Raw genomic sequence first — 56,439 nt, 5'->3', positions numbered from 1 at the left:
GGTCCTGCGCGCGCTCACCGATCGGGCGGTCACCGGCCGCGGCCAGCACGTGCGCCTGTCGCTGGCGGGCACCGCGACCTGGCTGCTCGGCATCGCGCCGCTGCCGGCACCCGCCGAGCCTCCCGAGGAGCCGGACCGGTGGCTGACCGAGACCGACTCCCCCTACGGACGGCTCCGTCACGCCCTGTCCCCGATCGGGGTCGCGGGCGTACCGACGGACTGGACCCGACCGCCCCGCCTCTGGGGCACCGACGAGCCCCGGTGGGGGGCCGAACGAGGAGGCAGCACATGACGACCGGTCCGACACCCTTCGAGGTCCACGAGTCAGGAGCCCTGTTCCACGGGACGAAGGCGGACCTCCACGTGGGAGACGTCCTGCAGCCTGGCCGCCGCTCGAACTTCGGCGGAGGCAGGACCGCCGGCCACGTCTACGTGACCGCGACCCTCGACGCGGCGACGTGGGGCGCCGAGCTGGCCCACGGTCCCGGGCGCGGCCGGATCTACGTCGTCGAGCCGACCGGTGCCCTGGAGGACGACCCCAACGTCACCGACAAGCGGTTCCCCGGGAACCCGACGCGGTCCTACCGCACCCGCGAGCCGGTCCGCGTCGTCGGGGAGGTCGAGGACTGGGTCGGGCACCCGCCCGAGCAGCTCCGGGCGATGCGGGAGCACCTGGCCGAGCTCGAGCGGTCGGGCACCGCGGAGATCGACGACTAGGTGGCGGACCGGCGGTACACCGTCGTGAGGCGGTAGTCCTTCGACGGGCCGAGGGCGTGCCAGACCTCCTCGAACCGGTCGGCGTCGAGGAACCGTCCGGTCACGCGGTAGGTGTCCGCGGAGCACGGGTGCTCGCCGGACCAGGCGTCGTCGACGAGGTCGAACCGGTAGAAGAAGCGGCCGTCGCCGAACAGCACGTCGACGGACCGGCCGCCCGCACCCCGCAGCAGCAGTCGTCGACGCGCCGGGCTCACGTGCCCGCCGAAGGTCAGCACCCCGGACTCGACATAGGCCAGCGCCCCGTCGCCGGTGGGCTCGAACTGCGCCGTGCCCGTCAGGTGACCCTCCAGCCCGGCGCGCGCGTCGACCACGGCGCGGTCGACCGACCAGGATCCGGCGAACCTGTCGAGCAGCACGGCTACCCGACCACCGGGATGCTCTGGATCCCCAGGCCGGCGAGGGCGACCAGCAGCAGGACGAGCCCCAGCGCGAGCAGGACGGCGCCGAAGAGCGTCACCGCGCCCGCGTCCGCGGCAGCGGCGAGCACCGACGCCCGCGCGGTCACGGACGTGGAACCCGGGACGGTGACGATAGCCATGAGCCGCGACTGTAGCGACCCGGCCGCACAGGCGGCGTGCCGTCCGGGTGACAGATCCACCCGTACCGGACCAGGGGACGGCCGTCGGTCGGTAGCGTGTGCGCTCGCGGCCGGGCGAGCGCCGTACCAACCAGCTGGGGGTGGGCATGGCCGTCGCCGGAGGCGATCCGCAAGCGCTCGGGGCTCGCCGACGGTCCGACGACCGCGGGCGGGCAGCTGCTGCAGGCGACGGGGATGCTGCCTCAGCGAGCACGTTCACGGTCCCGGCGGGCGACCCGGACTGGCACGACGTCGTGGTCGCCCTGTGAAGCCCGAGCGGGAGTTCCTCGAGCTGGGTGAGCCCGGCGACGCGTCCCTGGACCGCCTGCTGGCCGTGGCCGACCAGGACCGGCAGGACATGGGCGCCGCTCGCCGACCGGCTCCGACTGCTGCTGGCCCGGTTCGGGGGTTACGACGCGCGATTCGCCGCGGCGCGACGGCGAGCCCACGCCGGAGGGACGGGCTGGGTCGACGGCACCGACGCCGACTCCTGCCACCGCGTCTGGTTCGAGCTTCACGAGGACCTCGTCGCGACGCTGGGGATCGACCGGAGCACGATCCCCTGACCCGTCAGAGCAGGCCGTGCGCGCGGAAGACGCGGTCGAGGATCTCGCGGATCGTCGGCGCCTTGAGCCCGTTGTAGTCGGCCGCCGGGCCGCCGTCCGTGCGCAGCCGGTCGGCGGCCGAGCGCTTCGCCGCCGCGTAGGCCTCGCGGTCCTCCGGGTGCTCCCGCAGCCAGTCGCGCAGGAGCAGGTGCCGGACCGCCTCCGGGCAGTCGGGGCTCCAGACGTGCAGGTGCGCGCGCGACTCGTCGTGCAGGTGCATACGGTGCCCGTGCCAGTTGCGCTCGCGCAGGAGCAGCGTGAAGCCGGCGGCCTCGAGCCGTGCGCGGTAGTGCGCCTCGTCGGCCGAGTCGGCGACGGTCAGGTCGAGGTCGATGATCGGCTTCGCCGCCAGCCCCGGGACCGAGGTGGACCCGACGTGGTCGAGCGCGAGCACGTCGTCGCCGAGCGCGTCCCGGACGCGGTCGGCGAGCAGCGCGTACGCGGCCGGCCAGGCGGGGTCGTACTCGACGACGGTGATCTCGCCGGGCTCCGGTGGCACCACCCACTCGAGGCCGTCGGGGTCGAACGGGGAATGGCGGACGATCTCCTCGGCGCTGAGCACCGTCCGAGGTTAGCGGCGGTTCAGCGCCGGGTGACCAGTGCCTGCACCTCGCCGACGCGCACCTCCGCCGACCGGGAGAACTCCATCGGGATCGTCCCGGACTGCCCTCCGCCGGCCCATTCCACGACCCACCGCGACGTCGCGGTCACCGTGTACGCCTCGTCGGGCTCCCGAGCGGAGGACCGGTCGTAGGTGTACCCGCACGTCGGGGAGTCGCCGCCGCCGTACGACGGGTCGTACGGGGTCCCCGGGCCGTCGCAGGACACCGGGGCGCCGTCGTCGCCCATGTCCCACACCACCTCGTCCAACCGGGCCGTCGCGGTCACCGACACGGCGCCGGCGGTCGCCGTCCGCGTCATCGGGCCGACGGTGTGCTCGTCGGGATCGGCGATCCACAACCACGTCTGCAGGCCCACGACCGACAGCGCGTCCGCGTCGGGGTTCATCCCGAGCAGACCAGCCCGGAACTCCATCTGCTCGACCGCCGCCTGCGCGAGCTCACGGGGCGAGGGGCCGGGCAACGCCTCCGGCAGCCACTGGTACGTCGTCCACATCGCGCTGGAACCCGGTTGCGGGATCATGCAGCGGTACACCACCCCGTCGGTGCGCCCCTCCCAGACGGGGTCCTCGAACGGGGGCTGCGGGTCCGCCGGCTGCATGTAGCAGCTGCGCGAGTCCGACCACGTCCCCAGGCCGTTGACGCACTCGATCTCCTCGCCCGACCACCCCCTGCACACCCGCGGGCCCGTGGACGTTCCCCCACCTCCCGGCGGCGTCCCCTGATCACCCGGGGACCCCGGGTCCGTCGCCTCGACCTGGCACTCGCCCCCGAGGCCGGTGACGGAGCAGGTCGGGGGCGCCACCGCCGCCAGTCCCGCCGCGAGCACGAGGAGCCCGGCCGCGCCCAGCTCGGTCAGCACGGACGCGCGGCATCCGGCTCGACGGCGTCGACCGTCCAGTGACCGTCGTTGTTCTGCACCGTGTACGTCATCGTCAGCCGCTTCGGGAAGCTCGGGTCCAGGGCGGACGAGCCGTCGGGAAGGACCACGTCCTTGCCCGTGCTGTCCGCGCACGCCTCGAGGATGACCTGCTCACGGCCGCCCCCCGACGGACCCGGCTGGAACTCCACCAGGGTGATGTCCTCGAGCACCGTCGAACCGGTCTGCCGCGCGCCTTTGGCCTTGGACTGCTCATAGGTCGCGGGGAGGGTCGTGCGGAGGTCGCCGCCCACCAGGCCGCTGAGCGGGCCGAGGTCGACGTACCCGCCCTGCGCGAACTCGTCGACCGCCTGCATCAGCGCGGTGAGCGCCGTCGTCGCGGCGGCCACCGCAGCCTCCTCCTGCGCCTCGGCAGGGTCCGCCGTGGGCGTCGGGGTGACCGCCTGGCTCGCGCTCGTCGTCGGCTCCGGCTCGGGCTCACCCGGGGTGCACCCGGCCGCGGCAAGGGCCATGACCACGAGGGCCGCGGCAGTCCACACTCGTCGCGTCACAGTGCCCCCAGCTCCTCGACAGCAGACCGGCGCCAGGCGCCGCCCGAAAAGATACCCCAGGCGACCGACGCCGCACGGCCCCGGTCGACGACCGCGCTTCAGCGCGTCACTGGAGCGTGTAGCCGCCGCGGACGACCTTGAGCGGCAGACCGTCCAGCTCGGCGGCGTCGAGCTCGGAGGGCAGGTCGACGTCCGGGGAGACGGTGACCTCGAGCACCAGGCCGGAGTCGGTCTGCTTCACACCGACCGCGTTGACGCCGTCGAGCTCGATGAGCCGCGCCTCGTGCTGGCGCTGGACGGCGACGGCCTCGTCATAGGTGAGTGCCATCGCACCATCGTCCCACCGACGCCGTGCGGACGCCCGTCGCCGGGCGTATCACCCCGGTCGCGGGCCCGCTCCTGTCTCGTGGATGGGCATCCGCTCATCCGACGAAGGTGCACACGAGGGGGTCGGTCCATGTCATCCATCGCGGAGCTGGTCGCCATCAAGGAGCGGGTCGAGGAGGAGTTCCTCGCTCGGCCCGGGGTGACCGGCATCGACGTCGGCTACAAGGTCGTAGGCGGCGTCCAGACCGACGAGGTCGCCATCCGCGTCCACGTCGAGAAGAAGAAGGCCAGCGTTCCCAAGGCGCAGAGGGTTCCTGCGTCCATCGACGGCGCCGTCACGGACGTGCTGGAGCGCACGTACGAGCTCCAGGTCGTCCGCACACCGTTGACCGTCAGCGTCCAGGCGGACACGACGCACTACGCCACCCTGCAGGGCGGCATCAGCATCGGCCCGAGCAGGGCGATCGGCGGCTTCGTCTACTCCGGCACGCTGGGCGCGATCGTCACGGACAACGTCAGTGGCCAGAAGGCGGCCCTGACCAACTTCCACGTGGCGTGCGTGGACGACGGGTGGCACGTGGGCGACCGGCAGGTCCAGCCCAGCCGCGGTGACACCGGCGTCGTCCCGGGGGACGAGTTCGGGGCGATCCTCCGAGCCGTCCTGTCGTCGCACATCGACGGCGCCGTGCTCTCGATCGACGCGGGCCGGACCACGGCGGGAACGGTCGTCGACATCGGGACGGTCAACGGCACGAAGCCTGCGACGCTCGGGATGGCGGTCCGCAAGCGCGGCCGCACCACCGGTCTGACGCACGGTTCCGTCGACGGGCTGTCGCTCACCGTGAGCGTCGACTACGGCGACGGCCTCGGGGTCCACACCCTCACCGACCAGGTGAGCATCGCCACCGACACGACGCAGAACCCGCTGTTCTCCGCCAGCGGCGACTCCGGTTCCGTCATCGTCGACTCCACCGGTGCCGTCGTGGCCCTGCTGTTCGCGGGAGCCGGCACGAGCACCGTCGGCAACCCGATCGCGAGCGTCCTGACCGAGCTGGACATCGCCATCCCCACGGGGAAGTCGATCATCAAGGACATCAAGGACGGTCGCAAGGACTTCATCAAGGACAAGGACAAGGAGCTCCGCAAGGACATCATCAAGGACAAGGAGCTCAAGAAGGAGGTCATCAAGGACAAGGAGCTCAAGAAGGAGCTCATCATCGACGGGAAGCGGCTCAAGGACATCAGGGACGTGTTCAAGGGGCCGGACATCCCGTTCGACCCCCGCGACCCGGGCAACGGTCCGGGCTTCGGTGGTGGTGGCTTCTCCGACCGCCTGGCCGAGCTCGAGGGCAGGCTGGGCTCGCTCGAGAGCTTCATCTCGCCCGAGCTGAGGCCGGACCTGACCTCCAGCGCGTTCGGCGCCGAGGAGGACCTCTCGACCGACGAGATCGCGGCCCTGCGTGCCGAGGCCGAACGTCAGGTCACGGACGCCGCGGAAGCGAAGTCCGACCTCGACAACCTTCTGGGCTGAGCAGACGGCGACCCGGCCGGTGACGACCTCGCCGGCCGGGTCCCACCGAGGAGAACCCATGTTCGTCGTCCTGTGCGACCTCGACGACAGTGCGGCTCTCTGGCTGGACTCGCGGTTCCGCGAGCTCGGTCAGACCTCCGTGCTCGTCACCTCCGGACTGCTGTCGTTCGCCCGGCGACGATCGCAGTGGATCGGCCGCGACGGCACCCGCGCGACCGTCGACCTCGGCGACGCCGGGGTGATCGACGAGCCCGCCCTCGTCGTCAACAGGCTCCTGTCGCCGCCCACCGCCGCCTGGCAGTGGGCCCAGCCGGGCGAGCGCGACTACGCCGGGGCGGAGCTGACGGCGTTCACGCTGAGCTGGCTCGCGGCGCTGCCGGGTGCGGTGCGCAACCGTCCGACGCCCACCTGCCTCGCCGGCCCGTCACCGCACCCGCTGCACGCCGCGGTCGTCGCCCACCGCGCGGGTCTGGACGTGCCGGACGCGGAGCCCGGGGTGGGCTCGTCCACGCTCTGGCTCCTCGAGGCCGCGGTGCGCAGCGCCGCGCCGGCCGCGCGGGTCGACCATCTCGTCGTCCTCGACGGCCGGATCGTGGACGCCGGCGGCGTCGAGCGTCGGGTCGGCGCACGGATGCCCGAAGGCTTCCCGGCGGGGATCGCACGCTTCGCGGACGCCGTGGGGGCCTCCGAGGGGCTCATCGGCATCGACGTCGTGGTCGCGGAGGGCCGGTGGTGGTTCGCGGGCATGACGCCGCTGCCCGACCTGATGCTCGCGGGCGACGCCCTCGTCCAGGACCTGATCGCACTCGACGCGAGGGTGGTGACCCGGTGAGCGTCCTGGTGTGGGGGGTGCCGACGGAGAGCCCGGTCGAGCTCCTGCTCGGAGCCCTGTCGCGGCACGGCGCCGACCCGGTGGTGCTCCACCCCCGCCGGTTCCTGGAGCAGCACGTCGACGTCGGCCTCGCGGGCGGAGAGCTGCGCGGTTCGATCCGGGTCGGGGACCGGACGACCGACGTCGGCGACATCGGCGGGGTCTACGTGCGGCCGATCGAGCCGGAGCTGGTCCCCGAGCTCAGGGGCGTAGCCGCGGACGACCCCGCGATGCTGCGCGCCCGTGCGGGGTTCGACGCGCTGATGGCCTTCACCGAGGCCGCCCCGGACGCGCTGGGCTGCAGGGTCGCGAGCCGGCTGTCCGCGATGGCCTCCAACATGTCCAAGCCGTACCAGGCTCAGCTGGTGCAGAGGGGCGGCTTCGACACCCCCGAGACGGTGGTCACCGACGACCCGGACGAGGCGCGAGCGTTCGTCGACGCGCACCACGGAGCGATCTACAAGTCGGTGAGCGGGGTCCGCTCGATCGTCAGCGTCGTGGACCTGGACCGGGATGCCGAGCGGCTGGGACTGATCCGCTGGTGCCCGGTGCAGTTCCAGGAGATCGTCCGCGGCAGGGACGTGCGCGTCCACGTGGTCGGCGACGAGGTGTACGCCGCGATCGTCGACTCGTCGGCGACCGACTACCGCTACGCCCGCGCGCAGGTGGGCGAGGACGCGACGCTCGCGCCGTACACGCTGCCCGACGACGTCGCCGAGCGGTGCGTCCGGCTCGCCCGCGACCTCGACCTGCCGTTCGCCGGCGTCGACCTGCTGCTCGCGGACGACGGGCGCGTCGTGTGCTTCGAGGTCAACCCGTCACCGGGCTACCCCTGGTACGAGACGGCCGCGGGGCTGCCGATCTCCGACGCGCTCGCCCGGTGGCTGCTCCGGGCCGCGTAGCGAGCCGGTCCGCACCTGCACCGCGTCGCCTTCTCGGTCGACGACCTCGACGAGGCCCTGGCGGTCGCCGCGCGGCACGGGTGCCATCCGCTCCGCGGCGTGGCCACCTACGAGGACGTCTACAAGCTCACCTACCTCCGCGGTCCCAGCGGCATCCTCGTGATGCTCGCCCAGGAGCTCGCTCGGTAGAGGCTCAGCGCACGCGCAGCACCTGGCCCAGCCGCTCGCGCCGGCGGGCGGAGGACTCGACGGTCACGATCACCAGCACGGCCGCCGCGACGAGCCCCACCGGCACGACCGTCCACCACGGCAGCACCACGCCGGGATCGCCCGACTGCCCGGTGACGAGCCGCAGCGCGAGCGGCGCGACGAGGGCGCCGACCAGCACCATGCCCAGCAGGACGCCGCCCGCCGCGGCCACCACGATCGACGGCAGCAGCTCACCCGCGGCGACCCGCGTCGTGTCCCGGTGGCGCAGCCCGAGCACCCGCGCCGTCGCGAGCGACGTGGAACGCCCCGGGGCGGAGGCCGCCGCGGCCAGGACCACGATGACCGTCGCGTATCCGGCGCACAGGGCTGCGACGAGGGTGAGCAGCGCCAGCAGCCCTCCCGCCAGCGGGTCGTCCCGGCGGTCCGTCAGCCACTGGGCGCGGGTCAGCACGTGCCCCCGGACCGCCGGTGCGGCCTCGTCGGCCGACGCCGCCGCGCCCGGGCCGACCGCCCACACGGTGTTCGGATCCACCTCCGGCGGATCCGTGCCGAACCGCTGGGTCCCCGTCCGCTCGGCCCGGGCCGCCGCCAGGGCCTGGACGACGGCGGCGAGCGCGGCGCGGTCCACGACGACGGTCGGACCGGCCGGGGTCCCGTCGGCCTGCTGCGCCGGGAGCGCGGGGACCTGGCCCACCGGCTCCAGCTCGACCGTCACGTTGCCCCAGCGAAGCGACGGCCGGGTGCCCAGCAGCGCCTCGGGGACCAGCGCGGGCAGCGGACCGGTGCTGGCGCGGGTGGCGGCGTCGCTCAGGACGCCGAACGCCGGCGAGGACCCGAACGGCGTGCGGGCGAGCAGCTCCCCGTACGGTTCCGGGTCGACCGCGAGCACCCGCACGGCGTCGACACCCCGCACGTCGAAGAGCTCGCTGCGGACCTGCACCCGGCCCACGGCGACGGCGTCGACACCCTCGCCGGCGGCCAGCGCGCCCGCGACGTCCGGCAGCGCCGCGTCCGGCACCGTCGTGCGCACCACGACGTCGGCCCCCACCGTATCCCACGAGCCCTGCGCCTGGCCGGCGCGCGCGGTGCTGGCCAGGGCGCCGCACAGCGCGACGAGCGTCGTGACCACGACGAGCGCGACGAACGGGAGCACCGCCCCGGTGGCACCGGCCCGTGCCACGGCGAGGAGCGGGGCCGCCTTGCGCGACCTGCGGGCGACCCGCAGCGCACCGCCCAGCAGCACGGGGACCGCACGCCACAGCAGCAGCGCGCCCGCCGCCGCGACGAGCACCGGCGCGGCCGCGAGCGCCAGGTCGGCGGGCCCGGAGATCGACACGACGCCCCGACGACGCAGCGCGACCAGGGCAGCCGCCGCGAGCACGAGCAGCGCGGCCTCGACCGACACCCGGCGGACCGACCGCACGCGCTGCGCGAGGCGCCGGTGGTGCCGGTCGGTCGGGACCCGGCGGGCGTCGCTGCGTGCGGCCGTCACCGTCGCGAACGCGGGGGGCGCGAGGACGCCCACCGCCACGACGGCGACCCACGGCCACGAGATCGTGCCCGGCACCGCGACCTGGCCCAGGACCAGGCCGACCGCAGCCCCTGCACCGACGACCACCGCGGCCTCGGCTGCGGCTCCCGCGGCGATGCCGGGGAGGGAGGCTCCGCGGGCACGCAGGGTGCGCAGCGCCGCTGACCGGCGGCGCGCGAGGAGGTCGGCCCCGACCAGGAGCACGAGCCCGGTGCCCCACCCCAGCCCGGCCAGCACCACCGTCGCCTGCGACCACGTCGCCGCCACGCGACCGCGCACCTGGGTGAGCACGAGGTCGAGCCGGGACGTGACGCTCGCCCCCGGCCCGGGCACGGTCGTGAGCTCCGGCGACGCCTCCAGCGCGGCGATCTCGGTGGCCAGTCCGCCGGATCCGGCGTAGTCCAGCGCCCCCGGCTCCACCGGGAACCGGAACGTGCGGGTCACCCCGTCGGGCTCGAGGGCGGCGCGGGCTGCCGGGAGCGACGCCGCGGACAGGAGTCCACCCACGACGGTCGTCGGTGCGTCGGGCGGGCCCACCACCCTCGGCTCGAGGATCTCCGGCCGCGCGGTCCACACGAGGTCGCTGGGATCGTCCGCGTCGAACACGCCGGTGACGAGCACGGGGACGACCGTGCGGTCGGTCATCAGGGCCTGGAAGGTGTCGCCGGCACCGACGCCCAGGACCCGAGCCACGTCGTCGGACAGGGCGAGCTGCACGGCGCCGTCCCGCCCGGGCCCGCCGGGCGCGCTCCCCGCGAGCCAGCGGACCGCAGGCTCCTGCCCCGCCCACAGGTAGCTCATCCACAGGACGCCCCCCGTCGGGAGGTCGGGGGTGCTGAGCGTCAGGTCGGTGCTGGTGGCGTCCGCGACGGGCGCCCCGAGCACAGGCTGCAGCGCGGGCGGCAGGGCACTGGCGATGTCGCGGGCCGCGTCGTCCACGCCGATCCGGGTGTCCTCAGGACCGACCGTCGGGTCCGACGCCCCGGCGCCGTACCTGCTGGAGACGACGAGGTCGACGGCCGGGTCGGCGTCCGTGACGGCCGACCGGACCGCGGTGTCGGCACGGTCGCCCAGCAGCCGGGGGACCGCGTCGGTGACACCGACCGTGAGCGCCACGACGAGCACGGTCACCACCAGCGGCCACAGGTCGGCGCGGCTCCGTCGCCAGGCGGTTCTCATGCGCCCGGCTCCATCCGCAGGCGGGCGATCGTCGCGCGTCGCACCGCGCGGGCGGCGAGGGGGACGACCACCGCGGCGCACCCGAGCAGCAGCAGGAGGACCGTCGCCACCTGGGCCGGCCACGGCCAGCTCACCAGCGCGGCCGGCACGGGTCGCAGCCCCTCCGCGGAGACGGTCAGGAGCGGGGCCACGGCCCAGCACGCGAGGACGCCCAGCAGCCCCCCGGCGAGCACCGGCACCCCGATGAGCACGGCCTGCTCGGCCAGGACGGACCTGAGCACCGAGCGTCGCAGCGCGCCCAGGCCGCGCAGGCGGGCCACGTCGACCTCACGCGCCTCGAGGGCGGTCGTGGTGTGCAGCGCGGTCCCGACGAACGTCAGCGTGATCGCGGCGATCACCAGCAGGGCCGCCGCGGCGCGCTGCGCCGCACGGAGCGGGCCCTCCGCGCTCTCGCGTGCCACGGCCGTGCGGTCCGTCACCGGTCCGACCCCCGCGGCGTCGAGCGTCGCGGCAGCATCGTCGGGCAGGGTGCCGCCGACCCACCACGCGTCGGTCAGGGGGTCGAGGTTCCCCTGGCTGAGGGTCGCGCGGGACAACGTGTCCACGTCGGCCAGCAGCGCCGCCGCACGCGGTTGCGACGGGATGTACGCGGCGATGCCGGCGACGGTCGCGCTCACCGGGGTCGGACCGAGCGCGAGGTCCACGCCGTCACCCACCGCGAGCCCGAGCTCGTCCGCCAGCCGTGCCGAGACCACCACGGGCACGTCGTCGACGGGCTCGAACGCGATCGCCGTCAGCGTGCCCTCGGACCAGAACAGTCCCGGCAGGAAGGCGGTGCCGTCGAGGGTCAGCCGCGCACCCTCGGGCACGTCCTCGGCCGTGATGCGGTCGAGCGCGGCCACGACGTAGTCGCTGCTCGGCGGCCGCGCCGGGGACCACGTGCCGCCCGGCTCCAGGGTCGCGCCCGGGATCGTGACATCGAGGTCGAACGCGGTCTCGCTCGGCTGGTCCGGGTCGTCGGCGTCACCCGACGCCGCGAGCCGGGTGTCCACGGCGACCACCCGCACGTCGGGCGGCACGGCCACGGCGAGGTCGTGCGGGTCGCCGTCCAGCAGCACCTCGCCCGCGGGCAGCGCGGCGCGCGCGCCGTCGCCGTCCTGCACCACGAGGCTGAGCGTCGCCGTCATCGGCACGTCGTCCGCGACGTGCCCCGTGACGACCAGCGCGGCACTCGTACCGGTCAGGCGGATGCCCCCGACGGGACCCGCCGGCGCGAGGCCCGACGTGACGTCCGCCCAGTCCCCGGACGGCAGCCGGCCGCGCAGCAGCCCGTCGGCGTCCCGCGTGTCGACCGCGACCAGCTGCACGGCCCCGTCGCCGCCCTGTGCTCGCGAGCCCAGCGTGACGGGCCGGCTGGTGACCGGGCTGACGCGACCGTGCGTCGCGGCGCGCAGCGTCGCACCCGTCCCGAGAGCACCCAGCTGCGCGGGGACCGACAGGTCGGTGCCGACCGTGGCGGCGGCCTGGTCCCGCTGCGACTGCGACCACGTCGCGGCGAACCCGATGCCGAACGTCGCGCACGCCGACGCCAGCACCACCAGGAACGCTGCCGCGGCACCCTGCGGGCGACGCGCCACCCCCCAGGCCGCGAGCGGCCAGGTCAGCGAGCGGGACGACGCGGCGCGCGCCTCGGCGCTCCGGGCGAGCAGCGGGAGCGGGCGCAGGACGAGCGCCGCGCCCGCCACCAGGCACAGCACGGGGGCGACGACGAGCACCGGGTCCACGGTGGCGCCACCCGCCACCCGGTGCGCGCGCAGCTGCAGGTAGGCGAGCGCGGCCAGGGCGAGGAGCAGCAGGTCGGCACCGGAGCGGGCCACCACCCCGACCCGGTCCTCGCGGGCGCCCCGGGTCGAGCCGGTGCGCAGCCAGGGCAGCACCAGGAGACCGCCGAGCGTGACCGTGACGACGGCGACGCTCGCGACGAGCGGGAGCAGACCGCCCTCGGGCACGACGTCGGGATCGAGCCCCACCGCACCCGCCAGCACCTGGTACAGCGCGAGGGCCAGCGCCGTCGCCGGGACCATCGCCAGGATCGCGAGCGCGCCCGACTCGACGGCGGCCTGGCCGACCAGGCGGGCCCGGCTCGTGCCGCGCGCGCTGAGCAGCGCCGCCTCGGCCGCGCGCCGCCCGGCGACCAGCCGGGCCGCCAGCACCACGGTGGTCGCGGCCAGCGCCGCGCCCAGCAGCGCCACGGCCAGCACCCCCGAACCGGTCACCCCCCGCTGGTCTCGCGCCGCGTGCACCGTGCGCGCGTACGGCAGGTCCACCACGAGGTTCTGGGTGCGGTCACCGAGCGCGCTGCTCAGCTCCTTGCCCAGGGCGTCGACCCCCGCGCCGGCCCGGGTCAGGTCCGCGGCGGTGGCCGGCGTCAGGTCGGGCTGGACCCGCAGGGCGACCCGGCGCAACGGGACGCCGCTCGCGGCGACCTCGCCCGGTGCCACGACGAACGGGCCGTAGCCGGTGATGTAGCCGCGGTAGTTCGGGCTCACGCCAGCCCCCTGCAACGGGTCCTCGTCCCACGCCGGTCCCGGCCGCGGCACGAACGTCCCGACGACCGTCAGCGCGGTGACCCCGTCGCCCGGGCCCTCGCCGAGGGTGGTCGCGCTGCCGACGTCGAGACCGAGCGCCCGGGCCGCCGACGTGGGCAGCGCAGCCTCGCCCGGCGCATCGGGCCAGCGCCCCGTGGCGAGCGTCCCGCGCGCGTCCCGGTCGTCGAGCTCCGCGAGGTACGCGAGGCGCAACGGTCGCCCGTCGGCGGGCAGGTACCGCATGACGGTGGAGGTCCACGTGGTCGTGGTGGTCGGGAGGTCCCCGAACGGGGCGGTGAGCATCGCCGACGCCTCCGCCACGGCCCCGGAGGCGTCCCTCGCGGTCGCGGCGACGGCCTCGCTCACGTCCGGGTCGTCGGGTTCCTCCGGGAAACCGAGCGCGACCCCGACCTCGACGTCGGCGACCGGGGTGCGGACCATCGCGAGCTGCAGCGCCCGCTGCGGGGAGGCCGTCAGGAGCAGCACGCACGTCCCGACCACCGACGCGCCCGCGACCATGACCGTCAGCACCGCCACCAGCACGGCGACCTGGGCGCGGGCCCGTCGCCACACGAGCTCAGCCACGCTCGGCAGCCCCGACCAGCCGGCCGTCCACCACGCGCACCGCGCGGTCCGCGAGCGCGATCATCACCGGGTCGTGCGTCGCGACCAGCGCGGTCATCCCCTCCGCCTCGACGACGCCGCGGATCAGCGCCATCACGGCCAGCCCGGTCTCGCTGTCGAGCTGCCCCGTGGGCTCGTCGGCGACCAGCAGACGAGGCGAGCCGGCCAGGGCCCGCGCGATGGCGACCCGCTGCTGCTGTCCACCGGACAGCTCGTCGGGCCGCTGCAACGCGTGCGGGGCCAGCCCGACGAGCTCGAGGAGCATCTCGACGCGGCGCTCGCGCTCGGCCACCGGTGCCTCGCGCAGCCGCATCGGCACACCGATGTTCTCGGCCGCCGTCAGGACGGGCATCAGCCCGAACGTCTGGAACACGAACGCGACCCGGTCGCGGCGCAGGAGGGCCTGCTCGTCGTCGCTGAGCGCGGCCACGTCGACGCCGTCGACGAGCACGCTGCCCTGGTCCGGCCGGTCGAGCCCGCCGACGACGTTGAGCAGCGTGGTCTTGCCGGACCCGGACCGCCCGACGAGCGCCACGAGCTCGCCCGGGGCCACGTCGAGGTCGACACCGCGCAGGGCGTGCACCGCGGACGGTCCGCTGCCGAAGGTGCGGTGCACGTCCCGGACGCGCACAGCCGCGCCGGGGGCGGCGCTCACCGCGGACTGCCGTCGGGCCAGACGCTCAGGTGGTCGGCCTCGAGCGCGAGGCGCACGCGCCGGGTCATCGCGAGCGCCTCGCGGTACTCCCGCGGCACCTGCAGCCGCCCCGCCCGGTCCATCACCGCGTACTCCTCGTGGGTGACGTCACCGCCGGTGTCCCGACGCAGCACCTCGCTGCTGGTGCGCCCGTCCCTGATCGCGACCGTGCGCTCCACGAGCCCGCTGACGGCCGGGTCGTGCGTGACGACGACGACCGTGGTGCCCGACTCCCGGTTCGCCGTGCGCAGCGCGTCGAACACGTCCCTCGCGGTCGCGGTGTCGAGCTCGCCCGTCGGCTCGTCGGCCAGGAGGAGCTGCGGCTCGTTGGCCAGCGCCGTCGCGATGGCGACACGCTGCTGCTCGCCGCCGGACATCTCCTGCGGCTGCCGGTCGGCGACGTGCCCGACCCCGACGAGGTCGAGCAGCTCGTCCGCGCGCGCCGCCCGCTGCCGGCGCGGCCCCCGCATGGGCACCGCGACGTTCTGCCGGGCCGTCAGGTACGGCAGCAGGTTGCGCGAGGTCTGCTGCCACACGAACCCGACCATCTGCCGGCGGTACGCGACCCGCTCCTTCGCGTGCATCGCCATGAGGTCCCAGCGACCGACCCGCACCCGGCCCGCCGTCGGTGCGTCCATCCCGGAGAGCACCGCGAGGAGCGTCGACTTGCCCGAGCCGCTGGCGCCGACGACCGCCACCATCTCGCCCTCGTCGACCAGCAGGTCCAGCCCTTGGAGCGCCTGCACCTCGACGCTGCCCGACTGGAAGATGCGCACCAGGTTGTCGCAGGCCACCAGGGCGTCATGACCGAACTGCGCGGTCGGCTTGGCGCCGCCGCCCAGGGCCTGGAGCGTGCTGTCCGACACCTGCGTGCTCCCTCCGTCGGGCGACCGTCCCCCCGCAGGCTAGGCCGATCCACGCCGCCCCGAGCACGAAACGGCCCACGCAGCCCCGTCCGCCACTGGAGCCGCAGTGCGATGATCGCCGCATGCTCGAGGCGCTCACCGGCACCGGACTGGCCACCGCGGCCGGTCTGAACGCGTACATCCCCCTGCTGGTCATCGGCGCGCTCGCGCGGTGGACGGACCTGATGAACCTGCCTGCAGGGTGGGAGTGGCTCGAGAACGGGTGGGTGCTCGCCGTGCTGGCAGTGCTCCTGGCGCTCGAGGTCGTCGCCGACAAGATCCCCGGCGTCGACAGCGTCAACGACATCGTGCAGACCGTCGTCCGGCCCGTCGCGGGCGGCATCGCGTTCGGTGCCGGCTCGAGCTCGCAGACCGCCGTCGTCACGGATCCCCAGGCGTTCGTCGAGTCCGGGCAGTGGGTCCCGGTCGTCGTGGGGATCGTCATGGCCCTCGTCGTGCACGGCGCGAAGGCCACCGTGCGGCCCGTCGTCAACGCCACGACGCTCGGCGCCGGGGCGCCCGTGGCGAGCACCGTCGAGGACGCGACGAGCGTCGGGCTGTCGTTCGCGGCGATCCTCGCGCCTCTGCTGGTCCTGGTCGCGCTCGTCGGGCTCGTGATCGTGTGGTTCCGCTTCCGCGCACGACGCCGACGTGGCGCGGCAGCGCGGGAGACGTCACCCGACGTCGCACCGCCCCCACCGCCGGCCGGCGCCCCCTAGCCGCAGGACGGCGGACGGGCGATCGAGCCCGCGTCCCGGGCCCTTCGGGGACCACCTCCGGGACTGGCGCCGGTCCGTCCCGCGTTTCCCGCGTGTCGGGGCCGCCCGCGGTCTAGCGTGGCGAGCGCTCGGCCGGCCGCTGACGTCGACGGGCAGCGTCACGCGGCACTCGACGGTCCCCGGGACGTCGACACCCACGAGCTCCTCGGAGGCCCGATGAACCCGCGCACGAGCACCACCGGCTCCTCGCGCCGCACGGCTGCCGTCGGGGTCGTCGCGGTGACCCTCACGGTCGGGGCGACCGGAGTCGCCTACGCGCTCGCGACCGCCGACCGGCCGGCCGCTGAGGTCACGGCGGGTGACGCCGCCCCACCGGCGCCGGTGGACGACGCCGTCCCGGCGACGGACGACCCGACGGCGGCGGACGTCCTCGCAGGGCCGGACGAGTACACGCAGGAGCGGGCCGACGCGTTCTGGGACGCGGGCTACTACCTGGAGGACGCGTTCGCGCTCGCCGCGCTCTGGAACCTCGACATCCTCGAGGCGAAGGGGCGGGCCGGGCAGCTGCTGCTCGACGGGCAGCCCGTGCCGGTCGCGCCGGGGTCCTCTCTCGACCTCACGGATCCCGACACCATCGCGATGCTGGAGCTGAACGCGTTCTGGGACGCGGGCTACACGGGTGACGACGGCGTCACGCTCGCGGCGCTGTGGAACGTGGACGTCGGCGAGGCCAAGGCGACCGCCGGCACCATGCTCCGCAACGGACAGGCACTCCCGATCGCCCCGAGCGGCACCCCCGTCTCCTGACCCCGCGCGGGCGGTGCCGGACCAGCCTCGAGCGGCAGGCCCGGCACCGCTACCGCGTCAGCAGCGGGTCGCAGCCGAGCGTGCGGGCGGGGTGCCGTAGAAGTTCTCGTTGTAGACCCAGCGGTGGCCGTTGTACGTGTTGACCGCCCACCAGATGTTGCCGTGGGCGTTCGTCATCCAACAGTCCAGCGCGACGTACTGGGAGACGGTGAGACCGGCCCGGTCGAGGACCCCACAGCTGGCGTAGGGGCCCGAGCGCATCGGCGCGTCGATCTGGACCTCGGCCGACCCACCCGACCTGTTCGGCGTCATGTGTCCGCACGTGTCCGCCTGTGCGGGTGCGGCGCCGACCGCGCCCAGGGTGGCGGCCACCGTCGCCGTGACGAGTGCACTGACCAGGACATTCTTCCGAGACGTCATCCCGCTCCTCGTGTTCCGTTGTCGTAGATGCGTGCACCCGCATGATGTCGTGCGCGAGCGCGAGGCGCGCGGCGACATCGGACACCGGGCTGCTGCTGCGACGCCGGGGACGAGCGGCACGCGGTACGCGGTACGTCCGGCTACCAGGCACGTCCGGGCTCGTAGGTGCCGAACGACCACTCGTGACCCCCCGGATCAAGGACCCGCGCTCGGCGCGACCCCCACTCGGTGTCCTCGGGCGGGAACACCGGGTGGCCGCCCGCGGCGAGCGCCTTGTCGTAGAGGTCGTCGACCCGATCGGTGTGGAGGTACAGACCCCGCCCCACCGACCTGTCGCGCAGTCCTGGTGTCTCGTCGTCCTGGTCGAGGCTCGCCACCATCACGACTGCACGGTCGAGCCGCAGCTCGGCGTGCTGCACGGTGCCGCCACTCCCGTCCTGGCGACGCACCACCCGGAAGCCGAGCGCTTCCAGCCACGCGATTGCTCCTGGGGCGTCCTGATAGCTGAGGTAGCCGTACAGAGCGGCAGCGACCTGCTGGTCATCCATGGTTCCGACGCTCCCAGCCTGGCGCGCTCGTGCACAAGGGCCACCTCCTCCCGACCACCGCCGGTGTGTGACCATGAAGAGTGGCCGTCCTCGAGGATGTCCGTCGGCTGGGTACGGAGCTGGAGCGGTCCTCCCCGGTCTACGTGCGCGGCCGCCTGAAGTTCCGCGTCAGGCAGCTGGTCTACGTCGCCTTCTCGCTCGACGAGCGAGTCATGGGCTTCGCCTTCCCGAGGGAGGAGCGGGCAGGGCTCGTGGCGGGCGACCCACGGAAGTTCCAGCTGCCGAGCGAGTCCGACCTGCGGTTCAGCTGGGTGCACGCCGACCTCGCTGCGCTGGATCCTGCCGAGGCGCGCGAGCTCGTCGTCGACGCCTGGCGCATGGTCGTCCCGCAGAAGGTCGCCCGGGCCTACGATCTCGCCCACCCGGCGGGGCCAGGCTGAGCCCGAGCGTGGGACCGAGCCGGTGCGTCCCCGCGGCAGACTGTGCCGCATGACGTCTGCGGTGGTGCTCGGTGCAGGGATCGGAGGCCTCGCGGCCGGGGTGGCGCTCGCACGCCGCGGTTGGTCGGTGACGGTGCACGAACGCGCGTCGTCGCTCGAGCCGGTCGGGGCGGGGATCGCGCTGGCACCGAACGCGCTCCGGGCCCTGGATGCCCTCGGTGTCGGAGACGCCGTGCGCGGGATGGCGCGGCTGAGCGGCGAGGTAGGACTGCGTCGACCGGACGGGCACTGGCTGGTCCGCGCCGACGTCACGGCCACGGGAGAGCGGCTCGGGGACACCGCCGTGGTGCTGCACCGTTCGCAGCTCGTCGACCTGCTCGCCGCTGCCCTGCCGGCGGGCGCGCTCCGGCTCGGGGAGGAGGTCACCTCCGTCGCACCGGGCGTACCGGGTGGCGCGAGCGCGGTCGTCTCGGTCGCCGGGCGCGCCGGTGACCCGCCTGCCGACCTGCCGGCGGACCTCGTCGTCGCTGCCGACGGCATCGACTCACCGACCCGCCACACCCTCTTCCCCGACCACCCCGGGCCGACGTACACGGGCGTGACGGCCTGGCGGTTCGTCGCGGCCGCACCGCCGGGCGGTGTCGAGCCTGCGGAGACGTGGGGGCGCGGGTCGATCGTCGGGCTGACGCCGCTCGCCGACGGCCGGGTGTACTGCTACCTGACGGCCGTGCTGCCTGAAGGCACCCGGTTCGACGACGAGGCCGGTGAGCTCCGTCGACGCTTCGGGGGCTGGCACGCGCCGCTCCCTGACCTGCTCGCCGACCTGGACGCCGCCGCGGTGCTGCACCACGACCTGCGGTGGCTCGCGACACCCCTGCCCCGGTTCGACGTCGGCCGCGTCGCCCTCCTCGGGGATGCCGCCCACGCGATGCCGCCCAACCTCGGCCAGGGAGGCTGCCAGGCGCTGGAGGACGCGGTCGTCCTGGCTGCGGCCGTCGACGACGCCCCTCTCGGCACCGGGCTCGCCGCGTACTCGGCAGCACGCCTGCCGCGGACCACCCGCATCGCGAGGATGTCCGCCCAGATCAGCGGCCCGACCACGTGGACGTCAGGCACCGCGGTCGCCCTGCGAGACCTCGGCATGCGCGTCGCAGGCCGCTTCGCCGGGCCACTGATGGAACGCCGCCTCCAGGACGTCGTCGGCTGGCACCCCCCGGCCTGACTCGGACGACGAACCCGTCAGGGCAAGCTCGAGTGGCGACGCCGCCGCCGGGTCACCAGGGGAGGTAGTAGGTGAGGAGGTCGGCGGTCAGAGGCGGGAACAGGGCACCGAAGAACTCCGCGTCCGGTGCGTAGACGTCCGGGTAGAGCCGCTCGAGCCCCTGGATGCCGAGGTGACCGAGGAGCAGCGCGGGAAGGCGGTCGGGGGCGACGCCCGCGCCGCCGGCCACCCCCGGCGCCTGCATGGGGCCGCCGACCTCGACTCGGCCGAGCCCGGCGTCCGTGGTCCACGGCAGCCGGTAGTGGCGGCCGAACGTCGAGATCACGACCTCCCGGCCGAGGCCGGCTGCGCGCAGGCGCGCGGTGAGCACCGGACGCAGCGCGTCCAGCACCAGCTCGGGGCGCTCCAGCCGCACGTAGTACTGCGTCGCGTCGGTCCCGCCGGGTTCGAGGAGCTCCGCCCAGGCCCGTCCCGGCGTCGTGAGCGGCCGGTGCACGATCGTCAGCGGCTCGCCGAGACCCCGCAGGGCGTCGAGGAGGTCGTGCGCCGCCGTGGTGTCCGCCGCGGTCGCCTCCGCGACGAGCAGCCCCTCGTCCGGTGGGCCGGTCCGCGCGGAGGCGACGACGACGCCGTCTCGCTCGAGGACCCGCGTCGTGCTGCCCTCGTGCGCGAGCAGCCAGCGCCAGCGTTCCTCCGGGTGCGGCATCGCCACGTCGTACGGGGCCTGAGCCGCCTCCTGCAGCGCGACGAGGGTCGGGACGTCCGCCGCCGTCGCCTCGCGCAGGATCGATCCGGCCGGTGCGTCGCCGGGCGACGACGCAGGCTCGCGGTCCCCGGGTGGCGATGACTCGCGCAGCCCTCGTGCCCGGGGGATGTCGATCGCGTACTCGTAGCCGAAGAGCCGGTAGAAGTACGGGATCCCGATCATGACCTGGAGCACGTGCCCGCGGTCCCGCGAGCGGTCGTGCGCCCAGCCCATCAGCGCCCGGACCAGTCCCCGGCCCTCGTACTCGGTGTCGGTGGCCACCAGCTCGACCTGACCCGCCGGGAGCACGACGTCGCCCACCCGGACCGTCTCGTCGAGCAGGGTCGCCGTCGAGACCACGCGGTCGCCGTCCACGACGACGGCGCACGCGTCCCAGCCGAGCTCGCCCTCCACGACGAGCCGGTGGTCCAGCGCGTCCGGCTCCTCGCCGCGTTCGACGAGCAGCGAACCGATCTGGTCGAGGTCGGACGGTCGGGCCGTGCGGAGCTCGAGCCCGCCGGGCATCGTCGTCATGGTCCGCAGCCTCGCCCTCTCTCCGGTGCCGGGTCCAGCCGATTGTCGAACCTGGTGGCATCGCCGGCCGGGCCCGTCAGGCTCGCGGTCACCCGGCACCGGCCCGCAAGCCGCCCCCGCGGTCGTGCATGCCCTCGTCGTGCCACGTGTCGTCGTCGACGCGGCGCCATCGCTCGTGCGGCTCAGCCGCGGGTGGCGGGTCTGCGAGCCAGTACGTCTCGTCCGGGCTCCAGCCCGCCAGGACGGAGCTGGTGTCCTCCCCGACCGGCACGGGTCGACCGGCAGTCGTGAGATAGCCGGTCACGGTCACGTGGACCGCGTCGAACTCGTCGGCCACGCGCACCCAGTCAGGGATCACCCACCGGTCGGCAGCACCGGTGGTGCGGAACCAGTCGTGACGCCGTGATGCGGTGACCTCGAGCGGGAAGCGGCGACACAGGCCGGACCACGCCTCCGCCCCGTCCACCTCGTAGACGCGCGCCTCCGCAGGCACGTCGACCGCTCGCACCGATGCCCGGTCCCAGCCGTAGGCGTCCTCGACCAACCACAGACCGACCGGCCCGTGCGCGCCGAGCCGACGCGTGGTCCGCGTCAGCTCGCGCGGCGGTGTGGACCACCACGTCCCGCTCCAGGCGGCACCGGGATCGGCAGGTCGTTCCCGCTGCGCCCTGGCCTCTTCCTCGAGCGTGCGGTCTCGCCAGCGCGACAGGATCACGGAGGCAGTCTCGTCCGAGGGCTGCACCGGCGACGCCGGGTCGTCGAAGACCACGCTCGCCTGCGCCGTGCGCTCGACCGGGGACACCCACCACGCGGCCCGTCCGGACGAAGCGACGGTGGCGGCGACCCGGGCGAGCGCGGCGCGCACCTGCGGGGTGGCAGCCAGCACGTCCTCGCCGTCGGGCTCCTGCCAGTACCGCGCGTTGTCGACCGCGGCCCGCAACCCGACCAGCAGGACGTCGGCGTCGAGCCCGTCCAGAGGTGTGGCGCTCAAGAGGCGTGCGACGTCCGCGGGCCTGGGGCTCGGGTCCGGCTCGTCCGGTTCGTCGGCCGACGCTCGCAGGATCACCCGAGCGGTGCCCGCACCCGGATCGAGGTGGTACGCCGCGACGAGGGCGGCACGGAGATACTCGTCCCCCTCCGGGGCGCCGGATGCACGAGCGAGGGCCGCCGCGATCTCCAGGCACAGACGTCGCCCACGGGGACCGACCATCACGTCGGCGCGCTCGATCACGGTCCCACCGTAGAGCCCGCCCGCTTCCGTCCCGGCCGTCGCGCGGACCCCGAAGGGCCGGGCAACCGCCCCTCGAAACGGTTCGGGTCGTTGTCAGGCCGGACACCGCACCGGAGGGTGCGTGTACATCTCGGCAGCCCTAGCCCTGGAGAGGGACCCATGACCCGCATCTCACCGCTCCGCCGACTGACCGCCGCCACGTCCACGCTCGCGCTCGCCGCCGCGACGCTCGTGGGCATCACCGTCCTGGCCACACCGGCGTCAGCCCACGGCGCAGTGACCGACCCCCCCACCCGCATCTACGGCTGCTGGGAACGGTGGAGCTCGGCCCACACCAACCCCGCGATGGCGACGCAGGACCCCGCGTGCTGGGCCGCGTGGCAGGCGAACCCCAACGCCATGTGGAACTGGAACGGCATCTTCAAGGAGGGCGCCGCGGGCCGCCACGAGCAGTCGGTCCCGGACGGCAAGCTCTGCTCCGCCGACAACCCCATCTACGCCGCCGCCGACGTCCCCGGCCCCTGGAAGACCATCGCGAAGCCGTACGACTTCCCGCTGACGCTGACCGACCCGTCGAACCACGGCGCGGACTACCTGAAGATCTACGTCACGAAGCAGGGCTACGACGCCACCACCGAGCGGCTCGCCTGGTCCGACCTGGAGCTCGTCAAGACGACCGGCCGGTACGCCCCGTCCAGCCCGTACGTCACCGACGTGAGCATCCCGCGCGACCGCACGGGCCACCACGTCCTCTTCACCATCTGGCAGGCCAGCCACCTGGACCAGCCGTACTACCAGTGCAGCGACATCCAGCTCGGCGGCGGGACCACGCCCACCCCGACCCCGACGCCCACACCGACTGCTACGCCGACGCCCACCGTGACCCCCACGGCGACCCCGACGCCGACGGCCACGCCGACGCCGACGCCGACCGGCGCTGGTGGATGCACCGCCAGCTACGCGAAGCACGGTGAGTGGGGCGGCGGCTTCAGCGGCGAGGTCAAGGTCACCGCGGGCACGGCCGCGATCACGGGCTGGCGGGTGTCCCTGACGTGGCCCGACGGCCAGCGCGTCACGAACATCTGGAACGCCGGTGCGACCTCCAGCGGGTCCACGACCACGGCGAGCAACCTGACCTACAACGGCCGCCTGGCAGCGAGCGCCAGCACGACCTTCGGGTTCAACGGGTCGTGGTCGGGCAGCAACGGCAGCCCGGCCCTCGCCTGCACGGCGCTCTGACGCCCGTCGGGCGGGTGTGACGACGGCACGAGGCCGACGGCACCGGGTGGGTTCCCGGTGCCGTCGGCCCTTGTGCTGCCTGGACGGCGTCGCCCGGGCGGGGCGGTCAGGAGGACGGAGCCCCCGTGACGTCCCAGTTGTGCGGGTTGGCGTTCTCGTAGTCGTTCAGGCTGTCGAACAGCGCGCTCTTGATCTTGCGCACGATCTCGATCTGCTGCGCGTTGCGACGTGCCCCGGGCGTCGCGATGGACTGCACGGTCGGCGCGACGAGCGCCGTCGCGACCGTCGAGTGCCCGCCACCGACCTGCACCTGGAGGTTCATCCACCCCGCACCCGTGTAGCCCTGCAGGTCGAGGTGCACGTGCCCGGGGATCAGCCCGCCCGCGCCACCCCACAGGTGCCCGTAGGTGAGCTGGTTGATGACCGCGACCGCACCGGCGTGCACGCCGGCACCGCCGATCGGCAGCGGGTTGTTCATGACCCCGCCCTGCGCTGTCTGGATCGCCATGGTCCGCTCCTTCCTCAGTGGGTGACGCCGGGGTTGGCGACCGCGGCACCGACGACGTACGCGGTCTTGAGGTTCTGCGGGACGGAGGTGACCTCCGGCGACGCACTGAACGTGATGGTGAACGAGCTGTTGTCCGTGCTGCTCGTCACCGTGCTGCCGTACGCGCCCTGCGAGAAGCTGCCGAGCTTGATGAAGCCGAACAGCGTGAGGTTGCCGCTGACCTTCTCGTCCCACGACTGCGCGAACGTGGCGTAGTCCGCGTGCTCGTAGGTGATGGTGATCGTCGGGAAGTTCGCGATGAGCAGGTTGGTGAGCACGCCGAAGTTGCCACCGTCCGCGACCGACCCGAGCCGGTACGGCGGGTCGGACAGGAACTGGAACCCGGTGACGTCCTGCCCGGAGTTCGCGACGGCCTGCGCGACCGGGTCGGTCGCGTAGAACCCGACGTTCGTCGCCTGCTGCCACGGCGTCGGCGCGAGCGGCACCATCGAGTAGCCCGCGTACACGATCGACACCGAGCACTCGGTGCTGGTGCCCGACGTCCGGGACATGTCGTAGGACGCGCTGGCCTCGGTGCTGAACTCCAGCCACGAGCCGACCGAGAAGCCGACCTGCCCGTCGACGTTCACGCCGAGCGTGTTGTCGCTCGACGACGTCGTCGTCAGGTCGATCTCGATGGTGCGGCCCGTGTTGGCGAGGTCGTTGTTGATCGACGCGACCGACGAGCCGACAGACCAGCCGACGTTCCACCCGAGCGTGGCGCCGCTGTTCGGGTCGAACGTCTGCATGCCGCCGTTCGTCGCGGTCGGGCCGGTGGTGTTGGCCTTGAGCTGCGCCAGCGTCCACGCGCCGTTGAGCAGCTGGTCCTGCAGGCCGTTCACCGGCTGCATGAGGTTGAGGTACACGGCGACGTCGGTGATGATCTGGTCCGCCGACGCCGGTGCCAGCGGCAGCAGGACCTTCAGGTTCCGTGCCGACGCCATCTGCGTGTACGTCAGCGGCTTCGCCGACCCGCTCCACTGCGAGCCGAGCACGTACCCGATCACGTAGTCCTGCTTGGTCGGCGCCCCCACCGCGGCGCGCTGCGCGTCGGTGATCGGGCCGTAGATCGTCTGGTAGTCGCTGACGATCGTGCCGGCCTGCACCGTCGCGTTGGACTGCGCGGCCGTCAGCTTGGCCTGGTCGGTGCTGCTCAGCTGGAAGACCAGGTCGTTGAGCAGCCCCACGTACGCGTTGGCGAAGCCGCCAGCCGGGGACAGCTGCACCGTCCCGTCGATGTCGCCCGGCTGGACGAGCACGTTGGCGTAGCCGTAGGTGCGGTCGTTGAAGACCTGGTTGGCGTTCTGCCAGTTCCACGCGAAGTCGCCCTGCGCCGGGTACTGCACCGGGTACAGCGTCGACTTGAAGGTGTTCTGCACGGCGGCCATCGCCTTGGACTGGAGGGCGGAGTAGAACTGCTCGCCCCCGGTGCTGTCGGTCATGAGTTGCTCCCCTGCTTGGTCGGACGTCGGGTACTGCGACGTCCACGCTGCCGGGGGGCGCGGCCGGGAACCTCGTCAGAATTGATGAAACTGCGGTCTCTGCCCGACCACGGCCGGCAGGTCGCACGCCCGGTGCGCCAGGGCGACCGCCGCGAGCTGGGACGAGACGTGGAGCTTGCTGAGGATCGACGCGATGTGGCTGCGCACCGTGGGCAGCGACACGCTGTGCGCCTCCGCGATGGCCGCCGCCGGGAGCCCGCGCAGCATCTCGACGAGCACGTCGACCTCACGGCGGGTCAGGGCCGCGAACAGGCGCGCGTCCCGCGCGTGCTGGCGCAGCCGGGCTGCGGCACCGGTCCGGTCGCCGCGGGCGCGCGGGTCCCGCAGCAGCAGGTCGACGCGCGCGACGACGTCCTGCACCGGCGCATCGGTGCACACCGCCGCAGCGGCGCCGCGGTCGATGCCGCGGGCCAGCAGCGCGGCATCCGACCGTCGCCCGAGGACGAGGACCGGTGCGTCGCCGACGTGGTGCGGCGGCGGCCCGCCCGGCAGGGCGCCCCGGGCCGCGACGAGCAGGACTCCCGCCGCGGTCGGCACGTGCCCCGACATCTGCAGGTCGGCCCAGGAGAGGGCGCGCGCGGTCCACCAGCCGACAGCCTGCACGCCCGCGGTGAGGGCACCACCCAGCACGCCGTCACCGCCGAGCACTGCCACGAAGTCACGATCCCCCCTCGCGCCCCCCACCTGCGACAACGTCGCCGACCGCCGCGCCGGAACGCGGACGGTGCGGACGACACGCCCGGAGCGGGCACGAGGGCTGCCCGGCAGGGCAGAACATCGACGACCTGACACGCCGTGCGCAGACGTGCCCGGGCGCCCGCAGCGACGCGAAACGAGTGAGGGGGCGGCCGTCACGGCCGCCCCCTCACCTCCCTGGCTCGGGATCAGGTGTAGAAGCCCCGCACCTCGCTACCGTGCCGGCCCACCCGCTGACCGTTGACGTGGACCCAGTCCCACACCTGCTCAGGTGGCCGATGAGGCGGACGGTCGACACGAGCACGTCGACGCACGGGCCTGTGCCCGACAGAGTGAGCGCTCCTCCAACTCGCGGTCGTCGTGACCGTGCGCCATGATCCGGGTGCTTCCGAAATATCGGACGTATCGGACACTCCGGCAGGCTCGCCGGACCCCCTCACCTTGGAGTGCCCATGCTTGCGCTCGTCGCTGCCGCGATCTTCGCCCTCGCCCTGCTCCTCGACCTCGTCGAGGCGAACCTCGGGGACGCTTTCACCCCTCAGACGCTGATGTTTGCCGGTCTGTTCTTCCTCGCGCTGCACCTGGGGGGCGTCGGCGGCGCGTCGCCGGTGAACGGCGGCTGGCGGGGGCGCGGGGGCAGCTCCCGCCGGCGGTAGGGGCTCGTACCACCCGCTCCCGTCATCGGGCCGGAATGCACCAAGAGGTCACGACGCGCTCCGCGCGTTCGTGGCCTCTTGGTCGCTGTCGACTACAGCCTGAGCACGACGTCCTTCGGGCAGTGGGCAGCTCGGCAGGACTGGCACACCCTGACGGCTTGACCTGACTGGCAGCCAGCCAGTCCACATCGGACCGAGGGGGCGGTGCCGCCGCCCTACTTCATCGAAGTCGAACCTGCGCCTGCTCAGACGGTGGGGACGGTTCCTCCGTCGATGACGTACTCGGCGCCGGCGATCGACGAGGCACGGTCCGAGACCAGGAAGCCGATGAGGTCCGCGATCTCCTGCGTCCTTGCGAACCTCCCGAGCGGTACTCCGCCGAGGGAGTCGAAGATCGTCTGCTCGGCCTCGTCTCGGGTCACCTTGTTGCCCTCGGCGAGCAGGTCGACGAAGTTCTGGTAGGCCCCGGTCTGGATCCCCCCGGGACTGACGGCGTTGACCCGCACGCCCTTGGGTGCCAGCTCGTTGGCGAGCCCCTTGCTGTACGTGCGCAACGCCGCCTTGGCCGACGCGTACGGCAGCGTCGCGTCGTGCAGCGGCATCTGACGCTGGATGGACGTGACGTGGATGACCACCCCCGAGCCGGCCTCGACCATTGCAGGGAGGAGGGCGCGATCCAGGCGGACCGCACCGAGGAGGTTGAGGTTTCAGCTCGGCGAGCCACTGCTCCTCGCTCGCTGCTGAGAACCCGCCGGGGGGAGTCGACGAGCCGCCGACGACGTGCACCAGGATGCCGAGGGGTCCGTGCTCTGCGAGCACGTCCGCGACGTCCTGTACACCGGCCGGTGTCGAGGTGTCGGCCGCGATGAAGCGGTCGGGGCGCTCGTAGGCATCGGGCATCGTTCGCGCGGTGGTCCACACGTCCGCGCCCATCTCGCGCAGCCGCTCCACCACGGCCTTCCCGGCTCCCTTGGACCCGCCTGTGACGAGTGCACGACGACCGTCGAGGCGGTCGCGATCTGACATGGACATGCCGCTTCTCCTTGAGACGTTGATCGGGTTCCTCTGGTGACGTGCTTGGCGGTCCGCGCCAGGTGCCGGGGCGAGCTTCCGACCCCTGCGGGCCGGGAGCTCGCCTGTCCCACGGCCACGGCTCCGAACCGCGGTCAGACGGTGATCTCGAGCTTCTGGATCACGCCGTCGACGAGGGTGAAGATCATGCGGAGGTCGACCTCCCCGCCGGGGAAGTTGCCTGAGAGGTGCGTGCCGACCTCCCACAGGTCGTCCGCCGGCCTTGAGATGGAGTTGAGCGTGGTCTCCACGTCGTAGTCCTGCGCCGACTTGTCGAAGAGCCTGAAGGTCTCCTCGCGACCCTGGAGCACCTCGCCGTTGTCGAGGACGGTGACGTCCTCCGGGAGGTAGGTCACCGCCGTGGCGAAGTCCTGGGCGACGTGGGCGCGCAGGTAGTTCGCCACGACCTCAGAAAGCTGGTCCCACGCGAATGCGGTCTTGTCGTTCATGGTGCTGTTCCTCTCACTGGTGGTTGCTGCGGGACCGAGCGGTCCGAGCAGGTTCCGACGACCCGGGCGTGTGTGTCCGGCGTCGACGCTCTGGGGGCATGACGACCAGCACTGACGGCCGAGCGCGTCGCGCGCTGGCCCAGCGTCCGGCCTATGGCCTGCGGCGGAGTCCGGGGACTAGGACTCCAGGTCGTGGTGGGTCAGGTGTCCACGTGGTCAGGCGTGTCGCTCATCGGGGCTCCATGAGGCTGTGGCGAGGTTGACCACCGTGCCCCGGCGATCGACGTCGAGGGGTGTGGACTCCTCCAAGAAGCGCTTCCGGACGTACTCGGTCGCGGCCCCGTACGGCCTTCCGCCGGCGTCGACGACCCGCCACCACGGGATGTCGTGGCCGCCGTCGTGCAGCACCCGTCCGACCGCACGGGCGCCCGTCCCGGCCACGCGAGCGACTGCGCCGTAGGTCATGACGCGTCCTTCCGGTATCGAGTCGACGACCTCGACCACGCGATCGGTGACGCTATCCATCACTCGCTCCGGCTGCGTGCTCCGGACTCGTCCGCTGCGCCGTGTCCAGCCCGGCCGGCTCGAGGATGAAGGGCGTCTGCTCGGATTGCACACCGTTGGCCTGCACCGTCACGAAGTGCTCGCCGGCGTAGTAGGCCCGCGTGGTGATCGGACGCAGCGAATGGGTCTTCGTCACGACGACGCTCTCCCCGGGTGCGAGGCGACGCGACGTCAGCTTGAAGGTCGTGGGACTGGTCGTGCCGTTGGCCCGTCGGAACCCGATGGAGTAGTCGATCGCCACCCGGGCTTCCGGCTCCCCGTTGTTCGTCACGGTCGCGCTGAAGGACAGCGATCCGTTCCAGGCGACTGACCGTGCAGACAGTCTCGGACGGCCGACATCGAGGTCCATGCCGGTGAAGCCCACGAGTGCGAGCGCCGCCGGGTCGGCCTTCTTGACCAAGGTGCGCAGACCGTGCCGGAGCACCCATGGTGTGTGGCTGTCCGGGCGGCCGGCCCACTGTGCCGCCCGACGCGTCACGACTCCGGGGTCCACCCGGCTCAGGTCGTTGAGGTGGTTCGCGACCGAGCGCCGGACGTACTCGCTGTCGTCCCTGTAGAGGGTGTCGAGGATGGCGCCGGTCGCCCCGGGGTGGCTGATCAGCCACGGCACGCGCCGCCCCCAGGGCAGGTAGGCCCGGGACCCTTCCGACGCCAGTCGCCGGACGTGCTCGTCCGAGTGCGTCGTCCACGTCCGCATGATCTGCAGGCCACGCTCCGGCCGAGCGGCGAGGAGGTCGCGCACAGCGAACTCGCTGCTGAGCCTGACGGTGAGCTCGGCCAACAACGCCATGGCCGTGTCGAAGTCGTGCTCCGAGCCACTGTCGAGCCCGCGTCGCGCCACCCACTCGGACGCCGGCCAGATCATCCAGCCCGTGAAGTCCGCCTGCTCCAGGAGGCCGCGAGCGATCTGCTCGGTCGTCGTGAAGTCGTCGGGGAGGTCGTCCAGCATCGCGTCGCGGACCAGGTCGACGCGCTCCCTCAGCTTTCGACCGACCACGGCGCTCTCCGCTTCCTCGAGCGCACGACCGTGCGCGGCTGCGGGTACCCCGCCAAGAGCTCTGCGCAGCCTGCGCACGAGTACGGGGTCGATCAGTTCGTCCATGGTTCCCATGGCTGCTCCTGGGTCGTGGCCGGCGCGGGGCTCCGGGTTCCCGCGCCGGCCTGGTCTGACTGGTCTGCCGCCAGCGCGGCCGGCCTGCCACTGCGTGGGTCACAGGGCGGTGGAGGCCTTCTCCGCCGCGGTGGCGATGACGTCGGCGACGGTCTGGGCCTGGGTGAGGTAGACCGCGTGACTGCCCTCGACGGTCGTGATGGTGGCGCCCGCGCGCTCGGCCATGTGGCGGAGCATCGCCTGGTCGAAGGCCTTGTCCTCGGCGCCGTAGACGGCCCAGCTCGGCCGGGTGTGCCATGCGGCCTCGGTGACGGGCTGGGCGAAGACGGCCAGGTTGACCGGGACCTGGGTGTCGCGCATGAACGCCGCCTCGGCGTCGTCGACATCGGCGGCGAAGCCCGTCTGGAACGCGTCGCGGTTCAGGAACCCGAAGCCGTCCTCGCCGACGTCGATGACGAACTCCGGGGTGGCCGCGAACCCTTCGTACTGCTGTCCCGACGTCTGGCCGCTGTCGGGGATGAGGGCGGCGACGTAGACCAGCCCGGCGACACGGTCGTGGGTGCCGACCTCGGTGATGACGGTGCCACCCCACGAGTGCCCGACGAGGATCGTGGGGCCGTCCTGCTGGTCCAGGACCCGGCGGGTCGCGGCGACGTCGTCCTCGAACGAGGTGAGCGGGTTCTGCACCACGCTGACGCGGTAGCCCCGAGCGGTGAGGAGGTCGTAGACCCCCCGCCAGCCCGAGCCGTCGGCGAAGGCGCCGTGCACGAGCACGATGTTGCGGACGCCGTTGACGGTCGAAGCGGTGCTGTTCATGTTCTTCTCCTTTGCGACAGTGGGTGACGAGAAGGACGCTAGCAGAAGTACTGTCCTGTGGGACAGTACTTCTGGAAGTTCTTGTGCGCCGTACGAGACGTGGAGGATGTGGAACGTGAAGTCAGAGCGAGCTACAACACAGGGCAGGGCACGCACGGCGGACGACTTCCCCTACCGGTCGGAGCTCCTGGCACACCTCAGCGCGCTGATCCTCCTGTGGGACACGCCCGCCATCCAGGGGCAGATCCTGGCCAAGACCGGTGAGACGCTCGACCAAGCCGATCACCAAGCTCTCCGCCACCTCCTGGCCTGGGGGTCGATGCGACCCACTGCTCTCGCCGAGGTATTGGGCACGGGGGCCTCGCACGTCAGCAAGATCGTCCGACGCCTGGAGGCCGACGGCCTCGTGCAGCGTTCGGCGGACCCGAGGGACGGTCGCGCGACCCTCATCAGCCTGACTGCAAGCGGGAAGGAGGCCGCGCGCGGCGTGTACGCGCTTGGTGACCGGATGATCGCGGAGGTCCTCGAGAACTGGTCCCCGGCCGATGTCGAGGCCTACACCGCACTGACGGCGAGATTCGTGCGCGACGCGATCGCCTCAGCCGACCGCATGCTCGAACGCGGACTGCTGCCCTCCCGCTGACGCCCGCGAACGCCCCGCGTTCGGCCGGGAAAGGGTCAGGCGGCAGGGGCCGCCCGCAAATCGCTGCGACAGCAGCAGGTTTGTCATGGGGGGTCGCGGACAGCAGAGGACCCCAGGACGTCGGCCCCGGGGTCCTCTGGTCATGCTGTCAGGCGCCGGACGGCGTCGACCGGCGTCTCGCACTGATGGCGAGGTTGATCGCCCACATCAGCGGGCCGACATACGGCAAGAGGACCACGATGCCCGTCCAGTACACCTTCACGCCTGTACCCGTCTCGGAAGACCGCCAGATGGAGATGAGCGCCGCAATCATCGCCGCCAGGTAGCTGACGACAATCACCAGGTGGGTGTACGACACGTTCACGAACATCGCTACCTCCGCGTAGGCGATTCGGGACTGCTACTGCCAGATCGAACCCTGGGCGGAGACGTTCAGGCTGGCCGTCTCGACCCAGGAGACGGGCACGGCCTCGTGGAGAGTCGAGAACCGCCACTTGGCGTAGAAGTTGCGCTCGTACACGCCTCCGCTGTCGGCGCACTCGACCAGGGAGACGGCCAGGGCGACCGCGTACTCGTCGACGCACTTGTGCGAGCCGCGGACGCCGCAGTAGGAGGCCTAAACCCAGGCCCGCACACGGTCGTAGTAGTAGTACGTGCCGTACTGCGTCTCCATGTCAGCGCCGTTGATCTGCTCCTGCCTGTACGCCTTGGTTGGTGCCTGGTGGCCCCAACTGCCTCGCCGGTGTTCAGCCGGCACCGCGAAGGTGGTTGGTGCTAGCTACGAAAACGTATCTGCACGATTGCGGAAACGAGGCTGCTGTCGAGATGCACCGCAGATTGGCCGAACGCCGAGCGTTGAACTCTGACCACCCGGTGCTGTCGTTTCACTGGCGGTGGCTGGGTCTGCCGGCTCGCAGCGCAAGTGGTCGATCGAGGTCCAACCTGGTCAACTCACCCTAGAGATCCGGCGCGTCGATGACGGGCGTGTTCACGCCGTCGTAGACGGGGAGGATGTACGTCTCGACCTCTGCGTCCGTCATGGCACGGACGCTTGTTGCGAGCGCTGCGATGTCCGCAGCGGTGGCTGACGACGATCCGCCAGCTTGGGCGACAGTGAATTCGTCGGCCGCCTTGATCGCAACGGCTCGCCCGCCGTCGATGTACGCCACGCCGGTCCCGTCCGCCCTTGTCCAGACCGCGCCCGTCCTGATGCACCAGTCGGCTGGAGCGCCGTCGCCGGGCCGGCCGATGTACGCGCACAGGGTGGTGTCCTCCGACTCCTCGACGGGCGCAAGGACCAATGCCGTGGCGACCGCGCCGACGTCGTTGACCATCCACGTCATCGCGTCCCAACCAGTCGCTCGGATCTTGGGGTTGCGCCACCCGGGCGACTCGGCGAGAACAGGGAACGCGCGCTGGTCGAGGAAGTGCTCGGTGACCTGCTGCCGCGCCTCCGCGTTCTGCCGCTGGGTCTCCGCCTCGGCCCGGGCGTGCTCGACAGCGGCCCTTTCGCCCGACGTCGGCAGGACAAGCACGAGTGCGACGAGTGTGGCGGCGGCGGCAACTCCTGCGCCACGAAGTGGCCACGGTCCGAGGAACAGCCCCAGCGTGACGGCTGAGAGCACGCAGAGGAGCAGGTGAGCTGTCGGGTTGATGTCGCCAAACAGGGAGAGAGCGCCGCTCTGGTACCCGTACACCCCGGCGACGGCCAGCACGATACTGACAGTGATCGCCCCCATCGTGTGGGAACCACCGGTGAGGTGCTTCGATACTCCGATGATCGCGATCGGGAGCGCCACCAGCGCGATGGGGATCCCGATGAGTATCACCGGGCCCCAGAACATCGTGAGCAGGAGAAGGTGCAAGACCACATAGTCGGTCACCACCATGATCGCCGCGGTGGCGGCGATCACGCCGAGGTTCCGGACGATCGAGACGGTCGGCACCGCTGGGCTCTCAACAGTCGCGGTCGCCTCTGCCACGGATCCAGTAGAGCACGTGCGGGCGACGCGCCTGGAAACACCGGCGACCGCCTGACCAGGAGATCCGCCGCCGCGCCGACGTCGTCGGACCGCAACGCGGTGAGCCCCTGGCCGGCGCGGAGCGGGCGATCGTGTCGCGGCCGCACATCGTGGTCAACGCCGAGACGGTCACGCTGATCGACTGGGAGTCCGCTGGACCGGTCGACCCCCTCGTCGGCTCGCCCAGCTGTGCTGGCTCAACGCCCAGCTCCACGACGACGACATCGCCGCCCGTCAGCGCCTCGGCAGCCACCAGGAACGAGCTCGACACCTACGCCTGATCGTCGACGGATACGAGCTCGACCGGCGATCTCGTGGCGGGCTCGTCACGACCATGATCGAACTCGCTATCGCCGACGCCGCCTACGAGGCCCGCTCCGTCGAGCCCGAACACGAGGCTGGACCTTTGTGGGACGTCGCCTGGCGAGCTCGAGCGGCCGCATGGATGTTGCGGAGCCGGTCGGCGCTCGAGCACGCACTGACCTAAGGACTCGCGGCGACGAACGGCGCCGCAGCGATGGCTGCTGCTGCGCGGAGCCGAAACGGGAAAAATCGGGTAGTCAGACTATCCGGGCCGTTTAGTCAAACTATGTTGCATCTCGTGTCGAGATGCAGGAGAGATTGACCGAGCTCGAGCGTCCTACTTTGATCGCCCAACGGTCTCGGCTGGTCAGCAGTCAATGTGCAGCCGGCTCGCTGGGCGCCCGGCTCGGCGGCTCGCTAGACCCGTCGTCGTGGTTTTCGGCTGCAGGTCGTCACTTCGTCGCTACGCTCACACGGTGCCGCAGCGACGTCGCGCCGTTCTTCTACTCGTTTCGGGCCTGCTGCTGGTCGCCGTCGGCGTTTCAGTGCTTGCTCTGATACCGACCACAGACGTCGGCTGGTTCGCGTACGCCCCCCTGTCCCAAGAGACCTTCACGCCGCGGGGGACCTTCCTGCGGCCATCTCACCTCGCGGGAGCAGCGCTGCTCGTTCTTGGGTTGATTGGGTCAAGTTGGGCGGCCGGCTTCCTGGCTGGCACGCGGGTCCGGCCACAGGCGTAGCGATCCACTCCGCCCGATGCGCGCTGCTGGCAGCACGCGGTGGCGGCGTCGGGACGAAGCCGAGTCAAAGCGGGGTCAACTGCAGGGTGAGCGCCAAATCTGGGGCGAGGCCTTGGTGCTGGTGACCTTCGCCAGCAAGTGGGGGACGACTGATCAGGGGTGGAACCTTTCGCCGAGATGCTGCGTGTTGAGGGTGTGACGATGACCGGGGACGCATCAGCGGTGCTTGCCGAGGACGACCCTGAGCGTCAGCGCGACCATGGTGAGGACTGGGTCGTGGTGGCCACCGGCGCGACCTACGAAGACGAGTTCGTCGCGTTCGTCGCTACAGCTCGTGATCCGCTGTTCCGAATGGCGTATCTGCTCTGCGGGGACCGGCACCGCGCCGAGGACCTGACCCAGCAGACCTTCGAGAAGACCTGGCGGACCTGGCGGACCGCCCGACGCGGAGACCCTCTCGTGTGGGCACGCCGGATCCTGGCCAACCAACGCATCGACACGTGGCGACGCACCCGACGAGAAGTGCTCACCGGGTTCGAGCAGCCGGACGCCACGAGCAGCTCGGCGGCGACGTCGGTCGACGACCGTGACGCAGTGGTGCGTGCGCTGCTGCTGTTACCGATCAAGCAGCGTCGGGTCGTCGTGCTTCGGCACCTGCTGGACCTGTCCGAGGCCGAGGTCGCCGCCGAACTGGAGATCCCGGTGGGGACCGTGAAGTCATCGGCTGCACGGGGACTGGCGCAGCTGCGCCGCACGCTCGACGAGACACGATCGGAGGACTCATGACACTCACGACAGAGGAGCAGTTCGCAGCTCAGCTGCGTTCCTCGATCCGCCTCGACGACCTGCACTCCGACGTGCAGCCCGAGCACGTCCTGGTCACCAGCCGGCGGGCCCAGCGGCGGCGAGGGTTGCGGACCTCGGCCGTGGCGCTGTGCGGCGTCCTGGCCGTCGGGTTCGCCGCACCGGTCCTGGTCCAGGAGGTGCGTCGGTCCACGCTTGTGGAGCCAGCGACCCAGCCCGAGGACTTCGAGGTGGTCGTCGATACCACCAACGGGACGATCACGTTGCCGTGGGACCGCTACTTCCTGAGCGAGTCCGAGCAGGCCGAGGTCAGCCGCGCGAGCGCGCTAGCGATGCGCGCCTGCGCGGCCGAGCACGGCTACGACATCCCTGAGCAGTCCACCGGTGGGGACATCCCCTACGACCGTCGGTACGGCATCTGGTGGATGCCACAGGTCGAGGTGTTCGGCTACAACGTGCCGTCGACGCCGGCGATGTCAGCGTGGCAGGCCGCAGGAGGCGACCAGGTCAGCACGACCGACCAACAGATGGCGATCCTCGAAGACTGCAACGCGACGCCCGACGTCCAGCAGTTCTGGCCCAAGACCCAGCTGAGCATCAGCGGGGAGATCCCGAACTTCGAGCAGCAGGTCTTCGAGAGCGAGGCCGGTCGAGCGGTCTTCGACGACTGGGAGGAGTGCCTGATCGGTCACGGGCTGCGGCGCCACCCGCAGCGGGGCCCCTGGGCGGTGACGGACGGAAAGCGCAACTCAGGAGACACACCAGCTGAGTACGGTGAGCCCCTGGGCACGGACAGCGCCGTCATCGACGCCCAGTGCAAGGCCGACGTCGACTACATCGAACGGCTCGCGCAGCTGCAGGCCAACCTGCAAGCCCCCTACATCGCCGCGCACCGCGGCGAACTCACGGCCATGCGCGCGACGCTCGAGGAGTCCCTGAGGCGCGCACGCACCTACGTCGCCGAGCACGGATGACCTCGATCCTCCAGCGGCCTGGAGCTCTCGTGCTCAGCATCCTGGCAGCCATCTCGGCAGTGATCGTGTCGTCGTGCTCGGATCGCAGCACCGACGGCTTCGCCGTCGTCAACAACAGCGACGTCGCGATCACCGTGGAGTTCGTCGACGAGCTCCACGAGCTCACGATCGAACCGGGCCACCGCGAGGTGGTGCGCATGGAGGACTGCCTCGGCACCGCCGTCATGGTCACCGCCACCGGCCAGCCGGACGTCACGCTCGACGGAGCGGCCTGCCGCGGTTCCGTGCTCTACGTACTGGAGGACCACACAGCGCTTATCGAGTCGATGTACGCCTGACCCGGACCATCGTTCGCCTTGAAAGCGGGACAAATCGGGTAGTCAGACTATCCGGGCCGTTTAGTCAAACAATCTTGTCGAGATGCACGACAGATTGACCGTGGCTGAGCGGCGTACTTTGGCGGCTCGGCCTCCCGTCCCAGGCCCCGTCGAGGCATAAGCGGTCGGCCACCGGGCGCCGCCTACAGGTAGTTCGTCCAGCGGTTGGGGTTCCCCACTGCGCGCTGGCGGCGAGGGCCGTCGGCGGTGGCCGGATCCCCGCGCTCACGTTGTTGCCACGGTTCGGGCGGGGCAGCCAGCCGACACGCCTCGCACACGCGGGCTGCGGGGCGGGTTAGAGATTTCGCTTCGGCGAACGGGCCCACACCAATAACGGTGCCGGTCCCGACGCGAGAGGCCTGCGGATCTGCGCACCGTCCGTTGACGTTCCTGTGCCAGCGGGGGGGCCGACCGGAGTCACCCTCGTTCGCGGGCCACCACCCGATGGCCTGACGCGGGGAGGAGGCCGGAGGCATGGGTGAAGCGTCGTCGTTGTGGTGGGAGACCCGGTCGTACGGTGCCGGGAGCGGGGGCGGGTCCGCGAGGTAGGCCGCTCGGATTTGGCGCGCGAGCTTTGGCCGGACGGTCGACGCGGGGCGCCACCACGCGATCTCGCGTGAGAGTTCGCTGGCAAGCCTAATCGTGATGCCGGTTGTGGTGCCTAGTTCGCGCGCAAGGCGCGCCAACGAGATCTCTTCCACCTTCGGCCTCTCGCTCGGCGCCCCGACGTGGCCACCGCAGCCACGCGCTACTAGCCGATCGGCGTGCAGCCACGCTCACTTGAAGCGCGGCGACATTCAGAACGCAGCTCGACGACTGACCGGCAAGAGGGCAGCGCGGGACTCGAGACCCGTGCTACTGCGCGAGCATCGGGTCTTCGTCGGTCGGCAGGAAGGCGAGCTGCCTGCGAACACACTCCCGTCGAGCCCCGTCTGGCGGCTACTCCGGGTTGGATAGCCCCATGAGTGAAGAGCCCAAGGTGCTCGACCCGAAACTGTGCGAGCTGACCATGGCGGTGGTCCGCGAGATGGACGCCAAGTCGTCCGAGTACCTGGGACGAGATGACGAGCCGTGGGTGCCGAGACGACGACGGCAATCCGTCTCAAGTTATGAGAGTGGGTGGCCGACCGTCGGCCGCGCCGCGACCGCCGACCGAGTCGACGACATCGCCTACGGAGAGTTCTTTAGTTCCAGCAGGGACGCCATCCACCCGTTCGCCTACGAGGACCTGGATGCACTTCGCGGGCTGTTCACCTATGTGCGAACCACACCGGCGATCCTCGAGCGCACGCTGCCGTCGATACCCGCCGGCGGCGAGGCGATACTCCAGACCTTTTTCGAGTACAGCGTCCGGGACTTGCCGTTCTCGATCTTTGACCGCTCGAAGGTGCTCGGCTTCGCGATCGACAGCGCCGAGGTGCTTGAGCTGTACCGCCAGCGGGAGAAGTCGTGGCTCGCCCCGGAACTCGGCTACGAGCTCGTCGTCCCGCTGGTCCTGACGAACCTCGAGCTCGACGCCACGTTCGAGATCGACGATCAGTCACGCATCGAGCTGCTCGACGACAACGACCTGCGGAGGATGTCAGTCGACTATGACATCAGTGGTGTCCCAGGCCCAGTCGCGGACGCCGCCCGGTTCGCGATCGTAGTAGGCATGCCAGCGCTGCCGAATCCTGGCGAGGGACGGCGAATGTTCATGTGGGAGGAAGTTCCCGACACCACCAAAATCGAAGCCGTCTGCGAAGCGTTGCGGATCGTCTCGTCCGCCCCAACGGGTTGGGCACGTGTGTTCCGTCGCCCGCTCGGTTGGGCGGGTAGCTGGACAGACGATCTTCCCGAATACAACTTGCTGTACACCGCTCGACGGTACCCAGGGGTGTTCGACGACTTCGGATGGCTCAAACCGGGCCCAACCGTGACACGCGAACAGCTGGATCTTCTGCCCGCGGTGACCAGCGCGCTGGCAGCCTCGTCTAAACCCACCCGCCTCGCTGCTCGCCGCCTATCGACTGCTCTGGTGCGAGACGCACCTGATGATCAACTCGTCGACGCTTGCATCGGTCTCGAGGCGCTCCTCGGCCAGAAGGGCGCTGAGCTTTCGTACCGCATCGCTCTGCGTGCCGCGGTCCTGCTGTCCTCCAGGTCCACAGACCCAATGTCGGCCGAGTCGGTGTTCCGCATGGCGAAGACCGTCTACGCCCGTCGCTCCGAGTTGGTCCATGGAAGCAGTTCGGACAAGCAGGCCCAGTTCGAGGTGCCCGGGAAGGCTCCCGTCGCGACAAACAGCGTCGCGGTCCGGCTACTCCGGGAGGTCCTCCAAGAGCGACTGCTGCGCCCGGGGGACTGGAGCGTCGAGGATCTCGACACCCAGGTCCTCAATGTCCTCGGGGGCCGTACTTAAAAGCATCCGGGCCCGATCTTCAACTATCTTGCATGGCGCGGGTCAAGAGCTGAGCGCCGTTGCCCGCCGCCTGAGACCACCTGTCACCCTTCCGTGCAGCAATCCCGCGCAAAGACACCCTGGCCTGTGGGTGTGCGTCGACGCGAGCGATGGCCTCGTCGGGGTCGGGTGTGAGGTGAGCAGCTCAGCCTCCGCGGATGGTGCCCATGACTCCTTTAAGTGCCCTGCTCGCCTTGTTGGGCGCCTTCTTCGGCTGGCTGAGCAGGCCAATTGCGCGGAGCCGGTCTTGCTCACCCCTGGTGATGGCTTTTGGCTTGGCCGCGACGACTGAGTCGAAGCCACTGCGGACTGTGACGACCTTGCCGTGCGCCGCTCCGCCGCTGGCGATTGCGACACGTGCTGCGAGGCCGGCGTTACCGAGGACTTCGGTGGCCAGCAGCTGCAGGACAAGGTCCGTTGCGGAGGTGTGGGCCGGCTGCTCGTCCAACTTGGCTGTCAGCAGTCGAGCGACGAGGGCGTCACGCTTCGCCTGCTGGGTCGCAGCGGCAACCTTGGTCCCGATGTGCCTGATGGCGGAAGACGAGACACCTGCGGCGCCCACAAACTTCAGGACCGAGTTCTTCCACCCACGCTGCTCACAGTCGATCCAGAGCGTTGAGCGGTCACCGACGTCCAGAGCAGTCGCGTAGGTCCCGAGCGACCCGATGGAGACCGAGACACTGCCGATGACCTTCCGGGCCTCGGCGAGCGTGGGCCTCAGCGCCAGCCACTCGCTGCCTAGTTCGGAGCTAAGACCTGGGCTGTCCTTCAGAGCGAGGACGTCGTCCGCGGCGACCTCGGCGCCCGTGCGAGATGCCGCAGCGATGCGGAGCCGAAGAGTGACCAACGGCGTCCCGGTGGAAGACGCCAGGTGCGCCTCCAGTCGTGCCGCGCTGCTCGGGGTCAGGAGGGTCGTCCGGTTGATCGCTTCCGTTGCGAACGCGGGCGACGTCCCGGCTTCGGATAGCCCATCGGCGATGCCCATCGCTAGTAGGGCGTCGATGCCGGCGTCGGCGATCAGGGGGCGCGCGTCGTTGGCTATCGCATAGACGATGTCGCGCGTCTTCTCCTGGCTCGGATCGCTCCAGTCGAGCGCGTTCATGGCGGAGACCAGCACCGCCTTCGCCTTTTCCGCTTGGTCGGTGCCCATATGTGCGATCAGGGCAGAAGATGCCTCGGCGATCGCGACGCCGTCGTCGGAATCTGCCCCGTCGAGTGCACCGACGATTCGCGTGAACGCACGGAGAGCGTGCTCCGGGTCCGTCCCTTCTGCAGAGAGCTTCTGTGCCCAGAAGGACGCGTCTCCGATGGGGGCGCGTTCGATGCCCAGCAGTGCGTGCAGATTGAGTCGGGCGGAGTCGGTGATGGCGAGAAGCGCCTCATCCTCGCGCGCACGGACGGTTGTTCGCACGTCCTCGTCGTTGGAACGCTGACCGCGCTCGAGAACCCTCGACACGAGAGCGCCCGCGCTGTCGCTGCGCGCCTCGACTGCAGTAAGAAGCGCGGCGAACCTTTCGGCGGGGGCGTCTTCGGGCGCGTCGGCGTCGTCAACGACGACCGTCGACGCCGAGGCGGCGACCCGACCGCTCGGTGACGCAACTGGCGGCTTCCGGCCAAGCTCAATCAGGGCATCGTCGACGTCGTCGGCGACGGCTGACCATAGTCGCAGCGCAACGTCGAGCGGCAGACTTCCTAGCGCGTCGTGCAAGGGCTGCGGATGCTGGGAGTACGCGCCGCCCAGCATGGCGTGCACGAGCGCGGCCTGCGGTTCGTTCGCGAACGCCAGAACGGGGCTGAGCCGCGACAGCAGTCCGCGCTCGGCTAGGTCGCTCACCGGGTAGCGCTCGAGCAGTCGTTGAATCAGGTCGGACCGTGCGCCGATCACACCGAGCAAGAGCGCGCCCGGAGTGGCCTCGCGGCTCCAGTCGGGGCTGTCGACGTCTGCGAAGACGCCTCCGGCGGCGACCGGAGCCACGGCTTCGAGGTCGTCCTTGTCGAGTCGTTCGACCAGACGGCACGCTGCCTCGACAATGCTGGTGCGACCGGGGCCGCGTTCAGCTTCCGCCTGCTGGACGAGAAGTCGGACTCCGATGGCAACGGTTGCCGACGGCTGTCCTGCGAAAGCCTCGACAACCTCGGTCGCCGCGAGGTCTGCGGCGAAGTCGATGGCGTAGCCGAGGTCGGGATCGGTCAGTCCCTCGTTTTGACCCGCCGACTGTAGGTAGAACAGGTCCGGCCGTGGATCTGGGATGTCTTGGGCGGCAATCTTGCGCAGGTAGGTCCGAAGTTGTGCGTTGAGTACGCGGTTCGCCCTGTCCTTGCCCTCGGGGTCGGCCGCATCGGCCAACAGCGGACCTGCGACCTGGGTGTCGTCGGGGACGGATCCAGGCTTGGCTTCCCGCGAGTTCGCCCCAGTGCGGTAGCCCTCGACGATGCGCCGGACCTCCTTCGACGCTGTTGTGACGTCGTCGTCCCGTAGGTAGGCAAGGAGGCGAGGGATGCGCACCAGGTCTGCTGCGACTGCCGGGAACTCCGTTTCGAGCACCGTCATGCATGCGAGCTCGGTTGAGCGGCCGACCCAGTCGATGCCGCGGGCCTGAGCGATGCGCACGTTCGTGGCGTAATTGTTGAGCAGGACCTTGACGCGGCGCGGGCTGCGCACGTGGACTGGCACGAGCGTGTAGACGACACGCAGGAACAGCCGATCCTCGGGCTCGGCGGCACGCAGCTCTGCCCAAAGACCGGTTTGGCCTTCGACGAGCTCTCGGGCGAAACGAGTGAGGGCTTGCGGCCGCAGCGGAGGCAGCGGGATCTGGTACTGGAAGATCTTGTCGAGGAAGGCGCCGGGCGTGGAGTAGTAGGGCTCCTCGTCACGGATGGGGTTGGCCTGGGGCACCTCGCGCAGAGAACGTTCTAGGACCTCCCGGTCTGCAGCGACGACGAAGACGCAGCCCTTGACATCGAGAAACGTCTTGAGGTCGATGAGGGTGGCCACGACGTCCGCGGGGCTGCACCGGTCGAGTTCGTCGATGAACACGACAAGTCGCTCGCCTTTGTCCGTGCTGATGGCGTTGTCGACGAGCACCTTGAAGGACTTGGCGAACTCGTCGTCGGTCTCCGGCGCGGCTTCCCTGACCTTGACTACGGCGGACTCGAGGATCTTGGGCCCGAATAGCAGGGCAGCAAACGACAGCGACAGGACGGCGCCGACGCCAGCGACCGCGGTCTTTGCAGCGGCGCTTGGTCCCTGGTGACTGTTGACCGCCCATGTGAACAGGCCGACGAGGATGACCCAGATGACCGTCACGACGACCGCGAGGCCCGCTCCCAGGAGCAGCGACTTCTTGTTCTCCTTCGCCCAGGCCCACAGGTCCATTCGGACGACTTCTTGGTCATGAGCGAGGCCACGTTCGAAGTCGTCGCCGCCCATGCCCAACTGTTCGGCGACGCTGCCGACGAAGTGCTTCTTGAGTGCGCGGCCGCCGTACTTCCACGCGTCATAGCGGGCGACCTTGACGGCCCGATCAGAACCAGTAAGCCGTTCGCCGAGCAGGCCGAAGAAGCTGGATTTGCCGGATCCCCAAGGTCCGAATAGGGCGATATTGACTGGTGGCGTTGCGTTCAACGTCAGGTCGGCGACGACGCTTGCGATGGCTGTGTGGTCGAATCGGTCCTGACCGGCCTCGCGTAGCGCGGCATCGAGGATCAGGTCCGAGCCGGCGCGCATCGTCGATGCCTGCTGGCCCGACCGCCGTGACGAAGCCCCGAACATGTTTGCCTCTCTCCTGCCTCACGGTCGTGACCTCAACAAGTGCAGGACGACCCTTTGAATCACCGCCTCGGATCACAACGGGAGCAAGGCGCCGGCCCGGGCAGGCGACGGAGCGCACGGCCTGCACCTCGTTGTGCGTTGGCGATCTATCGGTCACGAGCGATTGACTTACGATTGCTGCGCGCTCACGTAGCGAGGGTAGCGACCAGAGGAGACAGGTCCCGGAAAGGCGTGGTTTAGCGTCCTCCAGTCTCGTGCGGATGGTCCGGGGTGAGGCACGCCGAACCGCCGTCATGGTGCTGCGTGAATCGAGGGGCCCCGACCATCTGCGTGTCCACGTCGAGCCGCTAAGTGCCCCTCCGGCCGACTTCGCCGCCGCACTCAGACCGTGCCGCCGGAGCACCGATCATCCCGCCGGGCTCTATCTCCCTCAGCGCTCGTCAGGTCCAGGCGTCTTCGCCGCTGTCCGAACGTGCTACCTGCAAGAGCTCGAACGCGGCGTCCAGTAGTCCCGCCGGGAATTCCGCCATCACCCTGTTGAAGCGGATGGCCGCCCAGATGACGTCCAGTGCGTCGTCGCTTGTCATCGGTTCGTCGGCGATGGAATCCATTGCTACGCCCGCTTGTCGAGCGAGTACGCCAGGGACCGTTCCTGGTCGGCGAGCAGCGAGTGTTCGAACTGGCGGTAGAGGGCTCGCTTCTTTGCTAGGGGCCGCTCGCCGAGCCAAGCGGGTGCGCTGTCGACGTGACCGCGGGCGACGTGGATCCACAGCCACACGAGTGCGTAGGTGCGGGTCTCAGGATGGCTTCCCGGCCGGTTTTGGCGGGCCCACTCCTCATACCAGCGCGACATGTAGGTGCGGTGCCGAACCCGTTCCTCAAGATCTCGGAAGTCGCGGCGCGGCAGCTCTCGTGCCGCTTCAGCGAGCCTGCCGGTCCAGAGGTCGCGCTCGACCGCCATCCGGGCGGAGCAGGCTCGAGCCGTGCCCACGCCGAGCTTCGCTGGAAGCCCCAGGGCGCTGGCCGCGCCGGACCAGCTTCGGACTGCGGGATCGCTGCGAGCAAGGCAGAGCGACGCGAAGGTGCGGACCGTCTGCTCGGCGCTATCGATCAAGCCGGTCAGATGCGCGACGTACAGCTCGTGCGGGACGACCTGCGGGATCGCGTCGGTACTGGCGATCATGGGTGCTCCGGTGTCGAGGTGGTGGGACAGGCGGCGGTGCGGAGCGAGGGCCGCGACGACCAGCCGCGTGAGGGTGGGCGTCATGACCGTGCGGTCGGCGAGCCAACCGAGATGCCCCTCGTTCGTATCGGGCGCGAGGGCGAGCCATCGCTGCAGTTCTTCGACCGCTTCCTCGAACAAGTTGTGGGCAAGGATCCGGTCAGCTTCCGAGAGCACACCGGCACGCACGGTTGAGCTTTTCGGAGGGCTGATGCCCCACCGCGGGCCGCGTTCGTTTGTCCGGTGGGACGTTTCCTGCTCCAGTTCTTCCGCCCAGGCGGCGACCGTGTCGGTTCCGCGCTTGGTGCCTAGGTGCGTCAGCAGGGTCGTCAGATGCCGAAGGTCCACGAGGTACGACGCCCCGACAACCGCCACACCGAGGACGCTGACGACGTGGTCGTCGAGCGCCAGGTCGATCCGCACCTGGGCATCAACGGCTGGTGCTGGCGCCGAGTCCGAGTCGAGGCTCGCGAGGGGTTGAGGGCAATGGCTCGCGGGCCCGGCGCCGATCGGATTGCCGCACAGCGTTGCAGCGCCGGCGGGGCGCAGGGGCGAATGTCCTTGGTCTCGGAACGGTCGGCCACAGGCTGGACACTCGGTGAGCAGCAGCAGTCGGTGTCGCACGCACGTGGCGACGATCGGGAGCCGCCACGCCAGCCGCCACACGCCGTCCTGACCGATGCACGCAGGGCACAGCTGGGTGCCGTGGCCTGAGACCCAACCTCGCGCGGAGATTCGACGGAACGACTCGCGTGCCCGCTCGCCGTCGAGCCCCGTGAGGTCTACGGCGCCGGGGTGGGCGGCGAGGGTCATTGACTGCACGGTCTCAGCCGTCACGCCGCCAAGCCGTGCGAGGTGCTCGACGACCTTCGGGTCAGGCGCCAAGGTCAGGAATCGCACCCTGCCACCGACGGTGGCGGCCACGGCTCGCATGAGTTCCGCCGTGCTCAGCCCGTTCAGGTCGGCAAGCCGTTCGAGCCAGGAGTCGATCGCCTCGCCGCGGATTGGCTCGACCGACACCGGCAGCGCGGTGGTCATCGCCACCGGCCTCCGCTCGTGGAGCGCGAGCCGGGCCGGCCGTTGCGGTACGGGAGCCCGGCGGCCAACCCTGTGTACCTGGAGACCTCGGCAAGCTCTCGACATTCATCGATGACTCGGCAGGTCTCGCACACACCCGCCGCGGCGTCGACCGCGGCTTGCCGCTCGGGCTGTGGAGTCGGTACGTGACGCGTCGCCTCCCATCGCGCCCATTCGACGGTGAGCTCCTTGCAGGCGCCGTCGGGCAGCGTGATGGCCATGCCGCTCGCAACTGCGTCTCGGTTCCTCTCGCTCATCGCCAGCCCTCCGACCCCACTTCGCCGATGCCGGCGTCAGCGAGCGGCGTCACGACTGCAGGGTCGAGCGCATCGATGTCATCGAGGGCGCTCTGTACGAGGTGCAGGCGCGTCTCGGGATCGATCCGGTCGTTCAGCTCGATGGCGTCGCGGGTGCGGCCCGGGCGCCCGGGGACGGGCCCGCCGGTCAGATGGATCCAGAGCCAGTCGGCGAGGCAGCCGTTTGGAAGTTCATCAGGAAGTGCGTCGGTAGCGGCTCCGTAGGGTAGTCGGGCGTGGTGCAGCATCGGCCAGAGCGCGGCTCGTCGCCGGTCGTAGTCGATGAGGTCGCGATCGACGAGGTTGGTCGCACAGTCGACGAGCAGATCGCCGTACTCACTGGCGAGAGCTCGCCCGTCGCGTAGCAGAGCGAGTGGCAGGTTCGGCGGCATCTGGCCGAGGCGGAGGGCCGTCTTGGCTCGGCGCTCCCCGGTCCAGTGCGCGTGCCAGCCGGCGGTGCACACGATGTGCAGGATCACGGCCAAGTGGGCGCGCTCGATCCAGTCGGATTCGGCTGGAGCGATCTCGTTTCCGGTCATACACCAGGCCGGTACGTGCCGTGCCTCGAGGCCGTCCTGCATCTGCAGGCGACGCACGGTGCGGATGACGTGAGCGAGCACGGCGTCGGCTGTGGAGCTGTCGCGGTTGGGAAGCCGTACTCGCTGCGGTCGCACTGGGAGTACCCCCGGGGTGTCCGCGACCGCGCGCACCGCGGGGTCAGGGTGAGTGAGTACTCGGTCCCAGCCCTCGGCGATGAGCCGGCGTCCTCGCTCTGGCGACTCGACCGCCCGCCAAGCCTCGAACACGATCGATGCGGCCTGCGCCGGATCCTTCGGTGGGCGGACATGCCACTTCCGATAGAGCGCCCCGAGTCCAGCGCGAGTCTCGGCCTCCCAAGCGGGCAGTCGGGGCCAACGCTCGTCCGCGGTCAAGGAGGCGAGCGTCGCGAGCCGATACGTCGACCGCCACTCCATCGACGCCAGTCCGTTGGTTCTAGCCAACGTCAAGCCTCGGGAGATGCGCCGCTGGACGTCGAGCGCCGCGCGATCCGGGTGGAGCACCGTCGGGCGGGAGTTCAGCTCCCGACGGTCGACGAGCAACGAGCTGCAGGCCAGGCACAGCGGATGGCACGCCAGCGCCCAGTCCCGTAGCCACACTCCGCTGGTCGCCGTGCAGACCGGGCACACCCACGTGGCACCGTCGACCCGCCACGTCCGGGGTCTGCGACGGTCGGCGCGCCCTCGCACGCCGTGCGTGTAGGCGCGCAGCGTCATCTGCTGCACCTCAGCGACATCCAGGTGCGACCACTCGCTCACGCTGGCAATCACCGGCCTCGTCGGGAGTCCCCATCGGTGCGTGCCGCGCCCGAAGAGGTCCCCGGCCGAGAGGTCATTGGCCTGAGCGGTGCGTGCGACCAGTGACGCGAGGGCTTCGCCTTCCACCGGCTCCAAGCGAACCGGCAGAGGCCGCCGGTCACTCACTGGCTGTCTCGACTCTTGGGCGCTCCAGACCCGGGGCGTCGGCCTCGCAGCAGAGATTGCTCTTGGAAGGTGGCGCGTTGCGAGAGTGCGATGCCGTCCAGGTGGCTGGGATGGAGCGTCCATGTGCCGTCGACCGCGGCGGCGTCGACCGCGCCGCGCAACAGCGCCGACACATCCCCGACGAAGCCTTGGGTGCGGCGCCAGATCCGCGACACGTGGGTCTTGGCCAGCAGCCCGTCCGTCGCCGCCGGCAGGTACGGCAGCAGCTGTTGCTCGACGTCCACGAGGAACTCTTGCCAGGCCCGCTTGTCCTCGAGGGTGTCCACCGCGAACGGTGCCATCTCCAGCGCCTGGAGCCGGCCGGCGATCTGCGGGTCGGCAAGGATCGGGCTGTCGTGCAGGTTGGCGCCGATCAGGACCATCGTCGCGCCGCGCTCCCCGAGCTCGGTGTTGACGTGCTTGAGGTGGTCGAGGACCTCACGGCCGTCCTTGAACCTGGTGTCGAGCAGGTGGACGTCGTCAACGACAAGGACGCGCACGCGATGGCGGCCTATGGCGCCCGCGATGCGCGTCGACAAGGACCGGATCGGTCCGTCGGTCGGGTACCCGAAGTAGGTCAGGATCTGGGCGTTGAAGTCGCGGATCCGCGCAGCCGATTGCAGGTTGATCCACGCGACAGGAACCTCATGTGCGTGCACGCCTGGCTCCGGAGACCAGCTGGGCAGTCGCGCGTCGTTGATGCGTTGGCCGATCCATTGCCGGTAGGCCTGGTGCGCCCATGCCCTGACTGCTGTCGACTTGCCGATCGTGTTCGGCGCGTTGACCGCGACGATCGTCTTCGCGCCCGGTCCGCTGTTCGCGTTCGTGGTCACGACGTTCCACATGGTTGCCGCTACCCGTCGGGCGTCCGCGGTCGGGAACTGGGATGCCGCTAGCCAGTCCCGCAGGGCGCCCAGGTGCGCGTCGCGTTCGGCAGACGACAGTGCGCGCAGATCGATCAGGGACAGCTTCTCGGGGGGCGCAGGCTGTTGCGCTCGGGCATGGCGATGCCACATGTTCGCGTCCACTCACAACTCCCTTAGGTCGGGCCATTCGTCGTCCCGGTAGACCGACAGGCCAGCCGAGTCCTCCGGCAGAGCGACAAAGTCGGACGTCCCCGGTGCCGGCCCATCGAGGCTGGCGGCCTCCGCGATCGCGGCTTGCGCTTCGTCGTGGTCCCGCCGGGACTGCTCGACCCGCAGCTGCGCTGCCGCGAGCTGCGCTCGCCATTCCTTGAGTCCCGCATTGGTACTCAGAGCGCCGAGCTCGCGCGCGATCAGTTCGGTCGCCGCGCCGCGCTTCAGCATCCCCGCACCGCGCTGTGCGCGGATGCGCCCGATCGCCCTGTCGCGGGTGGCGTCAGTCATCGGCGCCGACAGCAGGTGTGCACCGCGCCACGGCACCTCGACGACCGTGCCCGTGGCCGGATCGCGGAACCAGATCCGAGAGACATCGTGCGGGTCGTAGAAGAACGGCACCGCAGAGTCTTGGCGTCGGAACTCTCCGCTGCGAACGGCCCTGAAACCGTCAAGGACTGGGGCGTCGTAGGTGAGGTTGTGGAACTCGACACCGGAACCACCGACTGTTCCCCACCGCACCGGCAAGAACTCGTAGAGAAGGTCCGGATCCTGCGGGACGTGGATGCGACCGGTGACAGCGTGGAGCGCATCGAACAGCGATAGCGGTGTCAGGCGCTCGAGCTCCACGCCCGGGTAGACCAGGCCTTGGTGCCACGTCCGGTGGTAGTCGAGCGCCACGAACGCTCGCAGGTGCCGCTGTAGCTCTGTGGCGGTGACGAGCGGCTCGATCGCGCCGGCATCGATGCGGCCGGTGGCCGAGCCGCGCTGCGATGGGTTGCGGCCCTTGTAGCCGGGTAGTTGCTGCACTGCGCGTTGCAGGGTCTCGTGCCATCGCTCCACGTGTGCGTTGTCCGTCGGCCGCTTCCCGCGCGAGAGGAGCAGGTCGATCTGGAACTTTCGCAGTACGTCCTCAAACGCCGCACTGACAAAGATTGAGCCGTGATCCGAGCGGATCGCGTCAGGCGTCAGACCCGGGATCGGGTGCTCGCCTTGCAGCGTCGCGTCCTCGAGCGAGTTCCACACAGCAGGGGTGAAGGGCGGAGCGATACCTTCCGGGATGCCTGCCCAGCGCCAGTCGCGGTAGGTCGTCCCCTCAACAAGCTGCGACATCGGCCGCATCACGTCGTACATCAGGAGGCTCGCATCGACCGAGTCGGCGCTGCGCGCGACGACGCGCAGTGCGAGCACGACCCGTGACGCGACGTCGATCGCGGTGAGGATCTCGACGCTGATCGGCTTGCCCGAGCGTTCGTCGTAGACCAGGACGTCCGCGCGGGTCGCGTCGATCGCCACTACCTCGCCGATCCTCACGACCGGCACATGCGAGTACCCCGTCGTGCCCCGCAACGACCGCGTGCGCTGAGAGCGAGTCGTATGGCCGCGTTCGCGCATGAGCTGGCTCAGGTACTGCAGCGATGCCCGCTGCGGGACAGGCTCGTCAAGACCAACGGCGAGCATGCGAACTCTGATCCGCCGCATGAGTTCGTCGATGTTGACAGTCGAAGTCGAGCCGTCGAGCTGGCCGACGACCAGCGCGGCTGCGCTGCGGAACTCGGTCGAAAGTACGACATCGAACGGCACCCTGCCGCGCAACTGGCGAGCGTCCACGAGTCCGACCAGTCCGTCCTGGCGCCACCGGACCACCCAGTTGTAGACCGTGCTGGCCGAGACGGAAGTTCGCCGAGAGCTGCCTGCATCGAGGCGGCGTCTGTGCCCACGGTCGTTCTGGAGCTCGTCTGTCAGGAGTGCAGCCATCCGTGTGCACCGCGTCGTGAGGCTGACACCCCACGCTGGCCCGAACGGCTCGCGGGGCTCACCCCCGTCCGCAAGCTCGGCGTGACCGCGCCGGAAGCCGGTAACGATCTCCAGAACGACTTCGAGCCGATCGAGTGTGGTCTCTTTCCCCGCCTCGGACATGCACGACCACAAAGGCTGCAGTCTGCGAATCACGGCGCCCGCGACGGCGCGATTGGGCTCGCGCAACTGATCAAGGTCTGGCCACTCAACGACGCGAGACGAGCCGTCGAGCACGCGGACCGTGACGCCCGCGACGTGCAAGGACGTCACCACCGCTGGGCCGTCGTCCACGAGGACCGTGCAGCCGATCTCCAGCACCACCCGATCAACCATCGGAACGCGCCGCAACTGCCGTCTCGCGGCGCAGCGCACCAGCCAGGTTGCACTCCAGCTCACCGGTCCAAAGCAAATGCCAGGCGGTCGAGATTAGCTCTCCCGAGCCATCGTCCAGATCCAGGAGGTCACCGAGGCTTGTGCCGTCCCGGGCCGTCGCTAGCAGAATCACCCGCTGGCGCTCGTGCCACAGCCTGGGTCGGCGAAAGCCGGCCAGCCAGCGCTCATTGAGCCGCTCGACCATCGGCTGGCCGACGAACACTTCGTAGTGCCACCCGACTACAGCGCAGGCCATCTTGGTTAGCGCTGACTTCGTGCGGAAGTCGTCATCTTGTAGTTCTTCGGCGCGGCAGTCCCAAATGGTGGCCGTTCCATCCACCGTCATCGAGACGAGATCCGGAACGTGAGTCAGTGGGTGGCGCGACGCGATTTCAAACCTCAGGCGGGCGGGTTGTGCGACCAACCACGCCGTAGCCCGGCTCCGGTCGAGCAGACGCACAAGGTCATGCTCAAGCCCTGACTCGGCCAGCACGTAGCCGCCGGTGGCCATACAGAACGCTCTTGCCGGGACGTGCCTCGAACGCGCTCGAGAGCTCGGATATCGCACCGGTACCAGCGACTTGATATCCGGCGGCCCATCACGCCAATCCCATCGGGCGCGGCCGTCGTCGACGGTCGCGAACTCCCACGTCGCGTGCATCGCTCACCCATGCGCGGGCATGCCGAATTGGTCGGTGCCTGTTCACATGTGAACCCGACACCTAGACTCGGTGCCTGCGCTTCCCTTCGTCATCGCAACGGACATCAGGGAGCGTCTGGGCCATCACCGTTCCCGCGGTGGTGGCCCTCTTGCGTGCGCGCCGTCGCGCCGCTGCTCCTGCTCGGGAACCTAGGCCCCTAGCGGACGCCAGTCGACAGGCCCCAGGATTTCCGTAGACACGGTTGTCCACAGAGTCGGTCCAGCGCTATGCCCGCGACGGCCGATCGGTGCAATGACCTGGGTCTACGCAATTCCTGCGGGACGCGTCACCGATGGACCGAGGCCACGGAGGACCAAAGTGTCGAACCGACGAGACATCAACCCCAGCGTGACCGAGCTCGCTCTCGTGCTCGACGAAGTGCAGGCCGCGCTGTCCGACGTCGCGGCCTGCCTGTTACCCGAGTGTCCGAATCCGTGCCAACGCCCGGGTCGCCGCAGGGGTCGACCGCAGATGTTCTGCTCCGCGAACTGCCGCGCGAAGTACGCGTACCGTCGTGGACAGCTCGACCATGCACTGACCGTTGTCCAGGACGTTGCCGACGAGCTCGCCGAACGCTTGCCCTTCGCCACGTCGTCCGACGAGGAAGGACTGCGGCGACGAGTCGTCGATGCACACCAGAACCTGCAGTGGCAGCTGGAGCGTTACTCCCGCGACCGCGTCCACCGCCGCCGAACACGCCCTGGTCCCATCGAGCCCAAGATGCCCGGGCTTCGCGCGCTCTACACAATGTGCGGCTCGGTACCAGATGCTGACGAGCGCGCGGCCATAGAGGCGGAAAACGCGGCCTGGCGTCGATACCAACTTTTTTGGCGACGCGACCCGTCGCCGGTGGCAGGCCAACCGAGAATCCCCATTGCCCCGCCAGTGCCTCTTACCGCACCCGCGACGCTATAGCGGATCCGGCGGACTCAGGAGCCGGTTGCCCTCGTCCTCCGCGAGATGCGGAGGCGAGCACTGACCGAATCCTTCGCTACCGTTCCCGACATGGACGAATGGACCGAGCTAGCCAGGATCGGCTTCTGGACCGCGGTCCTCTCCCTCTTCGCCCTCGGGGTGTTCACTCGGCCCGGCACACGGCCTCGCCGTCTCCTGGCCGTGGTATTCGTCGTTGGGAGCGAACTGCTAGTCATAGGCACGGCCTGGCCGTCGTGGTGGTTCGGTGTGCTCGCTGGAGTGTTCATGCCATTCCTGCTGCTGTACGGCGCCTTCCTCGCTAGCAGGCCCCGCGGCCGCGGGTTCTGACAAGAGTCTGGTAGGTCATGTGTGCGTGAGGGCAGGGACGGCTGAACCCAAGATCCTTGAGGTCGATCTGCATCTATGTCGCGCCCGGCCCGCCATCCGCAGGGCGACAGCGGGCACCCCGGGGCTTCACCGGCTCGCGGTGTCGTCCAGCGCAAGTCGAACTAGCGGACCGGCCCTAAGCGATACCGCGGCAGGGTCATCGCCGGCGGCCCATCGCGCAGGGCTGATGTACGAGATATTGATCTCGCGGCCAACCCGGGTCTCCAACCCTTCGAGTGCAGCATCGACCTCGCCGCGCCCAGGGTTGCCGACGACGACCACATCAACATCGCCCGGAGATCGACCCGGTACGCCGAGATACCGGGCCGCCCAGGATCCATGAATGTAGACCTCGTCAACGCCTCGAACCGTCGCAAGGGCGTGCCCCAATAGCAACGAGGGCCCGAACGTCACCATAAGGAGCTGACGCAGCGGCGCCGTCGCCGGGTTCCCCTCAACAGGCTGGAGGACAGCCGCTCGCCCAATCTTCGTGGCTCGGAGGAGCCCGGAGTTCACCAGTCGCCGAACCTCTCGGGAGACCGTCGCGGCAGGAGCGTTGAGCAAACGCGCAAGGGCGGCGGCCGTGACCCCCGAGTCTTGGTTTAGCACCTCGAGCAGCAGCCGCGCCTGAAGCGTGGATCGAAAGATCGGAATCAGAGCTGGCGCGGTCGTCCTCATTTCTCGCACTATATGGCTCGCCATATGAGCGACATGCGATGGCTCGCACCGGAGCACGACCGCGACATCGGATTTCGGCCTGTCATCGGGCTACGCCCGGCTGGCGCTCCTGCTGGGCGTGTTGCCAATGCGGCTCCGTGCCGTGCGATCACCGGTCTGCTGCCTGCGCCAGCTACGCGCCAGAACCCAGTGGCTCCCCATCCGGACCGTCTCCGGCAGCCGCGGCAACTCCGTCGCTACGGACCGCGTGATACGGGAGGACGACCAGCTTGAGGCAGTGCCAGGTCGCATATACCGCCGCCGCACTCCACGACCCGTCATCCGCCAGCAGCCCGTGGGCGAGGTCGTTGCGTAGGTTGACGCCGAGTTGCTCGCTCAGCAGCGTCCGAAGCTCGAACGTCCAGTTCTGACCGAACGTTGCTTCAGTCTCGGGTGCTTCCAGCAATGATCCGAGGGCCTTTTCCTGCTCAGTGCCGTCCTCCGCGACGTACAGGGTGTGCACGCCGGCGAGCTTGAGGTGCCGACGCACGAGCTGTTCGACCTGTGGCACCAGGACTGCCACGGCCGAAGGGAAGTCACCCGACAGGCCGTGCAGCAGGCCGCGCGCCCAAAGGCCCTCGTGCCCGGCCGGAACGAGGGGTGACTCCCGGCACAGCTGGAGGAGGAATGCCATGTCGTAGCGCTGCTCAGAGACCACGACCTGCCACGCCGGGTGAATGAGCACCTGGACCGTGAGTCCGACTCGCTGGTGGAAGCCGCGGGTGACACCCCGAAGGGCCTCTTCGTCCGTGACGCCACTGCCGCTGATGGCGTCCTGACGGCCGACCTTGCGGCCATCGCCAGTGAAAATCGTGGTGCCCAAGATGCGGGAGAACAGCCTGCCAGCTCTCTCTCGCTCGTCCTCCAGCTCCGACGGCAAGTCGATCAGCGGCGCGACGGTGGCCAGCCGCACGAGGGCCTCGAGTCGGTCCGCTCCCGAGACCGACCTTTGGGCGGCGGCAACGAATTGGGATACGTCGGGGCCCTCGCTGGAGATCACGCTCATCTCCTCCAAGGTCTCCTCTCGCAGGTCTACGAGTTCACGTCGGAGTTCGCGAAGCCACGGCTCGATGCCACGAGCGGCGCGGTACTTGCGGGGCAGCCGACGCAGGGTGGCGATCGCCTTCTCGACGGAGAGGCTCGCAACCATCGCCGACCCGTCGTGCAGCAGGCGTTGTTCGGCTTCGACCGAGTACAGCTCGGCGATCGTCTCCAGGGCCTCATTCGCGGAGTCGGCGTCATGCCGACGCTGCCACTCGACCACCTCGCGCAGCAGAGCGCGCCCAAGATCGGGGGTAGCCGTCTCTGTCAGCACCCAAAGGTGCGCAACGACATCGGCCGCATCCTCGGCGCTCGACCGGCCAGCTGCCGCCCTCAGCAGCGCGGCTGCCCCGACGATCGCCCACTCGTCGGCCTGTCGCGACGACAGGACAAAGGTTCGCAGCGCATCCACCAGCCGCGTGACGACGTCTGCGGCCTTCCAGCGTCGTGCGATCTGCAGCGCCCGTCGGTACCCGGCTTCCCCGCTGCGACGCCATGTATCGGAACTCATCGGGACATCGAGGTACGCGTCGAGCGCCACTGTGAGCAGCTCGGGATCGGAACGTCCGCCGTAAGACCAGGCGATGTCGGCCACGCGCGAGCGCAGCGGAGCGGGAGTCAGCATCGGGGCGATCAGCGCGAGCAGAGCCAATTCTTCCGGCCTGAGGTCCCGAGGCAGGACGCTGCGCCCGCCGTCGGTCATCTCCCACATCGGCCTGTAGGGCTCGCTCCAGTCATCGGGTTCCAACATTGACGATGTTGCCCGCGCGAGGACCGCCAACACCCGCGCTTGAAGCGCGTCGGGCCCGAACGTCTCGGACGCCTGGTTGGCTGCGGCGAAGAAGTGGAGCGAGACCTGTTCCGGCTCCTCGAACTCGGAACCCGCTCCCGCGGCCTCGTACGCGGCCACCCACCAGGTGGGGTCGATCATCTTGACCCCGTCGGCGGGTACGGGTTCGTCCGGCTCGCTCATGAGGTGACCCTAGAGGCGAGCGCAGATGACGGCGGCGGGTCCAACCTGAGCGCCACCTGCGTCCGAGACCCGGCGGAAGCTCGTGCCACTACGTCCGTAGCCGTACTGTCGAGATGCAGGACAGAGTGACCGGCTGCAAGCGGGCTACTTTGACCGCCGAGCCCTCAGCGAGGATCAGCGTTCAAAGTGCGGCACGCGTGTTCAGGCGTGGCTGGGGTGCTCGTGGTTGCGGTGTGCGACGGGTTCAACCTGGAAGGTGGAGTGCTCGACGGCGACATCGAAGTGGGTCGCGACGCACTCCTGGAGCTGGTCGAGGATCCGTCCGGCGTGACCGTCGTTGAAGCAGCCCTCGTCGACCACGACGTGCGCACTGAGCACTGGGAGGCCGGTGGCGATCAAGGACGCGTGCATGTCGTGGACCTCGCGTACGTGCTCGAGGCGGAGCAGGTGCTCACGCACCGCGGCCAGGTCGAGCCCTGGCGGGGTGGACTCGAGCAGCACGGCGCTGGTCTCGAGCATCAGCTTGAACGCTCGCGGCAGGATCAGGGCCCCGATGAGCAGACCCGCGACTGCGTCGGCCTGTTCCCAGCCGGTGGTCGCGATCACGATCGCGGCCACGATCACGGCGACGGATCCCAGGGCGTCGTTGACGACCTCGAGGAACGCGGCGCGCATGTTGAAGTTCGCCGTGCGGCCTGAGGCGAGGACCAGCATGGAGGCGATGTTGCCGACCAGGCCGATGATCCCGAAGATGATCAGCTGGTTCGAGGCGATCTCGGGTGGATCGAACAGGCGCTGCACGCCCTCGATCAGGACGTACCCCCCGACGGCGAGCAGCACCGCTGCCTGCGCAAGGGCGGCGAGGACTTCGCCGCGGCGGTAGCCCCAGGTGCGCCGCTCGGAGGGCGGTCGCATCGACAGGGACGCCGCGAACAGGGCGAGCAGGAGTCCGCCGGCGTCGGTGAGCATGTGCGCGGTGTCGACCAGCAACGCCAGGCTCCCGGTCAGCAGTGCGCCGACCGCCTGGGCGATCAGGATCGTGGTCGTGATGGCGAACGCGATCGCCATCCGGCCGCGGTGGTCCGCAGCTCTGGGCGGCGCGTGGTCGTGGTCGTGGCCCATCAGCGACAGCCTCTCGTGGCGGTGCGGTCAGTCGTCACAGCAGCCGTCGTCACAGTTCTCGTCGTCGCAGTGCGCCTTGTCGCCGCCGACCAGCTGGGAGACCGGGGTGCAGCACGCCTCGCCGTTCCAGGCCTCGATGCCCTCCCGGATCGCGAAGGCGGCGATGACGACCGCGGCGATTGGGTCGGCCCACCACCAGCCCAGCGTGCTGTTCAGGACGAGCCCGACGAGCAGGACCGCGGACAGGTAGGTGCAGATGAGGGTCTGCTTGGAGTCCGCGACGGCGGAGGCGGACCCGAGCTCGCGCCCGGTGCGGCGCTCGAACTAGGACAGGAATGGCATGACCGCCAGGCTGACCGCGGCCAGGATGATCCCGGCGGTGGAGTGCTCCGGCTCGGTGGCGTTCAGCAGGCTGCGGACGGCGTCGACGGTGACGAACGCGGCCAAGCCGAAGAAG

At 70.6% G+C, this 56,439-nt stretch carries 52 protein-coding genes and 4 pseudogenes (1 of these 56 only partly in view); 20 read left to right on the top strand and 36 right to left on the bottom strand.

Annotated features, from left to right (window positions below):
• On the top strand, positions 1-292 hold the 3' end of the coding sequence (locus tag CTE05_RS08595) for a CoA transferase (RefSeq protein WP_186814797.1). Its footprint begins 1,076 nt before the window's first position; 292 of the gene's 1,368 nt are visible here — the last part of the coding sequence; its start codon lies beyond the left edge, outside the window; it ends in the stop codon at positions 290-292.
• Positions 289-717, top strand: coding sequence for an NAD(+)--rifampin ADP-ribosyltransferase (gene arr / locus CTE05_RS08590; protein WP_146845714.1), 429 nt, complete (start codon positions 289-291; stop codon positions 715-717). The genes CTE05_RS08595 and arr overlap by 4 nt, the downstream gene beginning before the upstream one ends.
• Here the strand turns inward: arr and CTE05_RS08585 are convergent.
• Positions 714-1,133 carry a DUF6314 family protein gene (locus CTE05_RS08585; RefSeq protein WP_146845713.1) on the bottom strand — a complete coding sequence of 140 codons (420 nt, stop codon included), beginning with the start codon at positions 1,131-1,133 and terminating at the stop codon, positions 714-716. The two genes, arr and CTE05_RS08585, sit on opposite strands and share 4 nt — an antisense overlap.
• 2 nt (positions 1,134-1,135) lie before the next feature.
• Positions 1,136-1,315, bottom strand: coding sequence for a hypothetical protein (locus CTE05_RS08580; RefSeq protein WP_146845712.1), 180 nt, complete (start codon positions 1,313-1,315; stop codon positions 1,136-1,138).
• 335 nt (positions 1,316-1,650) lie between these two features.
• Between CTE05_RS08580 and CTE05_RS08575 the strand changes: the two genes are divergently transcribed.
• The gene (locus CTE05_RS08575) at positions 1,651-1,920 is read left to right on the top strand and encodes a hypothetical protein (protein WP_307724285.1); all 270 of its coding nucleotides are present in this window, start codon (positions 1,651-1,653) and stop codon (positions 1,918-1,920) included.
• A gap of 4 nt (positions 1,921-1,924) precedes the next feature.
• On the opposite strand, the gene CTE05_RS08570 is transcribed toward CTE05_RS08575, so the two are convergent.
• From CTE05_RS08570 to CTE05_RS08555, 4 genes are all read right to left on the bottom strand, one after another.
• Positions 1,925-2,521, bottom strand: coding sequence for a GrpB family protein (locus CTE05_RS08570; protein ID WP_146845711.1), 597 nt, complete (start codon positions 2,519-2,521; stop codon positions 1,925-1,927).
• Between the two features lie 20 nt (positions 2,522-2,541).
• A complete protein-coding gene (locus tag CTE05_RS08565; protein ID WP_146845710.1) occupies positions 2,542-3,441 on the bottom strand; it encodes an SPRY domain-containing protein in 900 nt (299 codons plus the stop codon).
• A complete protein-coding gene (locus CTE05_RS08560) occupies positions 3,435-4,010 on the bottom strand; it encodes a hypothetical protein (protein ID WP_146845709.1) in 576 nt (191 codons plus the stop codon). The genes CTE05_RS08565 and CTE05_RS08560 overlap by 7 nt, the downstream gene beginning before the upstream one ends.
• 106 nt (positions 4,011-4,116) lie before the next feature.
• Positions 4,117-4,338, bottom strand: coding sequence for a hypothetical protein (locus tag CTE05_RS08555; RefSeq protein ID WP_146845708.1), 222 nt, complete (start codon positions 4,336-4,338; stop codon positions 4,117-4,119).
• A 129-nt stretch (positions 4,339-4,467) separates the two neighbouring features.
• Between CTE05_RS08555 and CTE05_RS08550 the strand changes: the two genes are divergently transcribed.
• From CTE05_RS08550 to CTE05_RS08535, 4 genes and pseudogenes are all read left to right on the top strand, one after another.
• Positions 4,468-5,868: a chymotrypsin family serine protease gene (locus CTE05_RS08550; protein WP_146845707.1), complete on the top strand. Its 1,401-nt coding sequence runs from the start codon at positions 4,468-4,470 to the stop codon at positions 5,866-5,868.
• 58 nt (positions 5,869-5,926) lie between these two features.
• Positions 5,927-6,700, top strand: coding sequence for a hypothetical protein (locus CTE05_RS08545; RefSeq protein ID WP_146845706.1), 774 nt, complete (start codon positions 5,927-5,929; stop codon positions 6,698-6,700).
• On the top strand, positions 6,697-7,641 hold the full coding sequence (locus tag CTE05_RS08540) for an ATP-grasp domain-containing protein (protein WP_146845705.1): 945 nt from the start codon (positions 6,697-6,699) through the stop codon (positions 7,639-7,641). The genes CTE05_RS08545 and CTE05_RS08540 overlap by 4 nt, the downstream gene beginning before the upstream one ends.
• Before the next feature lie 15 nt (positions 7,642-7,656).
• Positions 7,657-7,830 (top strand): annotated as a pseudogene (locus CTE05_RS08535) (VOC family protein); the annotation flags it as partial.
• Positions 7,831-7,834: 4 nt separating this feature from the next.
• On the opposite strand, the gene CTE05_RS08530 reads toward CTE05_RS08535, so the two are convergent.
• Genes CTE05_RS08530 through CTE05_RS08515 form a run of 4 tightly spaced genes read right to left on the bottom strand, consistent with a single transcriptional unit; the run spans position 7,835 to position 15,333 of the window.
• Complete coding sequence (locus CTE05_RS08530) at positions 7,835-10,561, bottom strand: FtsX-like permease family protein (RefSeq protein ID WP_146845704.1); 2,727 nt, start codon at positions 10,559-10,561, stop codon at positions 7,835-7,837.
• Positions 10,558-13,734, bottom strand: a complete 3,177-nt coding sequence (locus CTE05_RS20215; protein ID WP_186814796.1) for an ABC transporter permease family protein — start codon at positions 13,732-13,734, stop codon at positions 10,558-10,560. Before CTE05_RS20215 ends, CTE05_RS08530 begins: the two co-directional genes overlap by 4 nt.
• Complete coding sequence (locus CTE05_RS08520; RefSeq protein WP_146845703.1) at positions 13,727-14,428, bottom strand: ABC transporter ATP-binding protein; 702 nt, start codon at positions 14,426-14,428, stop codon at positions 13,727-13,729. The genes CTE05_RS20215 and CTE05_RS08520 overlap by 8 nt, the downstream gene beginning before the upstream one ends.
• On the bottom strand, positions 14,425-15,333 hold the full coding sequence (locus CTE05_RS08515) for an ABC transporter ATP-binding protein (protein ID WP_146845702.1): 909 nt from the start codon (positions 15,331-15,333) through the stop codon (positions 14,425-14,427). Before CTE05_RS08515 ends, CTE05_RS08520 begins: the two co-directional genes overlap by 4 nt.
• Before the next feature lie 122 nt (positions 15,334-15,455).
• Here CTE05_RS08515 and CTE05_RS08510 point away from each other — a divergent pair, with 122 nt between their 5' ends.
• Positions 15,456-16,091, top strand: coding sequence for a DUF4126 domain-containing protein (locus tag CTE05_RS08510; protein ID WP_146845701.1), 636 nt, complete (start codon positions 15,456-15,458; stop codon positions 16,089-16,091).
• A 216-nt stretch (positions 16,092-16,307) separates the two neighbouring features.
• A complete protein-coding gene (locus tag CTE05_RS08505) occupies positions 16,308-16,898 on the top strand; it encodes a hypothetical protein (protein ID WP_146845700.1) in 591 nt (196 codons plus the stop codon).
• A gap of 57 nt (positions 16,899-16,955) precedes the next feature.
• Here the strand turns inward: CTE05_RS08505 and CTE05_RS08500 are convergent, their stop codons facing one another.
• Together CTE05_RS08500 and CTE05_RS08495 are read right to left on the bottom strand one after the other, a co-directional pair.
• On the bottom strand, positions 16,956-17,318 hold the full coding sequence (locus tag CTE05_RS08500; RefSeq protein WP_146845699.1) for a hypothetical protein: 363 nt from the start codon (positions 17,316-17,318) through the stop codon (positions 16,956-16,958).
• Positions 17,319-17,458: 140 nt separating this feature from the next.
• On the bottom strand, positions 17,459-17,866 hold the full coding sequence (locus CTE05_RS08495; RefSeq protein WP_146845698.1) for a VOC family protein: 408 nt from the start codon (positions 17,864-17,866) through the stop codon (positions 17,459-17,461).
• 80 nt (positions 17,867-17,946) lie between these two features.
• Between CTE05_RS08495 and CTE05_RS08490 the strand changes: the two genes are divergently transcribed.
• Positions 17,947-18,306, top strand: a complete 360-nt coding sequence (locus CTE05_RS08490) for an MmcQ/YjbR family DNA-binding protein (RefSeq protein ID WP_146845697.1) — start codon at positions 17,947-17,949, stop codon at positions 18,304-18,306.
• Between the two features lie 49 nt (positions 18,307-18,355).
• Positions 18,356-19,528 (top strand): FAD-dependent monooxygenase, encoded by a 1,173-nt coding sequence (locus tag CTE05_RS08485; protein WP_146845696.1) that lies wholly within the window; start codon positions 18,356-18,358, stop codon positions 19,526-19,528.
• Between the two features lie 52 nt (positions 19,529-19,580).
• Here CTE05_RS08485 and CTE05_RS08480 read toward each other — a convergent pair whose 3' ends face one another.
• On the bottom strand, positions 19,581-20,807 hold the full coding sequence (locus CTE05_RS08480; protein ID WP_146845695.1) for a GNAT family N-acetyltransferase: 1,227 nt from the start codon (positions 20,805-20,807) through the stop codon (positions 19,581-19,583).
• An 88-nt stretch (positions 20,808-20,895) separates the two neighbouring features.
• Positions 20,896-22,038 carry a hypothetical protein gene (locus CTE05_RS08475; protein ID WP_146845694.1) on the bottom strand — a complete coding sequence of 381 codons (1,143 nt, stop codon included), beginning with the start codon at positions 22,036-22,038 and terminating at the stop codon, positions 20,896-20,898.
• A gap of 159 nt (positions 22,039-22,197) precedes the next feature.
• Between CTE05_RS08475 and CTE05_RS08470 the strand changes: the two genes are divergently transcribed.
• The gene (locus CTE05_RS08470; RefSeq protein ID WP_146845693.1) at positions 22,198-23,277 is read left to right on the top strand and encodes a lytic polysaccharide monooxygenase; all 1,080 of its coding nucleotides are present in this window, start codon (positions 22,198-22,200) and stop codon (positions 23,275-23,277) included.
• Positions 23,278-23,383: 106 nt separating this feature from the next.
• Here the strand turns inward: CTE05_RS08470 and CTE05_RS08465 are convergent, their stop codons facing one another.
• The 3 genes from CTE05_RS08465 to CTE05_RS08455 all read right to left on the bottom strand — a co-directional run bounded on the left by CTE05_RS08465 (position 23,384) and on the right by CTE05_RS08455 (position 25,980).
• A complete protein-coding gene (locus CTE05_RS08465) occupies positions 23,384-23,785 on the bottom strand; it encodes a hypothetical protein (RefSeq protein WP_146845692.1) in 402 nt (133 codons plus the stop codon).
• A 14-nt stretch (positions 23,786-23,799) separates the two neighbouring features.
• Complete coding sequence (locus tag CTE05_RS08460; protein ID WP_146845691.1) at positions 23,800-25,266, bottom strand: hypothetical protein; 1,467 nt, start codon at positions 25,264-25,266, stop codon at positions 23,800-23,802.
• A 75-nt stretch (positions 25,267-25,341) separates the two neighbouring features.
• A complete protein-coding gene (locus CTE05_RS08455) occupies positions 25,342-25,980 on the bottom strand; it encodes a response regulator transcription factor (protein ID WP_146845690.1) in 639 nt (212 codons plus the stop codon).
• Between the two features lie 494 nt (positions 25,981-26,474).
• On the opposite strand from CTE05_RS08455, the gene CTE05_RS08450 reads away from it, so the two are divergent.
• Positions 26,475-26,678: a hypothetical protein gene (locus CTE05_RS08450; protein WP_146845689.1), complete on the top strand. Its 204-nt coding sequence runs from the start codon at positions 26,475-26,477 to the stop codon at positions 26,676-26,678.
• A 245-nt stretch (positions 26,679-26,923) separates the two neighbouring features.
• Here the strand turns inward: CTE05_RS08450 and CTE05_RS20725 are convergent.
• From CTE05_RS20725 to CTE05_RS08425, 6 genes and pseudogenes are all read right to left on the bottom strand, one after another.
• A pseudogene (locus tag CTE05_RS20725) lies at positions 26,924-27,373 on the bottom strand (SDR family oxidoreductase); the annotation flags it as partial.
• A gap of 34 nt (positions 27,374-27,407) precedes the next feature.
• Positions 27,408-27,704 (bottom strand): annotated as a pseudogene (locus tag CTE05_RS20825) (SDR family NAD(P)-dependent oxidoreductase); the annotation flags it as partial.
• Between the two features lie 140 nt (positions 27,705-27,844).
• Complete coding sequence (locus CTE05_RS08440) at positions 27,845-28,198, bottom strand: hypothetical protein (protein WP_146845688.1); 354 nt, start codon at positions 28,196-28,198, stop codon at positions 27,845-27,847.
• A 216-nt stretch (positions 28,199-28,414) separates the two neighbouring features.
• Positions 28,415-28,702: an MGMT family protein gene (locus CTE05_RS08435; protein ID WP_246123442.1), complete on the bottom strand. Its 288-nt coding sequence runs from the start codon at positions 28,700-28,702 to the stop codon at positions 28,415-28,417.
• A 13-nt stretch (positions 28,703-28,715) separates the two neighbouring features.
• Positions 28,716-29,864, bottom strand: coding sequence for a DNA alkylation repair protein (locus CTE05_RS08430; protein ID WP_186814795.1), 1,149 nt, complete (start codon positions 29,862-29,864; stop codon positions 28,716-28,718).
• A 108-nt stretch (positions 29,865-29,972) separates the two neighbouring features.
• Positions 29,973-30,689 carry an alpha/beta fold hydrolase gene (locus CTE05_RS08425; RefSeq protein ID WP_146845686.1) on the bottom strand — a complete coding sequence of 239 codons (717 nt, stop codon included), beginning with the start codon at positions 30,687-30,689 and terminating at the stop codon, positions 29,973-29,975.
• A 106-nt stretch (positions 30,690-30,795) separates the two neighbouring features.
• Here CTE05_RS08425 and CTE05_RS08420 point away from each other — a divergent pair, with 106 nt between their 5' ends.
• Positions 30,796-31,332 carry a MarR family winged helix-turn-helix transcriptional regulator gene (locus CTE05_RS08420; protein WP_186814794.1) on the top strand — a complete coding sequence of 179 codons (537 nt, stop codon included), beginning with the start codon at positions 30,796-30,798 and terminating at the stop codon, positions 31,330-31,332.
• Between the two features lie 148 nt (positions 31,333-31,480).
• On the opposite strand, the gene CTE05_RS08415 is transcribed toward CTE05_RS08420, so the two are convergent.
• Entirely contained in the window at positions 31,481-31,702 is a 222-nt protein-coding gene (locus CTE05_RS08415) for a PLDc N-terminal domain-containing protein (protein WP_222595439.1), read from the bottom strand.
• Between the two features lie 586 nt (positions 31,703-32,288).
• Positions 32,289-33,314, bottom strand: coding sequence for a hypothetical protein (locus CTE05_RS08410; RefSeq protein WP_146845684.1), 1,026 nt, complete (start codon positions 33,312-33,314; stop codon positions 32,289-32,291).
• A 1,283-nt stretch (positions 33,315-34,597) separates the two neighbouring features.
• Between CTE05_RS08410 and CTE05_RS08405 the strand changes: the two genes are divergently transcribed.
• From CTE05_RS08405 to CTE05_RS08390, 4 genes are all read left to right on the top strand, one after another.
• Positions 34,598-35,182, top strand: a complete 585-nt coding sequence (locus CTE05_RS08405; RefSeq protein WP_146845683.1) for a SigE family RNA polymerase sigma factor — start codon at positions 34,598-34,600, stop codon at positions 35,180-35,182.
• Positions 35,179-36,174 carry a hypothetical protein gene (locus tag CTE05_RS08400; protein ID WP_146845682.1) on the top strand — a complete coding sequence of 332 codons (996 nt, stop codon included), beginning with the start codon at positions 35,179-35,181 and terminating at the stop codon, positions 36,172-36,174. The genes CTE05_RS08405 and CTE05_RS08400 overlap by 4 nt, the downstream gene beginning before the upstream one ends.
• A complete protein-coding gene (locus tag CTE05_RS08395; RefSeq protein WP_146845681.1) occupies positions 36,171-36,512 on the top strand; it encodes a hypothetical protein in 342 nt (113 codons plus the stop codon). Before CTE05_RS08400 ends, CTE05_RS08395 begins: the two co-directional genes overlap by 4 nt.
• A gap of 1,000 nt (positions 36,513-37,512) precedes the next feature.
• On the top strand, positions 37,513-38,952 hold the full coding sequence (locus CTE05_RS08390) for a HEPN domain-containing protein (RefSeq protein WP_146845680.1): 1,440 nt from the start codon (positions 37,513-37,515) through the stop codon (positions 38,950-38,952).
• A gap of 184 nt (positions 38,953-39,136) precedes the next feature.
• Here CTE05_RS08390 and CTE05_RS08385 read toward each other — a convergent pair whose 3' ends face one another.
• From CTE05_RS08385 to CTE05_RS08360, 7 genes are all read right to left on the bottom strand, one after another.
• Positions 39,137-42,763 carry a P-loop NTPase fold protein gene (locus CTE05_RS08385; RefSeq protein ID WP_146845679.1) on the bottom strand — a complete coding sequence of 1,209 codons (3,627 nt, stop codon included), beginning with the start codon at positions 42,761-42,763 and terminating at the stop codon, positions 39,137-39,139.
• A gap of 440 nt (positions 42,764-43,203) precedes the next feature.
• Complete coding sequence (locus CTE05_RS20210) at positions 43,204-43,374, bottom strand: hypothetical protein (protein ID WP_186814793.1); 171 nt, start codon at positions 43,372-43,374, stop codon at positions 43,204-43,206.
• Between the two features lie 2 nt (positions 43,375-43,376).
• A complete protein-coding gene (locus CTE05_RS08380; RefSeq protein WP_186814792.1) occupies positions 43,377-45,023 on the bottom strand; it encodes a TniQ family protein in 1,647 nt (548 codons plus the stop codon).
• 292 nt (positions 45,024-45,315) lie between these two features.
• Positions 45,316-46,839, bottom strand: a complete 1,524-nt coding sequence (locus CTE05_RS08375) for a TniQ family protein (RefSeq protein WP_281286164.1) — start codon at positions 46,837-46,839, stop codon at positions 45,316-45,318.
• On the bottom strand, positions 46,836-47,906 hold the full coding sequence (locus CTE05_RS08370; protein WP_146845676.1) for a TniB family NTP-binding protein: 1,071 nt from the start codon (positions 47,904-47,906) through the stop codon (positions 46,836-46,838). The genes CTE05_RS08375 and CTE05_RS08370 overlap by 4 nt, the downstream gene beginning before the upstream one ends.
• Positions 47,907-50,075 carry a Mu transposase C-terminal domain-containing protein gene (locus tag CTE05_RS08365; protein ID WP_222595438.1) on the bottom strand — a complete coding sequence of 723 codons (2,169 nt, stop codon included), beginning with the start codon at positions 50,073-50,075 and terminating at the stop codon, positions 47,907-47,909.
• 4 nt (positions 50,076-50,079) lie between these two features.
• Positions 50,080-50,787 carry a TnsA-like heteromeric transposase endonuclease subunit gene (locus tag CTE05_RS08360; RefSeq protein WP_146845675.1) on the bottom strand — a complete coding sequence of 236 codons (708 nt, stop codon included), beginning with the start codon at positions 50,785-50,787 and terminating at the stop codon, positions 50,080-50,082.
• Positions 50,788-51,175: 388 nt separating this feature from the next.
• Between CTE05_RS08360 and CTE05_RS20205 the strand changes: the two genes are divergently transcribed.
• Complete coding sequence (locus CTE05_RS20205; protein WP_186814790.1) at positions 51,176-51,742, top strand: hypothetical protein; 567 nt, start codon at positions 51,176-51,178, stop codon at positions 51,740-51,742.
• 90 nt (positions 51,743-51,832) lie between these two features.
• Positions 51,833-52,090: a hypothetical protein gene (locus tag CTE05_RS08355; RefSeq protein ID WP_146845674.1), complete on the top strand. Its 258-nt coding sequence runs from the start codon at positions 51,833-51,835 to the stop codon at positions 52,088-52,090.
• Positions 52,091-52,216: 126 nt separating this feature from the next.
• Here the strand turns inward: CTE05_RS08355 and CTE05_RS08350 are convergent, their stop codons facing one another.
• The 4 genes and pseudogenes from CTE05_RS08350 to CTE05_RS20575 all read right to left on the bottom strand — a co-directional run.
• Positions 52,217-52,807 carry a MarR family transcriptional regulator gene (locus CTE05_RS08350; RefSeq protein WP_186814789.1) on the bottom strand — a complete coding sequence of 197 codons (591 nt, stop codon included), beginning with the start codon at positions 52,805-52,807 and terminating at the stop codon, positions 52,217-52,219.
• 172 nt (positions 52,808-52,979) lie between these two features.
• The gene (locus tag CTE05_RS08345) at positions 52,980-54,860 is read right to left on the bottom strand and encodes a DUF7380 domain-containing protein (protein WP_146845672.1); all 1,881 of its coding nucleotides are present in this window, start codon (positions 54,858-54,860) and stop codon (positions 52,980-52,982) included.
• A 201-nt stretch (positions 54,861-55,061) separates the two neighbouring features.
• Positions 55,062-55,982 carry a cation diffusion facilitator family transporter gene (locus CTE05_RS08340; RefSeq protein WP_146845671.1) on the bottom strand — a complete coding sequence of 307 codons (921 nt, stop codon included), beginning with the start codon at positions 55,980-55,982 and terminating at the stop codon, positions 55,062-55,064.
• Between the two features lie 27 nt (positions 55,983-56,009).
• Positions 56,010-56,439 (bottom strand): annotated as a pseudogene (locus CTE05_RS20575) (cation efflux transmembrane domain-containing protein); the annotation flags it as partial.

Source organism: Cellulomonas terrae (genome assembly GCF_007990265.1).
GTDB classification, from domain to species: domain Bacteria; phylum Actinomycetota; class Actinomycetes; order Actinomycetales; family Cellulomonadaceae; genus Cellulomonas; species Cellulomonas terrae.
This window is presented reverse-complemented; position numbering and strand designations above follow the sequence as displayed.

What these genes read in the sequence shown, in the direction of transcription:
- arr (WP_146845714.1), top strand. Translation starts at nt 289, where the DNA reads ATGACGACCGGTCCGACACCCTTCGAGGTCCACGAGTCAGGAGCCCTG.
- CTE05_RS08580 (WP_146845712.1), bottom strand. Translation starts at nt 1,315, where the DNA reads ATGGCTATCGTCACCGTCCCGGGTTCCACGTCCGTGACCGCGCGGGCG.
- CTE05_RS08555 (WP_146845708.1), bottom strand. Translation starts at nt 4,338, where the DNA reads ATGGCACTCACCTATGACGAGGCCGTCGCCGTCCAGCGCCAGCACGAG.
- CTE05_RS08550 (WP_146845707.1), top strand. Translation starts at nt 4,468, where the DNA reads ATGTCATCCATCGCGGAGCTGGTCGCCATCAAGGAGCGGGTCGAGGAG.
- CTE05_RS08545 (WP_146845706.1), top strand. Translation starts at nt 5,927, where the DNA reads ATGTTCGTCGTCCTGTGCGACCTCGACGACAGTGCGGCTCTCTGGCTG.
- CTE05_RS08530 (WP_146845704.1), bottom strand. Translation starts at nt 10,561, where the DNA reads ATGAGAACCGCCTGGCGACGGAGCCGCGCCGACCTGTGGCCGCTGGTG.
- CTE05_RS08510 (WP_146845701.1), top strand. Translation starts at nt 15,456, where the DNA reads ATGCTCGAGGCGCTCACCGGCACCGGACTGGCCACCGCGGCCGGTCTG.
- CTE05_RS08505 (WP_146845700.1), top strand. Translation starts at nt 16,308, where the DNA reads ATGAACCCGCGCACGAGCACCACCGGCTCCTCGCGCCGCACGGCTGCC.
- CTE05_RS08500 (WP_146845699.1), bottom strand. Translation starts at nt 17,318, where the DNA reads ATGACGTCTCGGAAGAATGTCCTGGTCAGTGCACTCGTCACGGCGACG.
- CTE05_RS08495 (WP_146845698.1), bottom strand. Translation starts at nt 17,866, where the DNA reads ATGGATGACCAGCAGGTCGCTGCCGCTCTGTACGGCTACCTCAGCTAT.
- CTE05_RS08485 (WP_146845696.1), top strand. Translation starts at nt 18,356, where the DNA reads ATGACGTCTGCGGTGGTGCTCGGTGCAGGGATCGGAGGCCTCGCGGCC.
- CTE05_RS08480 (WP_146845695.1), bottom strand. Translation starts at nt 20,807, where the DNA reads ATGACGACGATGCCCGGCGGGCTCGAGCTCCGCACGGCCCGACCGTCC.
- CTE05_RS08470 (WP_146845693.1), top strand. Translation starts at nt 22,198, where the DNA reads ATGACCCGCATCTCACCGCTCCGCCGACTGACCGCCGCCACGTCCACG.
- CTE05_RS08465 (WP_146845692.1), bottom strand. Translation starts at nt 23,785, where the DNA reads ATGGCGATCCAGACAGCGCAGGGCGGGGTCATGAACAACCCGCTGCCG.
- CTE05_RS08460 (WP_146845691.1), bottom strand. Translation starts at nt 25,266, where the DNA reads ATGACCGACAGCACCGGGGGCGAGCAGTTCTACTCCGCCCTCCAGTCC.
- CTE05_RS08450 (WP_146845689.1), top strand. Translation starts at nt 26,475, where the DNA reads ATGCTTGCGCTCGTCGCTGCCGCGATCTTCGCCCTCGCCCTGCTCCTC.
- CTE05_RS08440 (WP_146845688.1), bottom strand. Translation starts at nt 28,198, where the DNA reads ATGAACGACAAGACCGCATTCGCGTGGGACCAGCTTTCTGAGGTCGTG.
- CTE05_RS08430 (WP_186814795.1), bottom strand. Translation starts at nt 29,864, where the DNA reads ATGGACGAACTGATCGACCCCGTACTCGTGCGCAGGCTGCGCAGAGCT.
- CTE05_RS08425 (WP_146845686.1), bottom strand. Translation starts at nt 30,689, where the DNA reads ATGAACAGCACCGCTTCGACCGTCAACGGCGTCCGCAACATCGTGCTC.
- CTE05_RS08420 (WP_186814794.1), top strand. Translation starts at nt 30,796, where the DNA reads ATGTGGAACGTGAAGTCAGAGCGAGCTACAACACAGGGCAGGGCACGC.
- CTE05_RS08415 (WP_222595439.1), bottom strand. Translation starts at nt 31,702, where the DNA reads ATGTTCGTGAACGTGTCGTACACCCACCTGGTGATTGTCGTCAGCTAC.
- CTE05_RS08405 (WP_146845683.1), top strand. Translation starts at nt 34,598, where the DNA reads ATGACCGGGGACGCATCAGCGGTGCTTGCCGAGGACGACCCTGAGCGT.
- CTE05_RS08400 (WP_146845682.1), top strand. Translation starts at nt 35,179, where the DNA reads ATGACACTCACGACAGAGGAGCAGTTCGCAGCTCAGCTGCGTTCCTCG.
- CTE05_RS08395 (WP_146845681.1), top strand. Translation starts at nt 36,171, where the DNA reads ATGACCTCGATCCTCCAGCGGCCTGGAGCTCTCGTGCTCAGCATCCTG.
- CTE05_RS08390 (WP_146845680.1), top strand. Translation starts at nt 37,513, where the DNA reads ATGAGTGAAGAGCCCAAGGTGCTCGACCCGAAACTGTGCGAGCTGACC.
- CTE05_RS08385 (WP_146845679.1), bottom strand. Translation starts at nt 42,763, where the DNA reads ATGTTCGGGGCTTCGTCACGGCGGTCGGGCCAGCAGGCATCGACGATG.
- CTE05_RS20210 (WP_186814793.1), bottom strand. Translation starts at nt 43,374, where the DNA reads ATGGATTCCATCGCCGACGAACCGATGACAAGCGACGACGCACTGGAC.
- CTE05_RS08380 (WP_186814792.1), bottom strand. Translation starts at nt 45,023, where the DNA reads ATGACCACCGCGCTGCCGGTGTCGGTCGAGCCAATCCGCGGCGAGGCG.
- CTE05_RS08360 (WP_146845675.1), bottom strand. Translation starts at nt 50,787, where the DNA reads ATGCACGCGACGTGGGAGTTCGCGACCGTCGACGACGGCCGCGCCCGA.
- CTE05_RS08355 (WP_146845674.1), top strand. Translation starts at nt 51,833, where the DNA reads ATGGACGAATGGACCGAGCTAGCCAGGATCGGCTTCTGGACCGCGGTC.
- CTE05_RS08350 (WP_186814789.1), bottom strand. Translation starts at nt 52,807, where the DNA reads ATGAGGACGACCGCGCCAGCTCTGATTCCGATCTTTCGATCCACGCTT.
- CTE05_RS08345 (WP_146845672.1), bottom strand. Translation starts at nt 54,860, where the DNA reads ATGAGCGAGCCGGACGAACCCGTACCCGCCGACGGGGTCAAGATGATC.
- CTE05_RS08340 (WP_146845671.1), bottom strand. Translation starts at nt 55,982, where the DNA reads ATGGGCCACGACCACGACCACGCGCCGCCCAGAGCTGCGGACCACCGC.